The 55,950-nt window shown below is 64.0% G+C and carries 54 protein-coding genes (2 of these 54 only partly in view); 25 read left to right on the plus strand and 29 right to left on the minus strand.

What is annotated here, in order from left to right:
- The 10 genes from CDO35_RS18875 to CDO35_RS18920 form a co-directional block, all read right to left on the minus strand.
- Window positions 1–143, minus strand: partial view of a DUF2946 domain-containing protein gene (locus CDO35_RS18875; RefSeq protein ID WP_158233728.1) — the start only. 223 nt of this gene lie to the left of the window's left edge; 143 of the gene's 366 nt are visible here — the first part of the coding sequence; it begins with the start codon at window positions 141–143; its stop codon lies off the left edge, out of view.
- A gap of 48 nt (window positions 144–191) precedes the next feature.
- Window positions 192–2,243, minus strand: coding sequence for a TonB-dependent receptor family protein (locus tag CDO35_RS18880; protein ID WP_099526190.1), 2,052 nt, complete (start codon window positions 2,241–2,243; stop codon window positions 192–194).
- A 68-nt stretch (window positions 2,244–2,311) separates the two neighbouring features.
- The gene (locus CDO35_RS18885; RefSeq protein ID WP_099526191.1) at window positions 2,312–2,758 is read right to left on the minus strand and encodes a DUF2946 family protein; all 447 of its coding nucleotides are present in this window, start codon (window positions 2,756–2,758) and stop codon (window positions 2,312–2,314) included.
- Window positions 2,758–3,246, minus strand: a complete 489-nt coding sequence (locus CDO35_RS18890) for a copper chaperone PCu(A)C (protein ID WP_099526192.1) — start codon at window positions 3,244–3,246, stop codon at window positions 2,758–2,760. Before CDO35_RS18890 ends, CDO35_RS18885 begins: the two co-directional genes overlap by 1 nt.
- 32 nt (window positions 3,247–3,278) lie before the next feature.
- Window positions 3,279–5,240: a TonB-dependent receptor gene (locus CDO35_RS18895; RefSeq protein WP_243699110.1), complete on the minus strand. Its 1,962-nt coding sequence runs from the start codon at window positions 5,238–5,240 to the stop codon at window positions 3,279–3,281.
- Between the two features lie 167 nt (window positions 5,241–5,407).
- On the minus strand, window positions 5,408–6,778 hold the full coding sequence (locus CDO35_RS18900) for a PepSY-associated TM helix domain-containing protein (RefSeq protein ID WP_099526193.1): 1,371 nt from the start codon (window positions 6,776–6,778) through the stop codon (window positions 5,408–5,410).
- 43 nt (window positions 6,779–6,821) lie between these two features.
- On the minus strand, window positions 6,822–8,261 hold the full coding sequence (locus tag CDO35_RS18905) for a hypothetical protein (RefSeq protein ID WP_099526194.1): 1,440 nt from the start codon (window positions 8,259–8,261) through the stop codon (window positions 6,822–6,824).
- On the minus strand, window positions 8,258–10,303 hold the full coding sequence (locus tag CDO35_RS18910) for a TonB-dependent receptor family protein (protein ID WP_099526195.1): 2,046 nt from the start codon (window positions 10,301–10,303) through the stop codon (window positions 8,258–8,260). Before CDO35_RS18910 ends, CDO35_RS18905 begins: the two co-directional genes overlap by 4 nt.
- A 119-nt stretch (window positions 10,304–10,422) precedes the next feature.
- On the minus strand, window positions 10,423–10,809 hold the full coding sequence (locus tag CDO35_RS18915; RefSeq protein WP_099526196.1) for a DUF2946 domain-containing protein: 387 nt from the start codon (window positions 10,807–10,809) through the stop codon (window positions 10,423–10,425).
- 106 nt (window positions 10,810–10,915) lie between these two features.
- A complete protein-coding gene (locus CDO35_RS18920; protein WP_099526197.1) occupies window positions 10,916–11,830 on the minus strand; it encodes a LysR family transcriptional regulator in 915 nt (304 codons plus the stop codon).
- A gap of 117 nt (window positions 11,831–11,947) precedes the next feature.
- On the opposite strand from CDO35_RS18920, the gene CDO35_RS18925 reads away from it, so the two are divergent.
- Both CDO35_RS18925 and CDO35_RS18930 read left to right on the plus strand, forming a co-directional pair.
- Window positions 11,948–12,964 (plus strand): zinc-binding alcohol dehydrogenase family protein, encoded by a 1,017-nt coding sequence (locus CDO35_RS18925; protein ID WP_099526198.1) that lies wholly within the window; start codon window positions 11,948–11,950, stop codon window positions 12,962–12,964.
- Window positions 12,965–13,232: 268 nt separating this feature from the next.
- Window positions 13,233–13,415: a hypothetical protein gene (locus CDO35_RS18930; protein ID WP_099526199.1), complete on the plus strand. Its 183-nt coding sequence runs from the start codon at window positions 13,233–13,235 to the stop codon at window positions 13,413–13,415.
- An 82-nt stretch (window positions 13,416–13,497) separates the two neighbouring features.
- Here the strand turns inward: CDO35_RS18930 and CDO35_RS18935 are convergent, their stop codons facing one another.
- Window positions 13,498–14,145 carry a TetR family transcriptional regulator gene (locus CDO35_RS18935; protein WP_099526200.1) on the minus strand — a complete coding sequence of 216 codons (648 nt, stop codon included), beginning with the start codon at window positions 14,143–14,145 and terminating at the stop codon, window positions 13,498–13,500.
- Window positions 14,146–14,324: 179 nt separating this feature from the next.
- On the opposite strand from CDO35_RS18935, the gene CDO35_RS18940 reads away from it, so the two are divergent.
- Genes CDO35_RS18940 through adeC form a run of 3 tightly spaced genes read left to right on the plus strand, consistent with a single transcriptional unit; the run spans window position 14,325 to window position 20,061 of the window.
- Window positions 14,325–15,473: an efflux RND transporter periplasmic adaptor subunit gene (locus CDO35_RS18940; protein ID WP_099526201.1), complete on the plus strand. Its 1,149-nt coding sequence runs from the start codon at window positions 14,325–14,327 to the stop codon at window positions 15,471–15,473.
- Between the two features lie 14 nt (window positions 15,474–15,487).
- The gene (locus tag CDO35_RS18945; RefSeq protein ID WP_099526202.1) at window positions 15,488–18,631 is read left to right on the plus strand and encodes an efflux RND transporter permease subunit; all 3,144 of its coding nucleotides are present in this window, start codon (window positions 15,488–15,490) and stop codon (window positions 18,629–18,631) included.
- Window positions 18,628–20,061, plus strand: a complete 1,434-nt coding sequence (adeC, locus tag CDO35_RS18950; protein ID WP_099526203.1) for an AdeC/AdeK/OprM family multidrug efflux complex outer membrane factor — start codon at window positions 18,628–18,630, stop codon at window positions 20,059–20,061. Before CDO35_RS18945 ends, adeC begins: the two co-directional genes overlap by 4 nt.
- An 852-nt stretch (window positions 20,062–20,913) precedes the next feature.
- Here the strand turns inward: adeC and CDO35_RS18955 are convergent.
- Window positions 20,914–21,525 (minus strand): TetR/AcrR family transcriptional regulator, encoded by a 612-nt coding sequence (locus CDO35_RS18955; protein WP_099526204.1) that lies wholly within the window; start codon window positions 21,523–21,525, stop codon window positions 20,914–20,916.
- Between the two features lie 106 nt (window positions 21,526–21,631).
- Between CDO35_RS18955 and CDO35_RS18960 the strand changes: the two genes are divergently transcribed.
- Complete coding sequence (locus CDO35_RS18960; RefSeq protein WP_099526205.1) at window positions 21,632–22,588, plus strand: SDR family oxidoreductase; 957 nt, start codon at window positions 21,632–21,634, stop codon at window positions 22,586–22,588.
- A 47-nt stretch (window positions 22,589–22,635) separates the two neighbouring features.
- Window positions 22,636–23,730 (plus strand): alpha/beta hydrolase family protein, encoded by a 1,095-nt coding sequence (locus CDO35_RS18965; RefSeq protein WP_208019973.1) that lies wholly within the window; start codon window positions 22,636–22,638, stop codon window positions 23,728–23,730.
- Between the two features lie 76 nt (window positions 23,731–23,806).
- Here the strand turns inward: CDO35_RS18965 and CDO35_RS18970 are convergent, their stop codons facing one another.
- Genes CDO35_RS18970 through CDO35_RS18985 form a run of 4 tightly spaced genes read right to left on the minus strand, consistent with a single transcriptional unit; the run spans window position 23,807 to window position 27,427 of the window.
- Window positions 23,807–24,400 carry an HAD family hydrolase gene (locus CDO35_RS18970; protein WP_099526206.1) on the minus strand — a complete coding sequence of 198 codons (594 nt, stop codon included), beginning with the start codon at window positions 24,398–24,400 and terminating at the stop codon, window positions 23,807–23,809.
- Window positions 24,397–25,266: an acyl-CoA thioesterase II gene (tesB, locus tag CDO35_RS18975; protein WP_099526207.1), complete on the minus strand. Its 870-nt coding sequence runs from the start codon at window positions 25,264–25,266 to the stop codon at window positions 24,397–24,399. The genes CDO35_RS18970 and tesB overlap by 4 nt, the downstream gene beginning before the upstream one ends.
- Entirely contained in the window at window positions 25,263–26,870 is a 1,608-nt protein-coding gene (locus CDO35_RS18980) for a SagB/ThcOx family dehydrogenase (RefSeq protein WP_099526208.1), read from the minus strand. Before CDO35_RS18980 ends, tesB begins: the two co-directional genes overlap by 4 nt.
- Window positions 26,867–27,427: a GNAT family N-acetyltransferase gene (locus CDO35_RS18985; protein WP_099526209.1), complete on the minus strand. Its 561-nt coding sequence runs from the start codon at window positions 27,425–27,427 to the stop codon at window positions 26,867–26,869. The genes CDO35_RS18980 and CDO35_RS18985 overlap by 4 nt, the downstream gene beginning before the upstream one ends.
- Before the next feature lie 57 nt (window positions 27,428–27,484).
- Between CDO35_RS18985 and CDO35_RS18990 the strand changes: the two genes are divergently transcribed.
- Window positions 27,485–28,405, plus strand: coding sequence for a histone deacetylase family protein (locus CDO35_RS18990; RefSeq protein ID WP_099526210.1), 921 nt, complete (start codon window positions 27,485–27,487; stop codon window positions 28,403–28,405).
- Between the two features lie 26 nt (window positions 28,406–28,431).
- On the opposite strand, the gene CDO35_RS18995 is transcribed toward CDO35_RS18990, so the two are convergent.
- Window positions 28,432–29,565, minus strand: coding sequence for an aminotransferase class V-fold PLP-dependent enzyme (locus tag CDO35_RS18995; RefSeq protein WP_099526211.1), 1,134 nt, complete (start codon window positions 29,563–29,565; stop codon window positions 28,432–28,434).
- 113 nt (window positions 29,566–29,678) lie between these two features.
- Here CDO35_RS18995 and CDO35_RS19000 point away from each other — a divergent pair, with 113 nt between their 5' ends.
- The 3 genes from CDO35_RS19000 to CDO35_RS19010 all read left to right on the plus strand — a co-directional run bounded on the left by CDO35_RS19000 (window position 29,679) and on the right by CDO35_RS19010 (window position 32,584).
- A complete protein-coding gene (locus CDO35_RS19000; protein ID WP_099526212.1) occupies window positions 29,679–30,917 on the plus strand; it encodes a TIGR03862 family flavoprotein in 1,239 nt (412 codons plus the stop codon).
- A gap of 235 nt (window positions 30,918–31,152) precedes the next feature.
- Complete coding sequence (locus CDO35_RS19005; RefSeq protein ID WP_099526213.1) at window positions 31,153–32,154, plus strand: response regulator; 1,002 nt, start codon at window positions 31,153–31,155, stop codon at window positions 32,152–32,154.
- Between the two features lie 4 nt (window positions 32,155–32,158).
- The gene (locus CDO35_RS19010) at window positions 32,159–32,584 is read left to right on the plus strand and encodes a PAS domain-containing protein (protein ID WP_099526214.1); all 426 of its coding nucleotides are present in this window, start codon (window positions 32,159–32,161) and stop codon (window positions 32,582–32,584) included.
- A 69-nt stretch (window positions 32,585–32,653) separates the two neighbouring features.
- Here the strand turns inward: CDO35_RS19010 and rhlE1 are convergent, their stop codons facing one another.
- From rhlE1 to CDO35_RS19025, 3 genes are all read right to left on the minus strand, one after another.
- Window positions 32,654–33,997, minus strand: coding sequence for an RNA helicase RhlE1 (rhlE1, locus tag CDO35_RS19015; RefSeq protein WP_099526215.1), 1,344 nt, complete (start codon window positions 33,995–33,997; stop codon window positions 32,654–32,656).
- A gap of 240 nt (window positions 33,998–34,237) precedes the next feature.
- Window positions 34,238–34,840 (minus strand): 3'-5' exonuclease, encoded by a 603-nt coding sequence (locus tag CDO35_RS19020; RefSeq protein ID WP_099526216.1) that lies wholly within the window; start codon window positions 34,838–34,840, stop codon window positions 34,238–34,240.
- A gap of 8 nt (window positions 34,841–34,848) precedes the next feature.
- On the minus strand, window positions 34,849–35,328 hold the full coding sequence (locus CDO35_RS19025) for a LabA-like NYN domain-containing protein (RefSeq protein WP_099526217.1): 480 nt from the start codon (window positions 35,326–35,328) through the stop codon (window positions 34,849–34,851).
- 101 nt (window positions 35,329–35,429) lie between these two features.
- On the opposite strand from CDO35_RS19025, the gene CDO35_RS19030 reads away from it, so the two are divergent.
- The 3 genes from CDO35_RS19030 to CDO35_RS19040 all read left to right on the plus strand — a co-directional run bounded on the left by CDO35_RS19030 (window position 35,430) and on the right by CDO35_RS19040 (window position 37,115).
- Complete coding sequence (locus CDO35_RS19030; protein ID WP_099526256.1) at window positions 35,430–35,915, plus strand: YbaK/EbsC family protein; 486 nt, start codon at window positions 35,430–35,432, stop codon at window positions 35,913–35,915.
- Between the two features lie 63 nt (window positions 35,916–35,978).
- Window positions 35,979–36,647 (plus strand): hypothetical protein, encoded by a 669-nt coding sequence (locus tag CDO35_RS19035; protein ID WP_099526218.1) that lies wholly within the window; start codon window positions 35,979–35,981, stop codon window positions 36,645–36,647.
- Between the two features lie 33 nt (window positions 36,648–36,680).
- The gene (locus CDO35_RS19040) at window positions 36,681–37,115 is read left to right on the plus strand and encodes a VOC family protein (protein ID WP_099526219.1); all 435 of its coding nucleotides are present in this window, start codon (window positions 36,681–36,683) and stop codon (window positions 37,113–37,115) included.
- A 12-nt stretch (window positions 37,116–37,127) separates the two neighbouring features.
- Here the strand turns inward: CDO35_RS19040 and CDO35_RS19045 are convergent, their stop codons facing one another.
- The gene (locus CDO35_RS19045) at window positions 37,128–37,871 is read right to left on the minus strand and encodes a substrate-binding periplasmic protein (RefSeq protein WP_099526220.1); all 744 of its coding nucleotides are present in this window, start codon (window positions 37,869–37,871) and stop codon (window positions 37,128–37,130) included.
- On the minus strand, window positions 37,871–38,716 hold the full coding sequence (locus CDO35_RS19050; RefSeq protein WP_099526221.1) for an SDR family oxidoreductase: 846 nt from the start codon (window positions 38,714–38,716) through the stop codon (window positions 37,871–37,873). Before CDO35_RS19050 ends, CDO35_RS19045 begins: the two co-directional genes overlap by 1 nt.
- 222 nt (window positions 38,717–38,938) lie before the next feature.
- Here CDO35_RS19050 and CDO35_RS19055 point away from each other — a divergent pair, with 222 nt between their 5' ends.
- The gene (locus CDO35_RS19055; protein WP_099526222.1) at window positions 38,939–40,030 is read left to right on the plus strand and encodes an endonuclease/exonuclease/phosphatase family protein; all 1,092 of its coding nucleotides are present in this window, start codon (window positions 38,939–38,941) and stop codon (window positions 40,028–40,030) included.
- A 96-nt stretch (window positions 40,031–40,126) separates the two neighbouring features.
- Complete coding sequence (locus CDO35_RS19060) at window positions 40,127–40,861, plus strand: substrate-binding periplasmic protein (RefSeq protein WP_099526223.1); 735 nt, start codon at window positions 40,127–40,129, stop codon at window positions 40,859–40,861.
- A gap of 4 nt (window positions 40,862–40,865) precedes the next feature.
- On the opposite strand, the gene CDO35_RS19065 is transcribed toward CDO35_RS19060, so the two are convergent.
- Window positions 40,866–41,672, minus strand: a complete 807-nt coding sequence (locus CDO35_RS19065) for a TlpA disulfide reductase family protein (protein WP_099526224.1) — start codon at window positions 41,670–41,672, stop codon at window positions 40,866–40,868.
- A gap of 7 nt (window positions 41,673–41,679) precedes the next feature.
- Window positions 41,680–44,214 carry an ATP-dependent helicase HrpB gene (gene hrpB / locus CDO35_RS19070; protein ID WP_099526225.1) on the minus strand — a complete coding sequence of 845 codons (2,535 nt, stop codon included), beginning with the start codon at window positions 44,212–44,214 and terminating at the stop codon, window positions 41,680–41,682.
- Between the two features lie 148 nt (window positions 44,215–44,362).
- Between hrpB and CDO35_RS19075 the strand changes: the two genes are divergently transcribed.
- The 5 genes from CDO35_RS19075 to CDO35_RS19095 all read left to right on the plus strand — a co-directional run bounded on the left by CDO35_RS19075 (window position 44,363) and on the right by CDO35_RS19095 (window position 47,290).
- On the plus strand, window positions 44,363–44,782 hold the full coding sequence (locus CDO35_RS19075; protein ID WP_099526226.1) for a polyribonucleotide nucleotidyltransferase: 420 nt from the start codon (window positions 44,363–44,365) through the stop codon (window positions 44,780–44,782).
- Between the two features lie 4 nt (window positions 44,783–44,786).
- Complete coding sequence (locus tag CDO35_RS19080) at window positions 44,787–45,668, plus strand: cation diffusion facilitator family transporter (protein WP_099526227.1); 882 nt, start codon at window positions 44,787–44,789, stop codon at window positions 45,666–45,668.
- 365 nt (window positions 45,669–46,033) lie between these two features.
- Complete coding sequence (locus CDO35_RS19085) at window positions 46,034–46,513, plus strand: Lrp/AsnC family transcriptional regulator (protein WP_004424680.1); 480 nt, start codon at window positions 46,034–46,036, stop codon at window positions 46,511–46,513.
- A gap of 89 nt (window positions 46,514–46,602) precedes the next feature.
- Window positions 46,603–46,821: a DUF2788 domain-containing protein gene (locus tag CDO35_RS19090; protein ID WP_099526228.1), complete on the plus strand. Its 219-nt coding sequence runs from the start codon at window positions 46,603–46,605 to the stop codon at window positions 46,819–46,821.
- 76 nt (window positions 46,822–46,897) lie between these two features.
- Window positions 46,898–47,290 (plus strand): globin, encoded by a 393-nt coding sequence (locus CDO35_RS19095; protein ID WP_099526229.1) that lies wholly within the window; start codon window positions 46,898–46,900, stop codon window positions 47,288–47,290.
- Between the two features lie 208 nt (window positions 47,291–47,498).
- Here CDO35_RS19095 and CDO35_RS19100 read toward each other — a convergent pair whose 3' ends face one another.
- Window positions 47,499–48,068, minus strand: coding sequence for a pseudouridine synthase (locus CDO35_RS19100; RefSeq protein ID WP_099526257.1), 570 nt, complete (start codon window positions 48,066–48,068; stop codon window positions 47,499–47,501).
- Window positions 48,069–48,241: 173 nt separating this feature from the next.
- Between CDO35_RS19100 and ahr the strand changes: the two genes are divergently transcribed.
- Both ahr and CDO35_RS19110 read left to right on the plus strand, forming a co-directional pair.
- Window positions 48,242–49,273 (plus strand): NADPH-dependent aldehyde reductase Ahr, encoded by a 1,032-nt coding sequence (ahr, locus tag CDO35_RS19105; RefSeq protein ID WP_099526230.1) that lies wholly within the window; start codon window positions 48,242–48,244, stop codon window positions 49,271–49,273.
- Between the two features lie 59 nt (window positions 49,274–49,332).
- Complete coding sequence (locus CDO35_RS19110; protein ID WP_099526231.1) at window positions 49,333–49,773, plus strand: acetyltransferase; 441 nt, start codon at window positions 49,333–49,335, stop codon at window positions 49,771–49,773.
- On the opposite strand, the gene CDO35_RS19115 is transcribed toward CDO35_RS19110, so the two are convergent.
- The gene (locus tag CDO35_RS19115) at window positions 49,766–51,109 is read right to left on the minus strand and encodes an aminotransferase-like domain-containing protein (protein WP_099526232.1); all 1,344 of its coding nucleotides are present in this window, start codon (window positions 51,107–51,109) and stop codon (window positions 49,766–49,768) included. The genes CDO35_RS19110 and CDO35_RS19115 overlap by 8 nt on opposite strands.
- Window positions 51,110–51,189: 80 nt before the next feature.
- Here CDO35_RS19115 and CDO35_RS19120 point away from each other — a divergent pair, with 80 nt between their 5' ends.
- Entirely contained in the window at window positions 51,190–52,161 is a 972-nt protein-coding gene (locus CDO35_RS19120) for a threonine dehydratase (RefSeq protein ID WP_099526233.1), read from the plus strand.
- A 1-nt stretch (window position 52,162) separates the two neighbouring features.
- Here the strand turns inward: CDO35_RS19120 and CDO35_RS19125 are convergent, their stop codons facing one another.
- Window positions 52,163–52,972 carry a hypothetical protein gene (locus tag CDO35_RS19125; protein ID WP_099526234.1) on the minus strand — a complete coding sequence of 270 codons (810 nt, stop codon included), beginning with the start codon at window positions 52,970–52,972 and terminating at the stop codon, window positions 52,163–52,165.
- Between the two features lie 103 nt (window positions 52,973–53,075).
- Window positions 53,076–54,608, minus strand: a complete 1,533-nt coding sequence (gene amn / locus CDO35_RS19130) for an AMP nucleosidase (RefSeq protein ID WP_208019974.1) — start codon at window positions 54,606–54,608, stop codon at window positions 53,076–53,078.
- 67 nt (window positions 54,609–54,675) lie between these two features.
- Between amn and CDO35_RS19135 the strand changes: the two genes are divergently transcribed.
- Window positions 54,676–55,401, plus strand: a complete 726-nt coding sequence (locus tag CDO35_RS19135; protein WP_099526236.1) for a hypothetical protein — start codon at window positions 54,676–54,678, stop codon at window positions 55,399–55,401.
- Between the two features lie 9 nt (window positions 55,402–55,410).
- Here CDO35_RS19135 and CDO35_RS19140 read toward each other — a convergent pair whose 3' ends face one another.
- Window positions 55,411–55,950, minus strand: the 3' portion of a protein-coding gene (locus CDO35_RS19140; RefSeq protein WP_099526237.1) for an energy-coupling factor ABC transporter permease. 141 nt of this gene lie beyond the right edge of the window; only the last 540 of its 681 coding nucleotides appear in the window; its start codon lies off the right edge, out of view; the stop codon is at window positions 55,411–55,413.

The raw sequence follows: 55,950 nt of genomic DNA on the forward strand, positions 1-55,950 counted from the left end.
TTGCCATCGTGGCAGGCCAGCTCGGCCAGCCACGACCAATCGCTGCTGTCGGCGCGCAGTTGCGAGAACAGTGGCGCAAAGGCGATCAGGACGAATGCCAGCAGCCCGAGCTGGGCGCCAAGCAGTCGCCTGCCGGCGCTCATCCGCATCAGCGCCAGCACCGCAGCAGCAGGCTCATGCCAGAAACTCCGTTACCACTGAAACTGGACGCCGGCATACAGCGCGCGTCCGGTGCCCGGGTTGTACAGTTCCGAGGCCTCGGTTGCGCTGCCGGCGATGGCGACGTTGGCGATATAGCGGGTATCGGCCAGGTTGCGCCCCTCCAGGTAGCCCGACCAACCACCGCCGGCCTCGTAGCCGAGCTTGAAGTTGATCAGCGTGTAGCGGTCGGTGGTCATCTGGTTGGCGTTGTCGGCGTAGTAGCCGTCCGGCACCCACTCGATGTTCGGTCCGGCGTAGACGCCGCTCGGATGCTTGTAGAGCAGCTCGGCACGCACGTGATGCTTCGGCACACCGGGCAGCTCGTTGTTGCCGTAACGCTCGTCGTTATCGAAGAAGAAGTCGCTGTAGGTATAGGCCGTGTTGAACCACAGGCTGTCGCCCTGGCTCAGGGACGACCTGAGCAGGGCCAGGCCAAAGCCAAGCTCGAGGCCCTGATGCACGGTGCTGTCGGCGTTCACCACGCTGCACGGGCTCCAGGGCGCCGTAGTCAGGCATTGCAGTTCGTTGTCGATCTCGGCGCGGTAGAGAGCGATATCCCAGTTGAAATCCTCGCGCTGGCCACGGCTGCCGACCTCGTAGGTGGTAGCGGTCTGCGCCTGGACCGAGGTGCTGGCTGGCGAGGCGAAGCTGTTGGCGTCATAGGTCGGCACCTCTGCACTTCGCGAGACATTGGCGAACACCTGCCAACTGGCATCGACATCCCACAGCACACCAATCTTGGGGCTGAAGTGGTCGTAGCTGCGGCGGCCGGACTGGTCGCCATCGCTCAGGAAGCGGTCGCGACGATCACGCACCGAATGCTGAAACTGCGCGCCGGCGATCAACGCCAGATCCGAGCGGATGAAGAAGGAGTTCTCCACATAGGCCGAAGCGTTCTTCGACTTGTCGATGTTGGAGGATGCCAGGTCGCCCTTCACCGCATTGCCCAGATTGAGGTACTGCTTGTTGTCGATCTTGCCGTTGTGCAGGTTCACACCGGCGATCAGCCGGTTGCGGTAGTCACCGATCATGCCTTCGTCGGTCACGCGCATGAAGCCGCCGTAGTCATAGACGTTGTAGTCCAGCCATTGGTAGATCGGGTGCATCACGTGGCGCTGCACGCCGAACACGCCCACATCGAGGAGGGTATCGTCGAAACGAAAGGTGGTCTTGTTGGCGACTCGCACCGCGTCGATGTTGCGCTGCTGGTCGAGGCGCTCGAACTCGGCACTGGCGCGGCGCGGCGACTTCAAGGCCGCAGCCTTGTCCACCTCACCCGGTAGGCGCTGCTTGATCTCGCTGGCACTGAGGTAGAAGCGCGTTTCGACGTCATCCGAAAACCGGTAGCCGACATTGCCGCTCATACGGTTCTGGCGCCCGTCGCTATGGTCGCGATAACCATCGAAGCGCTGCACCGAGCCGGTCACGAAATAGTCGAACGGCCCGCTGACACCACCGGTGCTGGCCTGGGACTTGCGATAGCCGAAGCTGCCAGCATCGATACGTGCGGCGAATGGCGAGGCATCGTGGCCGGTTGGCGTGACAAAATTGATCGCTCCACCCAGAGCGTTGGCCCCATAGCGCAGAGCATTGGCGCCCTTGTACACCTCGACGTGGCGATAGGCTGTAGGGTCAATCTCGAACAGGTCGACCAAGCCATCGGAGGTGTTGATCGGAATCCCGTCCATGTACACGTTGATGCCGCGATTGCCATAGTTGCGCGACAGGCCGGAGCCGCGAATCGACACGCGGGCGTCATCGCCAAAACGTGGTTGAGCGAACACCCCCGGCACCCAGCCGAGCACATCCTTGATCGTCTGCGCCGGCCCGTTCTTGAACGCAGCATCCTCGACCACCGCAACCGAGCCGGGCGTACGCTGGATAGCGTGCCTGGCTTGCTCCGTATTGTCGGCCGTCAGCGCGCGCCCTTCGGTTGCGTAGGTGGTGGTGTCCGGCAGCACGACACCCTCGGACTCCCCATTGGCCCAGGCCAGATTGCAGGCACCGACGAGCAGTACCAGCGCAGTATTTGTTGTTTTCATCAGAAGCGACTTCCACGTAATGGACTACGTATGCATGCCACGCAGCGCCAAGGCGCGGGCCGGCATGATCAAGCGATTGGAACGCTGGCGAGGAAGTCGTGGGGAGAGGCGCGAGGATTGAGCGCCGAACGCACTTGACGCGGCGGCGCTTGCGCCCGGTTGCCGAATGCGCTGGATGGCATCGCAACGGCCGGCAGATACTCCTGCCCCCAGGCGAAGGTATTCAGTGGCGCGGCGAGTGAGCCCGACGAACACAGTGGGCAACCCAGCTGCATGAACATCGTCTGCGTCGGGCTCTTGTCGCTTGTGGTGCCAACTGATGTATCAGCGTCGGCACTGCAAAAAATGCTGTCGAGCCCACTCAGGCTCAGGCCACTCATCTGGCCATGGTGCAGGCCGCAGGCGAACAGCCCCAACAGGATGCTCAGCAGCAGCATCCTGTTGGCAAAGGCCGGTACGAACGCCGCTACCCCAAGACGGGCAGCCAGTGTTCGCTCACCTGCGGTGGCGATCATCAGTGCTTGTGTTCGCCGTGATCGGCACCATGGTCATGACCTGCCGGAGCGTCCTTCTGCACTGCGACTTCGACCTCGACCTTGCCGGCCTTTTCGAAAGTCAGGGTCAGCGGGAAGCGCTCACCGTCCTTGGCCTGCTGCTTCAGGTTGAACAGCATGACGTGATAGCCCATGGGCTCGAACTTCACCTCGCCACCGGCGGGGATGGCCACGTCCTGCACCTGCTGCATTTTCATCACGCCATCGGCATGCACGTGCTCGTGCAGTTCAGCCTTGCCGGCCACCGGGGTGCTGGCGCTGAGCAGACGATCCGCTTCGCTGCCCTTGTTGTGGACGACGAAGTAGGCCGCGGCAGTCGGTGCCACCGGCGGCATCTCGCGCGACCACGGGTGGTCGATATGCAGTTGGCCTGCCTCGTACTCGTGGGCCTGCACCAACAGCGTCGGCAGCAGCAGGGTCAGGCCGAGCAGGGTTTTCTTCAGGGTCATGGGTGTTGCCTCCTTGTGGGAAAACGAAAACATCAGAAATCCAGGGTCAATCCGGCATACAGGGCGCGGCCGTCACCGGGCGCATGCAGCGAATCCTGAGCACCGTCCGGGTCGTACCACACGTACTCGTAATAGCGGTTGGTGACGTTCTTCATCTGCACGTCCACGCTCACCGTTTCGCTGACACGATACTCCGCGCCAAGATTGAGCAAGGTGTAACCGCCATATTGGCCGGTGCTGTTGGTACGCTCCAGATAGTAGTCGCTCTGGCCATTGACCCAGGCGCTGAGCTTGAGCTTGTCGGTGGCCTGGTAGTCAGCCCCCAGGGCGTAGAGATGATGCGGTACGTGGTCCATCTCCTTGCCCTTGCTGGCCGGCAGGTTGGGGCTCGCCGTGAGTATCTCGGAGAACTGCCGCGAGTAGGACAGCCAGATACGCGCCTGATCGTCCGGATACAGGTTGAGTTGCACATCGTGGCCACGGCGCAGGGTTTCACCGACGTTCTCCGAATCGCCTACAGCATCATTGAGCTTGCGCTGCACTTCGTCGGTGGCGTGCTGCTCCCAGTACGCCACGCGGCCATCGAGCCAGACCACCGGGTTGAACTTGATACCGGTCTCCCAGCCTTCGTTTATCGAAGGCTTGAGGTCATCGGCCTGACCAGCCAGCTTGTAGGCGCCGGAGCCGACACCGACCTGGAAGGTGCGCCCCCAGTTGGCGTAGAAACTGGCTTCCTTCCAGGGGGAATAGACCACGCTGAATTTCGGCTGGCGAATGTTGCCGTAGTCGTTGGCACGGGCCCGCTCGCCAGTCAGTTCGTTGCGATAGCCCCCCTCGATCTGATCGACGCGGTAGGCAGGAATAAACTTGAGGCTCTCCCAAGGCTGAATAACGGCCTGCACATAGACTCCCTTGGTGGTGAGGTCGAAGGCCTGGTCGCGGATCTTCGCCGTACGCACCTGCTCAGTGGTGCGATAGCGCTCGCTGACCACCTCCTGACGCTGGATATCCGCCCCGCCTTCCAGGGCGAAGTCATATAGGCCTCGCACATCCGGCCGCCAGGTCAGGCTGCTGATGGCGCCATACTGGTCTTCGTTGTTGAAGCGCTCCTGCTGAGACGAGGTGATCCAGTATTTGGTCCAGCGGCGATCCTCAAAGCGGTTGTAGTAGACCTTGCTCGACCAGGCCAGATCCTCGGCGACATCAGTGTCCAGATGCAGGCTGAGCTGGTCCATGCTGCGCTCGCCTTCATCGAAGGCATTATTGGCGTAGGACTGGCGCGGATCGTCACGGGCATCGTCACGGGTCAGGTAGCCGGCCTCCTTGGCATCGGCCTCGTAATGCCGGGCAATCAGCCCGGCACGCCAGCCGGCATCGGCGGTGTAGAACCACTTGCCGGCGAAGCTCTGCCGTTCGGCGTCGGCGTGATCGCGATAGCCGCCGCTCTTTTGGTAAGCGACGAAGTAGTTCTGCGACCAGTTGCTCGTCTCGATGCCTTTGACCAGTTGCAGCTCCTGGGTATCGAAGCTGCCGCTGCGCATGCGCAGCTTGCCCTCGTTGCCGCCGATGCGGGTATTGATGCTGGCGTTGCCGGCGATGTTATGCAGGCCATAACGTGGATCGTTGGTGCCGCGCACCACTTCGATGTCTTCGATATCCAGCGGGAAGACCATGTCGATAAATGGCATGTTGCCGTCATTGGTGTTGCTCGGAATGCCGTCGATCAACAGCTTCACGGCATTCACCTCGCCTTCGCCGTTGAAGCCGCGGAACGACAGCTTGCCGGAGGTGGTGCCCTGGTTGAACTGAGTGAGCATCACGCCCGGCACACGGCTGAACAGCTCCCAGCTGTATTGCACGGGTTGTTTTTCCAGCACGTCGCTGCCGACGTAATCCACCGAACTGAGGATGTTGTGGCTGGAAAGCGGCCCTTTTTCTTCGCCGGTAACGGTCACGGTGCCCAATGCTAGTGTGCTGTCGGCCAGGGCTGGCATTGCCTGCAGAGCAAGCGCCCATAAAACGAACTGAGCAGTGCCGGCCAGCGGCTTGAAAGTGAATCGCATGTAACTGATTTCCAACGTGTCGCTCGGCATGACGAAGATGCAGCGCCGAGCCGAATGAGTTCTGGCCTGGCGGAGTAAAACCGCCAGGCATCCATAGGTCAGGCAGACGGGGTACTGGGCGCGAATTGCCGCCGCAACAGGCCAACCAGCGCGTCCAGCCCCCAGACCAGCAGTAGCGAAGCGCCGACCAGCGGGAAGATCACGCCGAGCACGATCATCACGCCGATGGCGGTCTTCCAGCGCGGCAGGTCGTGACGCAGCGGGGGTACTCCGAAGCGCCCGGCCGGGCGGCGTTTCCACCACAGCACCAGGCCACTGACGGAGCTGAAGATGATCAGCAGGCACACCGCCGCCATCAGCAACTGGTTGGCCAGGCCGAACAACTTGCCTTCGTGCAGCATCACTCCGGTTTCCACGGTTTTCGCCACCGGGCCGTAGTCCTTCCAGCGCACGTCGGCGAGCACCGCGCCGCTGTATTGGTCGAAGTGCAGCGTGGCGTCGTTACGCGGGTCGTCAGCGAACAACGCGACGGTGTAAACGCCCTGCTCGCCTTTCGGCAGGCTGATGCTGTAGCCGGGCTGGACACCGCGCTCGGCGGCGCTGTCGACCACATGCTGCAGCAGGCTGGCGGAGGCAGCTGCGGGCTCATGCCCGGCATGGCCTTGATGCGCGGCATGCGGGTCGGAAGCCGGCAACGGCGTGACTTCCACCGCCCAGGCCACGGTTTGCTGACTGCTGCTGTTGAGGCTACCGGTCAGTTGCCCGGATTTGGGCACGTCATCCCACATCGCGGCGGGAAAGTGATTCCAGGCACCGGCGAACTGCGCACCCCAGTAGCCCGTCCAGGTCATGCCGGTAAGCAGCATGAACAGCAGCAATGCGCTGCCCCAGAAACCGGTCACCGCATGCAGGTCGCGCCACCACAGGCGCCCACGCGCGCTCAGGCGTGGCCACAGCACACCCGCCCCGCCGCTGCCGCGCGGCCACCACAGGTACAGGCCGGACACCACCAGCACGATGCCCCAGCCCGCGGCCAGTTCGATCAGCCGGTCACCAACGGTGCCGATCAGCAGATCACCGTGCAGCTTGCGTACTACCGCCTGCAGATTCCACAAGGCGTCCTGGGTGCCGAGCAGGCTGCCGCTGTAAGGATCGACGAACAGGTTCAGCTCCTGGCCGTCCTGATTGATCACGAACTGCGCGCTGCGATCCTGCGCAGCGGGCGGCAGGTATTTACTGACCACTGCCTGCGGATAGACCTCGCGGACAATGGCCAGTTGTTGATCGGCACTCAGGCGCTGCTCGGCGACCGGCACCTGCATCAGGTCGGCGTACATCCAGGTGTCGAGCTGCGGTTTGAACAGGTAGATAATCCCGGTGACCGACAGCAGGATCATGAACGGGATGACGAACAGCCCGGCATAGAAGTGCCAGCGCCAAGCCAGGTTGTAGAACGAAACTTTATTCATATTCGGCTCCAGGCACAGCCACACAGGCCGTAGTAGAGAGATTTCATCGGTGCTGTCCTCGACGTAGCAGGCTCAGGCCCACCAGCGCCAACAGCACATGCGCTAATGCGACGATGCCCAGCAGCAGGTGCTTGTAGCCATTGCCCAGGCCTGCGAGAAATTCCCACTTGTGCAGGTAGGCAAAGGTCCAGCCTTCCGTGCGGTCAGCATCCTGCACGCGGCTGGCCAGGGCACCGTCCAGCGGGTCGATAAACAGCGCGGTGTTGTGCGCATCGGCATAGCTGGCCTTGAACACAGGCAAGCGCTTGAAGACGAAGCCGTATTCGTGGTCAAAGCTGTGCTGCAGCGTGAGCGTCTGCGCCTCACCCAACCCCAGAGACTTGGCGTAATGATCGAGACGCTGCTGGGCATAACGACGTGGCGTGTCATTGCCCAGTTCACGGCCCTGAACATCCAGGTAATGCAGACTTGGCATGCTGGCGAACTGCTGCCCCTGGGCGCGCCAGATCGGCTTGCCGTCGAGTTCAAGCAGGCTGAGCATGTACAGCTCTTCACCGGCCAGCAGCCAGTCGGCCGCCGGTGCCGTATCCAACTCGGCCACGTTAAAGCTCGGCACAAAGGGCGCTGGCCAGGGCTGCGCGCCTTGCTTGTGCAACAGGTGCCAGGCACCGCTGCTGGCAAAGCTCAACGTCGCTAAAGCGAGCCCCAGCCCCCACCAGCCATGCAGCCGCCGGTTGAAGGTACGGGCACGCCGACGGGCGATAAACAGCGCCACACCAAACAGCGTCGCCGAGACAATCGAGGCCAGCAGTACCAGCATCAGCACCGGGCGCAACGGGCCCGCCGCATCCAGCCAGCGAAAGCTGTGCATCGTCTGGAAGAACGCGCTGAACCAAGCCTTGCGCTGATCCACCAGGGTGCCGAGGCGGTCATGGAACAGGTCGACATACAGGCGTAACTGGTCATCACGCTGGGTGTCGACCCGCGCCACCGGCAGCAGGCGGTTGATAAAGGCGTATTCACTGGTAAAGCGCTCGATGCTGCCGGCATAGGCCAGCGGCTCGTCGCGGCCCAGGTAGTGCCGCGCCAGGCTTTCGGCATGAGCGCCGGCCAGCTCGACTTCCAGACCACTGCGTGCATGCCAGTAACGCGGCTGTAGCTCGCCAGCCAGACGCACCTGGTAATACGGCTCACCGGCCAGCACCAACAGACGCAAGCCCTGCACCTGGGCAACTCCCGCCGCGCCGAGCACCTGCGCGGGACTGCTCAGGTTATCCAGCGGCAACACCTGCTGCGGTGTGGCCATGGTTTGCGGACGCGGCTGCAGGTAGCCCATCAGCGGGTGCAGCATGCCGCTGCCCGCCCAGCTGAAGATGCCCAGGCAGGCCAGCAGCGCCAGGCGCTTGTGCCACGGCATCAACCGCAGCAGGCGCTGGCGCCAGGTCAGGCGCGGCAGCTGTTGTGCTTGCAGGGCCGCCGTCAAAGCCTCCACTCCAGGCCGACATACAGGCTCCGGCCATCGCCCGGCATGAACAGCGCAGCATCCTGGCCATTGGCATTGGCGACGACGCCGGTGGTGGCGATGTAGGTCTTGTCGGAAAGGTTGCGCCCCTCGACAAAGAAGCCCAGCCCCTCACGCGGGCGGTAACCGCCCTTCATGCCCCAAATGGCATAGGACTCGGCATACAACGACTCGGCATGGTCGGCTGCGTAGTGCACCGGCACCCATTCCAGGGTCGGGCCGACATACCAGCCGCCCTGCTGCCAGAGCACCTCCCCCTTGAGGAACTGACTCGGTACGCCGGCAATACGGTTGTTCCCGTAGGCGGGATCGTTGTCGAAGCGGAAATCGTTGAGTAGGTACTGCCCACGCAGGACCAGATTGCCCACCTGCCAGGCGCCGCCAAGTTCGATGCCCTGATGCACGGTGCGATCGGCGTTGGTGGTGACCACCTGAGTCGGGTTGAGCGGATTGACATACCCCAGCAGCTCATCGCGGATCTCGCTGCGGTAGACCGCCAGGTCCAGATCCAGATTACCGCGCGTGATGCGCATACCGGCTTCAAGCGTGGTGGCTTTCTGAGCCACGTTCTCGGTGACGATAGCGCCGCCTGTCAGCTCGCTGAAGGTTGGCGGCTCGTAGCTCTGGCTGAGATTGGTGAAGAACTGCACACCTTCGCCTAGGTCATGGCGCAGGCCTATCCGGCCGATCCGCGCGCTGTAGCTTTTGGTGAAGGAGTCATCGCGAAAGCCGGTGGGGATGCCGACGAAGTTGAAGCTGCTTTTTAGCTTGTCATCGACATCGCGCTCGCTGTGCAGCCAGGTCAGGCCACCAATCAATGCCCAGTCCTCGGCCAGCGGGACTTCCAGCTCGGTGAAAGCGTTGAGACTGCGCGCGGTCTGAACCTGGCGGTCTACCAGATTGCCGCGCTTGCCCGAGACGTTGATGTAGTTCTTCGCCTGGTTGCGTCCCTGCAGTGCCTCGACACCACCGTTCCAGCGCCAGCCATCCGCGTTCTGCCATTTGTGGGTCAGGCGCACGCCGACATCTTCACTATCGACTTCCAGCACCTGAAAGATCGGGTGCCACAGTGATTTCTCGCTGTAGAAGCTCGACAGTTCCAGGCTATGGCCACCGTCCAGTTGCAGGGTGGTGATATTGCCGATGCGGTTGAAGGTGAAGTCGCGCTTGTTATCGCCGGTCACTGTGCTCAGCGCAGCCTGCTCAGGGTTACGCCGTAGCTGCGCTTTGGTCAGGCTGCCGGGGATTTCCGAATCGGTTTCCACGTGGCTGATATAGAAGCGGGTCGCCAAGCGTTCGTTTATGCGTCCGCCGATATTGGCGAAATAGCGCTGGTTTTCCTGGCGCGAGTGGTCGCGGAAACCGTCCTGGGAATAATCGGAAAAACTCAGGTAGGCATCCCAATCACCAAAGTCTTCAGCCACCGCGCCGAAGATGCGCTGGTAGTCGAAGCTACCGGCCTCGGTGCGCAGCTGCACCTTGGGCGCGGTCTTGCCGGTGGGCGTGACGAAGTTGATCGCCCCGCCCAGGTTGGCAGCGCCATAGCGCCAGGCGTTGGCGCCGCGCATGACCTCAATATGGTCCAGAGCAATCGGTTCGATGGATTGAAAGTCACCACTGCCATCCGCCAGGTTCAGTGGCGCGCCGTCCTGCATCAGCAGGATGCCGCGCTGGTGGAAGGTGCGCTGCAGGCCCGAACCGCGGATCGACAGACGTGATTCCTCGGCGCCGGAGCGCGACTGGATATACACCCCGGTGGCCTGACTCAGGGCATCCTGTGGAGAGCTGGCGCGCCCGGTCTTGTAGGTTTCGGCATCGACGATGCTGGCCCCGCCCGGAATGCGCGCGAACTCTGCACGCTTCTCGGCGATGCTCGGCGCAGTGGCGTCGCCCTGCTGGCGGCCAACAATGGTGCTGTCTTCCAGTTCGATTTGTGCAGCAAAGGCGGAGCTTGCCCCACTGACAGCGACGGCCAGCAGGCTGAATACAAATAGTGAACGCATGGACTTCCCCAAATCCGGCTGTCGGGTGCGTGCTATAGATCAGCCATGGACGCACCGACGAGCGCAGTTTTTATCTGACGAACAATTACGTGCGCGGCCTCAGTGCCGCGTGAGTGAGGTCAGACAGATACAGGGGAAGCGCGGGGGTTGGCCGAGGGCCATAAATAACGGACAGTTCGCGGGACGAACTGCAAGACAGGGGTGGGGGCACGACTGGGAGCCAGCAAACCCAGCAGCCCGAAGAACGCCGCCAGGATGATGGCGCTGAACAGGCTGGCCAAGGCGCAGTTGGCGCCAGTGGCCGGGTTCGGTGCGACGATGCCGGAGCCGTTGAGGTCGGCGCCCGCGCCGAAGTTACCGTCGAACGAGCAGTACTGGCCGTCCAGACCGCTGAGTTGCATGCCGGCCATCTGGCCGTGACTGATCGCGCAGACGAACGCACTGAACAGGATGCTGAAGTACAGCACCCAGGCGGTCAGTGAGCGGTCTTTGCGGGCCAGTTTCATGGGGCGCGACTCTAAACAGAGGATGGCAGCGCGACACTGCGGTGCGTTGCCGCAGTAGTTTGATGCAGGAGTCTAGCAGAGGCTCCTGTCTTTATCGCGGTAAGTGCTAACGCCACGGCGCAGCGTCCAACAAACGCTGGCAGCGCAGTTGCACGAATTCGCGCAGCAGGTGCACCGCCTTGCTCAGCTGGGCACGGTGCGCACAAACCAGATACAAAGGCGTCGGCTCGCCCAACCAGTTCGGCAGCAACACCTGCAGGCGCCCTTCGTGCACATCTTCGGCGACATCCAGCCAGGACTTGTACACCACGCCCTGCCCGGCCACGGCCCAGCGCCGAGTGACATCGGCATCGTCGCAAATCCGGTCACCCGCAACGTTCACCATTACCTCACGCTTGCCATCCTGAAAGCGCCAACGATCATGCGCACGGCCATGCAGCATATAAAGCAGACAATTGTGTTGCTGTAGGTCCTCCACGCTCTGCGGTGAGCCGTGCCGGGCGAGATAGGACGGCGAGACACAGAGCACCCGGCGATTGTCCGGTGCCACCGGCAGCGCCACCAGGCTGGAGTCCTCCGGGGCGCCGTAGCGCAGGGCGATGTCTACAGGTTCACGAAACAGATCGGTCACCCGGTCTGCCAGCAGCAGACGCAGCTGCAACTGCGGGTGCTCGCTCTGGAACTCGTCGAGCCAGGGCAACAATGTATTGCGCCCCAGATCCGACGGCGCCGACAACTGCAGTACACCGCAAATCCCCTCCTGGCTGCCGACCAGTTGCTGGCGCCCTTCCTCCAGGCTCTGCAGCGCCAGCCGGGCATGCACCAGATACAACTCGCCCTCGGGCGTCAGACGCAGGCTGCGCGTCGAGCGCGCGAGCAGGCGCACTTGCAGTTGCTGCTCCAGACGCTTGAGGGCGGCGCTGGCCACGGCTGGCGACACATCCAGCATTCGCGCGGCGGCAGAAAGACTGCCAGTCTCGGCAGTACGCACGAAAAGTTGCAGGTCGTCGAAACGCAGCATGGTTGTTCACTTTCAAAATAATGATGAAAGAGACTCTATCCCTAGCCGCTTTTTTCAACCAGAAGAACCGATGAACATGAGCACCATCATCTGCACCAAACGAATCGGAGCTACACCATGAAAGCCGTCGCCTATTACCAATCCCTCCCCGTCGACCATCCCGAAGCCCTGCAGGACGTAAAGCTGGATGCACCGACTCCCGGACCGCACGATCTGCTGGTCGAGGTTCGAGCCATCTCGGTCAACCCGGTCGACACCAAGATCCGCCTTGGCGTTGCGCCGGACAATGGTGCCGCCAAGGTGCTCGGTTGGGATGCAACCGGCGTCGTCAAAGCCGTGGGCAGCGAAGTCAGCCTGTTCCAGCCCGGCGACCGCGTGTTCTATGCCGGCGCCATTGACCGCGCTGGCGCCAACAGCGAACTGCACCTGGTCGACGAACGCATCGTTGGCCATATGCCAAACAGCCTGTCTTTCGCTGAAGCTGCAGCCCTGCCGCTGACCGCCATCACTGCCTGGGAACTGCTATTCGAGCGCCTGCAAGTCGCCGAGGGCTCGGTAGACCAGGGCCAGAGCCTGCTGATCGTCGGCGCTGCTGGGGGCGTCGGTTCTATCCTCACCCAGTTGGCGCGCCGCCTGACTGGCCTGACCGTGATCGGCACGGCCTCGCGCCCGGAAACCCAAGCCTGGGTCCGTGATCTGGGCGCACATCATGTAATCGATCACAGCAAGCCGCTGAGCGAGGAGCTGGCTCGCATTGGCATCGGCCAGGTCACCCATGTCGCCAGCCTGACCCAGACCGACCAGCACTACGCGCAACTGGTCGAATCCCTTGAGCCGCAGGGACGCCTGGCGCTGATCGACGACCCGCTGCAACCGCTGGATGTGATGCAGCTCAAGCGCAAGAGCCTGTCGCTGCACTGGGAGCTGATGTTCACCCGTTCGCTGTACCAGACCGAAGACATGATCGAACAGCATCGCTTGCTGGAGCGGGTATCCGATCTGGTCGACAGCGGTGTACTGAAGACCACCCTCGGTGAGCATTTCGGCACCATCAATGCCGCCAACCTACGTCGCGCTCATGCGCTGCTGGAAAGTGGCAAGGCCAAGGGCAAGATCGTACTCGAAGGGTTCTGAGACGCGATGGTGTGGGCTGAAGCGGATCGCCGCCCGGCCCACCCGACAAACCACGGCACAACCGTAAGGTAGGCGCAGGGTGGGCGTAGGGTGGGCTTCAGCCCACCAGCTCTTGCATCCCGCGTCCGCCATCACGCTGCTTATCACAAAGCGTTCTTAGCGCTGGTCGGCCCTTTGACCCACGTCAGAACAAGGTCATGTGAGCGGACTATCCTGACTATCCCCAAGTAGCGCCGACGACTCGTCACAGCTCAAGGAGGTGGTCAGCATGAAGATTGTCGTCCAACCGCAGAATCAGGGTGGCGAATGCCTGTGGCAGGTGCGCCTGGATCAGCATTGCGTGAGTTTTCGCAGCGAAGAAGAGGCGCACCAGTTCGTTGCCAGGCTGGAAGCGCGGCTGCGCGCGCCGCATAACCTGCCCGACTGGCCCGTGCAGCGTCAGGCGAGCTGAGCCTCAGCCCTGATTGCAATGACGTAGGGTGTGCTGTGCGCACCGAAAAAAACGGGCTAGCCCTCGGTGCGCACGGCACACCCTACCTCGCCAGGCCGCCCGTCATCAGGCGTAACGCCGGGCTGTGCAGCATGTCCAGCACGGTATCGACCAGCGCAGGCGCTTGCTGCGCCAGGTCGAAGTTGGACACCAGCAACCAGTTGGACTCGATACCTTCCATATAGGCATGCAGGCAGACGGCAGCGCGTGCGCAGTCCAGGTCGCTCGGCAGTTGGTTCTTGTTGACCGCATTGCTCAGCGCCTTGGCGATGCGCTGATCGCACTCCAGGCTCAGCGCCTGCATGCGTTCACGCAGTCCAAGCAGCTCACCGGTGTATTCGCACTTGTAGCGCAGGATGTCGTGGGTGCGGTGAGTCTGTGGCTCACAGGCCAGCCGTGTCAGCGCCGTGATGAGCAATTCACGCATGCAGCCCAGCGGGTCGGGCTCGTCTTCACTCTCGCTGGCACGCGCCAGCTCCTCGAGCGGCAGGCGCAGGCGTTCGAGCATCGCCTGAAACAGGTCGATCTTGTTCTCGAAATGCCAATAGATGGCGCCGCGACTGACGCCGGCCTCTTTCGCTACTTCGGCCAGCGACGCACGGGAAACGCCCTGGGCATGGAACACCCGCTCAGCGGCATCGAGTATCTGCACCCGTGTCGCCTGCGCTTCCTCTTTGGTTCTTCTGGCCATTTGTCACCTACTTTTGCCTTGCAGTAATCCTTCGGTAAGGAAGGACGGGCGAGAGTATGCAGGCAGCTTTAGGCATTTACAAACATTCACGTACGTAAGTATATTCCTCCATCGATTTTTTCCCCTGCCTTCGTACCCTTCGCCCCTTGGGCCATGATTCGATAAAACGAGGTTCTCAGATGCACTCGAAGCCAGCCTTCGCTGTCTTGGTTTCCGCCATCGCCGTGGCAATGCTCAGTCTCACCGGCTGCCAGGAATCCAGCGCCCCCCAGACCCAGCAAACGCCGCAAGTCGGAGTGATTACGCTCGAGGCCAAACCCTTCACCCTGACCAGTGAAGTGCCAGGTCGTACCAGCGCCTATCGCATCGCCGAGGTACGCCCTCAGGTCAACGGCATCATTCAGAAGCGCCTGTTCACCGAAGGCAGTGAGGTCAAGGCAGGCCAGCAGCTTTACCAGATCGACCCGGCCACCTACGAAGCAACGTTCAAGAGCGCGCAAGCCACGCAGCTTTCCGCCAAGTCCCTGGCTGATCGCTACAAGCTGCTGGTTGCCGACAAGGCCGTCAGCCAGCAGGCCTATGACGAAGCCCGCGCTGCCGGTCTGCAGGCCGATGCCGCACTGGAGCAGGCGCGCATCGACCTGCGCTACACCAAGGTGATGGCGCCGATCAGCGGTCGCATCGGCCGCTCCGCGGTGACCGAAGGTGCACTGGTCAGCAACGGTCAAGCCAACGCCATGGCCACCATCCAGCAGCTCGACCCGATCTACGTCGACGTCACCCAATCGAGCAAGGAACTGCTGCGCCTGCGCCGTGACCTGGCCGAGGGCCGTCTGCAGAAGGCCAGCGACAGCGCCGCCAAGGTCGCGCTGAAACTGGAAGACGGCAGCCGCTACGCCCATGAAGGCACGCTGGAGTTCTCCGAGGTGGCAGTGGACGAAAGCACCGGCTCGGTGACCCTGCGCGCGGTGTTCCCCAACCCCGATCACCTGCTGCTGCCGGGCATGTTCGTGCATGCCGAGCTGCTCTCCGGGGTCAAGCAGAACGCCATTCTCGCCCCTCAGCAAGGTGTGACCCGCAACCAGCGCGGCGAACCCACGGCGATGGTGGTGGGTGCAGACAACAAGGTTGAACTGCGCGTGCTCAAGGCTGATCGCACCGCCGGCAGTGCCTGGCTGGTAGAGGAAGGCCTGAACGAAGGCGACCGCCTGATCACCGAGGGTCTGCAGTTCGTACAGCCTGGCGCCGAGGTCAAGGCCGTGCCGGCCAGCAACGTCAAGACCGAACAGCCTGCCCAAGACGCCGAACAAGCCAGCGGCCAGGACTAACGGAGAAGTACTGAATGTCCAGATTCTTTATCGACCGGCCGATCTTCGCCTGGGTGATCGCCCTGGTGATCATGCTGGCGGGTGGCCTGTCCATCCTCAAGCTGCCGATCAACCAGTACCCGAGCATCGCGCCGCCTGCCGTTGCCATTCAGGTTTCCTACCCGGGCGCCTCGGCGCAGACGGTGCAGGACACCGTGGTGCAGGTGATCGAGCAGCAGCTCAACGGTATCGACGGCCTGCGCTACGTCAGTTCGTCGAGCAACTCCGACGGCAGCATGGAGATCATCGTTACCTTCGAACAGGGGGTGAACCCGGATATTGCCCAGGTTCAGGTGCAGAACAAGCTGCAACTGGCCACCCCGCTGCTGCCACAGGAAGTCCAGCAACAGGGCATCCGTGTGACCAAGTCGGTGCGTAACTTCCTGATGGTCATCGGCGTGGTGTCGAAAGACGGCAGCATGACCCGTGAGGACCTGTCCGACTACATCGTCTCCAACCTGCAGGACCCGATCTCGCGGACCAAGGGCGTCGGCGACTTCCAGGTGTTCGGCGCGCAGTACGCCATGCGCATCTGGCTCGACCCGGCCAAGCTCAACAGCTTCCAGCTGACCCCGGTTGACGTGCGCAGCGCCATCCAGGCGCAGAACGTGCAGATCTCCTCCGGCCAGTTCGGCGGCCTGCCGGCGGCGCCGGGCAATCAGCTCAACGCCACCATCATTGGCAAGACGCGCCTGCAGACCCCGGAAGAGTTCCGCAAGATTCTGCTCAAGGTTCAGCCCGATGGCTCCCAGGTGCGTCTGGGTGATATCGCCAAGGTCGAGCTGGGCGGCGAGAACTACGCCATCAACGCGCAGTTCAACGGCCTGCCGGCCTCCGGTCTGGCGATTCGTCTGGCCACTGGGGCCAACGCCCTGGACACCGCCAAGGCGGTGCGTGAAACCATCGCCAATCTCGAGCCGTTCTTCCCGGCCGGCATGGAAGTGGTCTTCCCCTACGACACCACACCGGTAATCTCGGCCTCCATCGAAGGGGTGGTGCACACCCTGTTCGAGGCCATCGTGCTGGTGTTCCTGGTGATGTTCCTGTTCCTGCAGAACCTGCGCGCCACCATCATCCCGACCATGGCGGTGCCGGTGGTACTGCTCGGCACCTTCGGCATACTTGCCGCGTTCGGTTTCTCCATCAACACCCTGACCATGTTCGCCATGGTCCTGGCCATCGGCCTGCTGGTGGACGACGCCATCGTCGTGGTGGAGAACGTCGAGCGGGTGATGCGCGAGGATGGCCTGTCGCCCAAGGAGGCGACCAAGAAATCCATGGGCCAGATCCAGGGCGCGCTGGTGGGCATCGGCCTGGTGCTCTCGGCGGTGTTCCTGCCAATGGCCTTCTTCGGCGGTTCCACCGGGGTGATCTACCGGCAGTTCTCCATCACCATCGTCTCGGCCATGGCCTTGTCGGTGCTAGTGGCACTGGTCTTCACTCCGGCGCTGTGCGCTACCCTGCTCAAGCCTATCGACAGTGACCACCACGAGGCCAAACGCGGCTTCTTCGGCTGGTTCAACCGCACCTTCGAGCGCGGCAGCAATGCCTATCAGCGCGGCGTTGCGGGCATGATCAAGCGCAAGGCGCCGTACCTGATTCTGTATCTGGTCATCGTCATCATCATGGCCTGGATGTTCACCCGCATCCCCACCGCGTTCCTGCCTGAGGAAGATCAGGGCGTATTGTTCGCCCAGGTGCAGACGCCGTCCGGCTCCAGTGCCGAGCGTACCCAGGTGGTGGTCGACGAAATGCGCCAGTACCTGCTGGAAGACCAAGCGAGCACAGTCCAATCGGTGTTCACCGTCACCGGCTTCAACTTCGCCGGCCGCGGCCAGAGCTCCGGTATGGCCTTCATCATGCTCAAGCCGTGGGGCGAACGTCCGGGCGAGGAGAATGGCGTAGCCGCGTTGGCGCAACGTGCGCAGATGCACTTCTTCAGCTTCCGCGATGCGATGGTGTTCGCCTTCGCCCCGCCGGCGGTAATGGAGATGGGCAACGCCACCGGCTTCAACTTCTTCCTGCAGGACCAGGCGGGCGTCGGCCACCAGGTGATGAATGAGGCGCGTGACAAGTTCCTCAAACTGGCCAACGAGCACCCAGTGCTCGACAGCGTACGGGCCAACGGCCTGCGCGACGAAGCGCAGTATCAGTTGCTGATCGATGACGAGCGCGCCCGTGCCCTCGGTCTGTCGCTGGCGGACATCAACAGCACCCTGTCGATTGCCTGGGGCGCCAGTTACGTCAACGACTTCATCGACCGTGGTCGAGTGAAGAAGGTCTACCTGCAAGGCGTGTCCGACGCACGCATGAGCCCGGAAGACCTGAACAAGTGGTACGTGCGCAACGACCAGGGCCGCATGGTGCCGTTCAGTGCCTTCGCCAGCGGCGAGTGGACCTACGGTGCGCCGAAGCTGGCGCGCTACAACGGCGTGTCGGCGGTGGAAATCCTCGGTGCACCGGCGCCCGGCTACAGCACCGGTGATGCCATGGCCGCGGTCGAGGAAATCGCCTCGCAGTTGCCACAGGGCGTCGGCTACTCCTGGACCGGTCTGTCCTACGAGGAGCGCCTGGCAGGCTCGCAGACCACTGCACTGTTCGTGATCTCCGCCATCGTAGTGTTCCTGTGCCTGGCAGCACTCTACGAGAGCTGGTCGATCCCGTTCTCGGTGATGCTGGTGGTGCCGCTGGGGATCATCGGTGCCTTGCTGTTCACCGAACTGCGCGGGCTGTCCAACGACGTTTTCTTCAAGGTCGGCTTGCTCACCACCATCGGTCTGTCGGCGCGTAACGCGATCCTTATCGTCGAGTTCGCCAAAGCGCAGTACGAGCAGGGCATGACCTTCGCTGAAGCCGCCATCGAAGCTTGCCGCATGCGTCTGCGCCCGATCATCATGACCTCGCTGGCGTTCATCCTCGGCTGTCTGCCGCTGGCCATCGCCAGTGGTGCCGGCGCGGGCAGCAAGCACGCCATCGGCACCGGGGTGATCGGCGGCATGCTCAGCGCGATGATCCTGGCGATCTTCTGGATTCCGCTGTTCTACGTAGTGGTCTGCTCGATTTTCGAGAAGAAGCGCCCCGAGCCGGCCAGTGAAAAAGAGAAGGAGGTACTGCAATGAGGCAGTCCCTGTTGTCCCTGGCCGTAGCCGCCGCTCTGCTCAGCGGCTGCAGCCTGATTCCCGACTATGAACGCCCTGACGCTCCGGTGGCCGCAGACTGGCCGCAAGGCGAAGCCTATGGCAGCGCCGCCAGCGAAGGCAGCCGTGCAGCGGCTGACCTGCAATGGCGCGAGTTCTTCCGCGACCCGGCGCTGCAGCAACTGGTGCAGGTGGCACTGGAGAACAACCGCGACCTGCGTGTCGCTGCGCTGAACGTCGAAGCCTATCGCGCGCTGTACCGCATCCAGCGCGCCGACCTGCTGCCTTCGGTCTCCGCCGATGGTGCCGGCACTCGCCAGCGCCTGCCGGCCGACCTGAGCCAGACCGGTGAAGCCCGCACCAGCGGCCAGTACAGCGCTACCCTGGGCGTCAACGCCTGGGAGCTGGATTTCTTCGGCCGTATCCGCAGCCTCAGCGAGCAGGCCCTGCAGCAATACCTGGCCACAGAACAGGCCGCGCGCAGCACGCAGATCAGCCTGGTCGCCAGCGTCGCCAACGCCTACCTGCAATGGCAGGCGGATCAGGCGCTGCTGCAACTGACTCAGGACACCCTGAAGACCTTCGAGGAAAGCTACCAGCTGACTCAGCGCAGTTTCGACGTCGGTGTCGCCGATGCCCTGGCCCTGAGCCAGGCACGCAGCTCGGTGGACAGTGCCCGCGTCAGCCTGGCGCAGTACCAGCGCCTGGTCGCCCAGGATCGCAACGCCCTGACTCAACTGCTCGGCACCGGCCTGCCGGCCGACCTGCCGCAAGGTCTGGCATTGAACGCCGAACTGCTGGAGCAGGTACCAGCCGGTCTGCCCGCCGACCTGCTGCAGCGTCGCCCTGACCTGCTGCAGGCCGAGTACCAGCTCAAGGCCGCCAACGCCAATATCGGCGCAGCGCGAGCAGCGTTCTTCCCCAGCATCAGCCTGACCGCCAATGCCGGCACCGCCAGCAGCCAGCTGTCCGGTCTGTTCGACAGCGGCTCGGGGACCTGGCTGTTCCAGCCGCAGATCAGCCTGCCGATCTTCAACGCCGGCCGTCTGCGCGCCAACCTCGACTACGCCGAGCTGCAGAGCGACATCCAGGTCGCGCAGTACGAGAAAGCCATCCAGGTGGCCTTCCAGGAAGTCGCTGACCGCCTGGCTGCGCGCACCACCTACCGCCAGCAACTGGACGCCCAGCGCGCCCTGCTGGAAACCACCGAGACTTACTACGACCTGGCCGAACGGCGCTACCGCACCGGCGTGGACAGCTACCTGACCCTGCTCGACGCCCAGCGTCAGCTGTTCAGCGTGCGCCAGCAACTGATCGCCGACCGTCTGGCCCAGCTCAGCAGTGAAGTGGAGCTGTACAAGGCCTTGGGTGGTGGCTGGAGCAATACGGGGAACAACGCCCCACAAGGTTGACCGCGCGTAACCCGCTTCAAGGACGACCTTATCCAACGCGCCGCCCCCGCAGTCTTTGCGGGGGCGTTTTTTTAGTTTCTACGCACAGATTGGGGAAAGTGCGGGTTGACACCGGACTGGCAACTACGTGTTAGCTGTCGATGACTTGGCACTATCCGTTAGCGTGTCGTCTGATCTGATGGGTTTCGCCCCTTACGGGCGACTCACTTTCTTTGCTTGTGCAAAGAAAGTAAGCAAAGAAACACACCCCTACATACGGCCCCGGCTGCGCCGGGGTTCCCTCGTTCCATCACCGCTCCAGGGGCACGCTGCGAAGGGCCATCCCTGGCCCATCGCAGCTCTCGCGACATCCATGTCGCTCAACCCCTTACTCGGCGATTCCACTCGGCCTCCTGAAGGGGACTTGGGCGTCGTCTGTGAGATCGCACTTCAAGAGCAAATGCCAAACGCTACCGACTTTGATCTTCCGGAGATTTCGCAAGCTCGCGGTCCGGTCCCCTTCAGGAGGCCGAACAGAGGTGTTGCGTAGGGGAGCGAGCCGCATGGATGCGGCGAGAGGCTTAAAGGGCCAGGGATGGCCCTTTAAGCCGGCCCCCGGAGCAGCGCCGGAGCGAGGGAAGTTTCGCGTAGCGAAACCCGAATGTTGGGGTGCCCTTCTTTGGCACACCTTTCTTGGGCAAGCAAGAAAGGTGTGGCGCCCGTAAGGGGCGCAATCAAAACGCTCAGTGGACTCGGTAACGGATATTGCCAAGTCAGTAAGCGATACGCACACAAACTTGCCAGTCCGGTATCAAGCGTATCTCCCCACAAGAACCTCTTTTATTCGGCCCGGCGTGCGCATTGCCAATGCGATCAGAGCTCGGACTTGAGCGTCTCGAACGCTTCCTTGAGGTAACTGGCCACGGGTTTGGGCTGGCCCGACTGCTCCTGCCAGGTCTGGATCGCCAGGCGCATGGCTCCCAGTGACGCCATGGCCACCACACGCAGCATCATGCGCCGCTCGGGTTGACGCCAGACCTCGCAGAGCGTGGCAAACAGCTGTTTTTCCTGCTCGGCGTAATACGCCTGCTTGCGCGCCAGCAGCGACTCGCTGGAGCGCATCAAGCGGTCGATGGCTGCCATCTGCTCGGTGGTGTAGCGGGAAATATGACTCACCAATACATCGCGCACGGCGTCCAACGGCGCGATATCCGGCGACACCTGCAGCAGCTCGCTGTGGATGCCAGCCCAGCCGGCCTCCTGCCAGGACAGGATGACGTCATCCTTCGACTTGAAATAGGAAAAGAAGGTACGCCGCGAGATACCCGCCTCGGCAGCAATCGCATCGAGCGTGGTGCTTTCGTAACCATTTGTGAGAAACAACTGCAGCCCGACTTCGGCGATACGCTGCCGAGTGGCCCGGCGCTTGCGCTCTCGCAGGCCTTCGGCAGGTGTATTGCCCTCGGGAGGGAGAGATTCGGACATTCCAATAGCCTATTGCGATAACTGCACTCAGTGCACTAATGTTTGCACTCAGTGCAATTATTCATGCGTTCAGATTAGCGCTCCATTCTGAGGCAAGGCAACGATCATGGCCAACTGGACAGTTTCCGACATTCCTTCACTACAGGGTCGCACCGCCGTTATCACCGGCACCGGCGGGCTCGGCTTCGAAGACGCAAAAGCCCTGGCAGAGGCGGGAGCGCGAGTGATACTCGCCGGCCGCAATCCATCGCGCGGAGCGGCAGCCGCCGAACAGATACGCCAAGCCACTCCAGGCGCTGACGTCTGCTTCGAACAGCTGGACCTGGCCAGCCTCGACTCCATCGAGGCTTTCGCCAAACGCCTTGGCGAGTCCGACGGCCACATCGACCTGCTGATCAACAACGCTGGGGTGATGACGCCGCCACAGCGCCAGGAGACGGCCGATGGTTTCGAACTGCAGTTCGGCACCAACCACCTCGGCCATTTCGCCCTGACCTCACGACTACTGCCGCTGCTGCGCAAGGGCGATGAGCCGCGCGTCATCAGCCTCTCGAGCATTGCCGCCAGGCAAGGCGCGATTGACCTGAACGACCTGCAGTCCACCCGTAACTACAAGCCGATGGTCGCTTACAGCCAATCCAAGCTGGCCTGCCTGATGTTCGCCCTGGAGCTGCAGCGCCGTAGCAATGCAGCGGGTTGGGGCATCCGCAGCATCGCCGCGCACCCAGGGATTTCCCGCACCGAACTTCTACCCAATGGTGCTGGCAAGTGGAGCGCGGCCGGCAGTGCGCGCCGCCTGCTCTGGTTCATGTTCCAACCAGCGGCTCAGGGTGCGCTGCCGACGCTGTTCGCCGCGACCGCAGCGCACGCTCAGGGCGGCGCCTATTACGGCCCGAACAGAATGAGCGAAACCCGCGGTTATCCCACACTCGCCAGAACGCCTCTGCAAGCGACGGATCTGGGCATGGCCAGACGTTTATGGAACGAATCCGAGCGCCTGGTCGGCCTGAGCTATCCCGCCGCTCCCTTGCGGGCCAACAAGCCCTATCAGCTCTTTCCATAGCCGCCATTTCGATCATTCGCCCGCCGCAGCCAGGAATCCGTATCACGATGAACTCGACTCTGAACTACCCCGTCAGCAACGACGGCCCTGTCGCCTCCACAGCCACTGAACTCGCCGCCCAGTCTCAGCGTAAAGGCTGGAAAGTGGTAGCCACTGCCTTGCTGGCCATGCTGGCCGTTTCGAATACGGCCACGGCCAGCGCAACCGAAGAAGATGAGCCGGCCTACGAGATCACCGATTTCGACTGGGTCGATCAGTCCCGCTCGCGCGCCGTTCCAGTGCGCCTTTACTGGCCGGCAAACGTACAGCCAGGTGCCAGCGTACCGCTGGTGGTGTTCTCCCATGGCATCGGCGGCTCGCGCAAAGGCTATAGCTACCTTGGCAAGCACTGGTCGAGCCATGGCGTCGCCAGCCTGCACGTACAGCACGTCGGCAGTGATTCCACGCTGTGGCGAGGCAACCCGTTCGGCGTGGTGGAGCGCCTGCATGGTGCCGCTCAGGAAAGCGAGGCGATGGCCCGTGCCAGCGACGTGCACTTCGCTCTGGACCAGATGCTTTCAACTGCAACAGGGCAAATGGGTGCCGCGGTCGATCAACAGCGCATCGTCGTGGCTGGGCACTCCTACGGTGCCAATACCGCCTTGCTCTCAGTAGGCGCGCAGGTGGTCAGGGAAGGCCAGATCATCAATTACCGCGACCCTCGCTTCGCCGCCGCAGTGATCATTTCGGCCCCGCCGTTCTATGGCGAAAACAACCTGACAGCGGTGCTCGGCCAGGTCTCGGTACCGACCCTGCATGTGACCGCAACCGATGACGTGATCCAGATTCCAGGCTATCGCTCAGGAGCGGATGATCGCCTGGCGATCTACGACGCGGTAGCCAACCCGACCAAGCTGCTGGCGGTATTTCGCGATGGTTCTCACAGCATCTTCACTGATCGCTCGTTCACTGGCGGCCCCTCGCTCAATGCCAAGACCAAGGCAGCCACGGCCGACCTGAGCCTGGCTTTTCTCGACCTGGTATTCCGCGGCGATGGTGCTGCGCTGACGCAGTGGCAAACCGACTGGCAGCCTATCCTTGCCCAGGCGCGTGGCATCGGCAGCACTGCGCTGGCATCCCCGCAGCACGCCGTCACTAACTGATATTGAGCGAGCCATCGCGCGGGACGACCTTATCCAACGCGTCGCCCAGGTGTTTCAGGTGCCGAAACGGGGGCGATCAGCGCAACGCGGCCAGCAACTGCGCGCAATCCTGCGCATGCAGCTCGGTCAGCTCCGGCCAGGGGTTGTCCGGCAGGTTGACCAGAACGCCGCGCGCGCCTGCGGCCTGGGCGCACTCCAGGTCGAAGCGGTAGTCGCCGACCATCACCAGCTCTTGCGGCTTGACCGTCCAACGTTCGGCCAGATGCAGCAGCCCGCCCGGATGCGGTTTGGGCGGTGCCTCGTCGCGACCGAGGATATCGGCCGTGGCGAAGCAGTCATCCAGGCCGATGGCCTGCAATGTCAGTAACGCCAGCGAGTGAGCGTTACGGGTGAGTATGCCGAGCTGGCAGCCACGCTCGCTCAGCGCGCGCACCAGGTCGATGGCACCCGGTGCCGGGCGCGAAGCCACTGCCAGTTCGCGCTCGTGCTCCAGCAGCCAGGCATGCTTGGCCGCCGCCTCGTCTGCCGGCAGCGCCGCCAGGTGATGGAGAATGTCATCCTCCTGGGGAATGCCCAGCGCTCGCTTGATCGCCGGGAAATCATGCACTGCCAGGGTCAGGGTGCCGTCCATGTCGAACACCCAGTGACGTGCTTCGCGCAGTACCTTCACTTCCAATCCTCACGCACACGAGTCAGGCCTTCCTGGGCTGCCGAGGCCACCAGCTCGCCCTGGCGGTTGTAGATGCTGGCGCGGGAGAAACCACGGGCATTGCCAGCCCAGGGGCTGTCCATGGCGTACAGCAGCCAATCGTCCATGCGCAGGTTGCGGTGGAACCACAGCGAGTGGTCAAGGCTCGCCACCTGCATGAATTTCTGGAACACCGACACGCCGTGGGGCTGCATCGAGGTGGTCAGCAGATTGAAGTCACTGGCGTAAGCCAGCAGGTACTTGTGCAGTTGCGGGTCGTCCGGCAGCTCGCCGGCCGCGCGGAACCACACGTACTTGACCGGTTCGCAGGGCTGCGGGGCAAAGGGGTTGATCAGGGTGACCGGGCGGATCTCGATCGGCTTGTCGCTGGTCAACCGCTCACGCATGCGCTCGGGAATCATCGGCGCAACCATGCGCGCCAGCTCGGTTTCCGACTTCAGGTCCTCGGGGCCGGGGACGTCCGGCATCTGGTTCTGATGGTGAAAACCTTCCTCGTCGTACTGGAAGGACGCACTGCAGAAGAAGATTGGCTGGCCCTTCTGCACCGCCACCACGCGGCGGGTGCTGAAACTGCCGCCATCGCGGGTGCGCTCGACCTGATAGACCACCGGCAGGCTGGCATCGCCCGGGCGCAGGAAGTAGCCGTGCATGGAGTGCACATGGCGCGCCTCCTCGACCGTCTGGCTGGCGGCGGAAATGCATTGGCCGAGCACCTGGCCGCCGAACAGCTGGCGAAAACCGAGATCCTGGCTGCGGCCACGGAACAGGTTTTCCTCGATCTGCTCCAGGCTCAGCAGCGCGACCAGATCGTCGAGTACCTGGGTCATGGAGTCTCTCCTTGTGCAGGGGTTGGTAATCGCGGTTGGGAATAGGCCGGCAGGGACGTCAGGCGTTCATCCCAGACGGCGCGGCCAAGAGTGAAATGGTAAAGACTTTGCCAGCCGCTGTCGGCATCGCCGAGCAATTCCCGCAAAGCGTCGTCGAAATAACAACCGATGCCAGTGCCGGAAAGCCCCGCCGCCTCGGCCTCCAGGTACAGCAACTGACCGATCTGGCCACATTCCCAGTAGAGCCTGGGATAACGCCAATTGCCATTGGCAACGGCGCGCTCCACTCGCGCCAGCATGGCCAAGGCCACGCAGCCGTCGGCAGCGATGTCCTGGCCGCAACTGAGAAAGCCCGCCAGACCACGGGCATCGCCTTCGAGCAGACGATATAGCGGCAGGTCATCATCCACCCGCTGCCACAGATAACCCTCGCGCAGTGGCTGAACACCGCTGCCGCTGCGATCCAGCCAGTACAAACCGGGCTCCAAGCCCTGCACACGATGGACGAACAGCAGCAGGTCGATCTCGCTCGGCTCACCGGTCACGGCGAACGGCACTGGCGATTGCGCCGGCATCAGGCGGCGCAGCCAGGCCAGCAACAGTGCAGCCTGAATACCGCTGCGGCCATCCATACTCTGCGCGCTGCGTCGGCGATGCAGGATCGGCCTGAGCGGCAAACCAGGGTTGTCATTGTGAACGCCAGCAGCATCTACGCTCCACTCGGCGCGGCGCCGCGCTGGCGCACGGCATAGCCCATGCACACGCTGCAGTTCGGGCCAGTGGCGATAGTCACGTGACAAGCGATTGGGCGCACCGCTCCGATCAAGCTGCGTCAGTGCCGTCAGTAGAGTCTCGGGCAGCGCGAACTCCATCGCCTGCGCCGGACCGATCCACAGCAGACAGTCGCCGTGTTCGGCCTCATGAAAGCGCTCATCATCCAGCCCAAACAGACCGTCCAGACGTGCTTCAGCCACACCTTGCAGCATGCGCACCTGCCAGCCCTGTACACCGGCGGCGATGGCCAGCGCCGCCAGGGCGTGCCCCAGGTCGTGCTGGCAATAGCGGTAGGCGCGTTCGCCGTACTTCCAGGCTTCGCGCCAGGCGATGCTGCTCAGGCCGAGGAGAAAACCACCGGGTGGCAGGCAGTCGGCAAGCTGCCGGCCGAGCGGTGGCGGCAGCTCGCTACGCACCTCCAGAGCATGGACATCCGGCGCGTAATGGGCCAACACCCCGTCATCCTCGACAGCGCCAGGCGGCAGCAACAGGTAGGCCTCGGTCGGGTGCAGATTGCCGGACGACGGATTGACCCGCAGCGCCCAGCGACTGCCGCCAGCCTCCTTCCAGGCGGAAATGGCCAGGCTGTCGTACAGCAGTTGCGAGATGCTGGCGTGACTCAGTGGCGCGGGCGATGTCTGCGGCCCGGCGAAAGCCGTGTTGTACGCCGGCCCCTCTTCCAGCGGGCGGTGGCACAGCTCGATCAACCGGGCACCCTCGTAACGGCGAAACGGTGCCGGCTGAGTCGCCCAATCCAGCTGCCCCGGCCCCGGCGCGAAACGCTCGGGGGCGTGTTTGCTGAGCTGGTGATAGGCGAGCACGTCGGTCATCGCTGCGCCTCCCACTGCTCACGACGGATGCGGTAAAGCACATGCCGCTGCAAGGGATGCCCCTCCGGCAGGCGCGGGTGGAGGAAGTCGGCGCTTTCGTCACGCTGCATACCGATGCTGCGCATCACCGCCTGCGACGGCAGGTTGGCCGGTACGGTGAAGCTCAATACCTCATCCAACCCAAGCTGCTCGAAGGCCACGGCCAGTGAAGCGCGCGCTGCCTCGCTGGCATAGCCCTGACGCCAGTGCGCCCGTGCCAGACGCCAGCCGATTTCCACAGCTGGCACGAACGGCGCATCGAAGCCGACGTGAGCCAGGCCCGTGACACCGATCACCTCGCCCGTATCGCGCCGCTCCAGCGCCCAGAAGCCAAAGCCGTGCTGATCGAAATGCGCACGTATGCGCGCCAGCAGTTGTGCGCTCTGCTCGGCGTCCATAGGCGCGGGAAAATGACGCATCACCTCGGCGTCGGCATTGAGTGCGATCAGCGCCGGCAGGTCACTGTCGCGCCAGGCACGCAGCAAGAGGCGCTCGGTGCAGGTTTCGATCATGGGCATGGCGATTGTCTCGATTGGCTGCGACCATAATGCGTCGATTCGATGAGCGCCCATTGTATGCCGCTACCGTTGGTCTACCACGAGGATTACAGCCCGCCCTTCCCGGCCGGGCATCGTTTCCCCATGGAGAAATTCCGCCTGCTGCGCGATCACCTGGTCGATAGCGGCCTGACCACGGATGCTGAGCTGCAGCGTCCCGAGCTGTGCCCGGCAGAGATTCTCGCCCTGGTCCATTGCCCGGACTATATCGCCCGCTACATGGCTGGCGAGCTGTCCTACGAGGACCAGCGCCGCCTCGGCCTGCCCTGGAGCGATGCTCTGGCCCGACGCACCGTACGCGCCGTCGGTGGCTCGCTGCTGACCGCCGAACTGGCCCTGCGTCATGGCCTGGCCTGCCATCTGGCTGGCGGCACGCACCATGCGCACTACGATTTTCCGTCTGGTTTCTGCATCTTCAACGACTTGGCAGTGATCGCCCGTTACCTGCTCGAAGCCGGCCGCGTGCACCGGGTACTGATCTTCGATTGCGACGTGCACCAGGGCGACGGAACCGCACGGCTGCTGGAGAACGAGCCGGACGCGGTTACCGTGTCGCTGCATTGCGAACAGAACTTCCCGGCGCGCAAGGCGCAGAGCGACTGGGACATCCCCCTGCCTCGCGGCATGGGCGATGAGGATTACCTGAAGGTGGTGGACGACATCCTCAACTACCTGCTGCCAATCTACCAACCGGACCTGGTGCTCTACGACGCCGGCGTCGACGTGCACAAGGACGATGCCCTGGGCTACCTGCAACTCACCGACGCCGGCCTTGCCGCGCGTGACGAAGCCGTGCTGCAGCATTGTCTGGGCCGCGACATCCCGGTACTGGGTGTGATCGGCGGCGGCTACTCCAAGGACCACACCGCCCTCGCCCGCCGCCACGGCATCCTGCATCACAGCGCGGCGAAGGTGTGGGCGGCACGTGGGTTGGGCTAGACGCCCTCCCTACATGCCCCTGACGATCAGCCGGCCTGCACCTTGTCCAACGCCTGCTCCAGCGTGGCTACGGTGCGGTCGATGTTGCCCAGCTTGTCCAGGCCGAACAGGCCCAGGCGGAAGGTCTGGAAGTCCGCCGGTTCGTCGCATTGCAGCGGTACGCCAGCGGCGATCTGCAGGCCGATGGCGGCGAACTTGGCGCCGGTCTTGATCTGCGCATCGTCGGTGTAGCAGACCACCACCCCCGGCGCCTCGAAGCCCTTGGCCGCGACGCTCTTGAAGCCGCGCGCCGCCAGCAGAGCTCGCACCCGGTCACCGAGCTCCTGCTGTTGCTGGCGCACCTTGTCGAAACCAAGGGTCTTGGCCTCCAACATGGCGTCGCGGAAGCGCGCCAGGGCATCACTGGGCATGGTGGCGTGGTAGGCATGGCCGCCCTGCTCGTAGGCCTGCATGATCTGCAGCCACTTCTTCAGGTCGCAGGCGAAGCTGCTGCTCTGAGTGGCTTCGACGCGCGCCTGGGCCGCTTCGCTCAGCATCACCAGAGCACAGCACGGCGAGGCGCTCCAGCCTTTCTGCGGCGCACTGATCAGCACGTCGATGCCGCAGGCCTGCATGTCCACCCAGAGGGTGCCGGAGGCGATGCAGTCGAGCACGAGCAGGCCGCCGACGGCGTGCACCGCATCGCTCACCGCACGCAGGTAATCGTCCGGCAGGATCATGCCTGAGGAGGTTTCCACGTGTGGGGCGAACACCACCTGCGGTTTCTCGGCAGCGATGGTGGCCAGCACTTCGTCCAGCGGCGCCGGGGCGAAGGCGGCCTGCGGGCCTTCAGCGACCGGGCGTGCCTTGAGTACCTGCGCCGTGGCGGGAATGCGGCCCATATCGAAGATCTGCGTCCAGCGGTAGCTGAACCAGCCGTTGCGGATCACCAGGCACTTCTGGTCGGTCGCCAACTGCCGCGCCACCGCTTCCATGCCATAGGTGCCGCTACCTGGTACCACCACCACGGCATGGGCGTTGTAGACCTGTTTGAGAGTGGCGGAGATATCGCGCATCACACCCTGGAACGACTGCGACATATGGTTCAGCGAGCGGTCGGTGTAGACCACCGAATATTCGATCAGGCCATCGGGATCGATGTCGGGGCAGATTTGGGACATAACGGGCTCCAGCCAAAAAGGTTCGACCAGAACCTGCCCGAACCCCGGGCAAATGACAAGGCCGCACGGCACTCGGGTAGAATACGCAGCCTTTCTCGGACCGTCCTGCCACCATGACCACAGCCTCCAAGCCCAACGCCCATCACGTTGCCATTATCGGCGGCGGCCCTGCCGGGCTGATGGCTGCCGAAGTGCTGGCGCAAGGCGGCGTGCGCGTGGAGTTGTTCGATGCCATGCCCTCGGTGGGGCGCAAGTTCCTGCTGGCGGGCGTCGGCGGCATGAACATCACCCACTCCGAGCCCAAGGAGGCCTTTATCGGCCGCTACGGCGAGCGCCAGGCCGAGGTCGCGACGCTGCTGCACGAGTTCGATGCCGATGCCCTGCGTGCCTGGATTCATGACCTGGGCATCGACACCTTCGTCGGCACCTCCGGCCGCGTGTTCCCCAGTGACATGAAGGCCGCGCCACTGCTGCGCGCCTGGCTGCGCCGCCTGCGCGAGCTGGGCGTGGCGATCCACACCCGCAGCCGCTGGCTGGGCTGGAACGAGGACGGCAGCCTGCGTATCGCCGGCCCGGACGGCGAGCACGCCCTGGCCGCCGATGCCTGTCTACTGGCGCTGGGGGGTGGCAGTTGGGCGCGACTGGGCTCCGACGGCGCCTGGGTGCCGCTGTTGCAAGCGCGCGGTATCGAAGTGGCGGCGTTGAAACCGAGCAACTGCGGTTTCGAGGTCGCCGGCTGGAGCGACTACCTGCGCGAGAAATTCGCCGGCGCGCCACTGAAGAACGTCGCCCTCAGCCTGGCGGATCAGCCCGCGCGTATCGGCGAGTTCGTGCTAACGGCGGGCGGCATCGAAGGCAGCCTGGTGTACGCCTTTTCCGCCGACATCCGTCGCGCCATCGAGGCCGACGGCCAGGCCGTGATCAGCCTCGACCTGCTGCCACAGATGCCACTGGCCAAGCTGCAACAGGCGCTGGCCAAGCCGCGCGGCAAACACTCAATGGCCAAGCACCTGCATCGCCAGGCCGGGCTCGACGGCGTGAAGGCCGGGCTGCTGCGTGAACTGGCACCTGCTGCTGCCTTTGCCGAACCGACCGATCTGGCGCCCTGGATCAAGGCGCTGCCGATCACCCTGTTGCGCACCCGGCCGCTGGACGAGGCGATCAGCAGCGCCGGCGGCGTGCCCTTCGCTGCGCTTGATGACGGTCTGATGCTCAAGGCGCTACCCGGCGTATTCTGCGCCGGGGAAATGCTCGACTGGGAAGCGCCCACCGGCGGCTACCTGCTCACCGCCTGCTTCGCCAGTGGCCGGGTCGCGGCGCAGGGCGTACTCGACTGGTTGCATGCCGTGTAGTTGTTTGTAGGGTGGGCCGGGCGGCGCTCCGCTTCAGCCCACCAAGGTTGGTCGCTGTTGGTGGGCTGAAGCCCACCCTACGGACTGGCTAAAGCCGTAGTGCGGGTGCAACCCGTCATCTCCGGTTGGCGGGTTGCACCCGCCCTACGCCTGAAAAATCTGAAACCGCTGTGACGCCGCTTTGCATGCGGCTATGCTCAGTCTCAGCGCCTCTCGACACAGGTAATCTCCCGCCGTGATCCCTCTGCTGGTCTGCGACGACTCCAATATGGCGCGCAAGCAATTGATCCGCGCGCTGCCGGCTGAATGGCCGGTCACCCTCAGCCAGGCCACCAACGGCGAGGAAGCACTGGCATTGATCCGCCAGGGACAGGGTCAGGTCATGCTGCTCGACCTGACCATGCCGGTGCTCGACGGCTACCAGACCCTGGCCGCTTTGCGCGCCGAAGGGCTCAGCAGCCAGGTCATCGTGGTCTCCGGCGACGTGCAGGAAGAAGCCGTGCGCCGTGTGCGTGAACTTGGCGCCCTGGCCTTCATCAAGAAACCCGCCGACCCCGAGATTCTGCGCCAGACGCTGATCGAGTTGGGCCTGTTCAACCCGCAGGGCACGCCAGCGGCGCAGGCCCAGGCGGTGGCATTGTCGGACCTGAAAGTCAGCTTCCGCGATGCCCTGCGCGAAGTCAGCAACGTTGCCATGGGCCGCGCCGCCGCACTGCTGGCCAAGGTGCTGGGTGTATTCGTGCAGTTGCCGGTGCCGCAGGTGAACATCTTCGAAGTCAGCGAACTGCACATGACCCTGCTCGACGCTCAACGCGGCGAGCGCTTCAGCGCAATCTGCCAGGGTTTCATCGGCGAGGCCATCGCCGGCGAGGCCCTGCTGCTGTTCCACGATTCGGAAGTGGAGGACATGGCGCGCTTGCTCGGCTGGCAGCCGAAGAACGAAGCGCAAACCTCGGAGATGCTCCTGGATCTGGCCAGCATCCTGATCGGCGCCTGCCTCGCCGGTATCGCCGAGCAGCTCGACCTGCGTTTCTCCCAGGGCCACCCGCAACTGCTCGGCCAGCACGCCAGCCTCGACCAGATAATCCAGGTCAACCGTCAACGTTGGCGCAAGACCCTGGCCGTTGAGATCAGCTACAGCCTGGAGGGCCACGCCATCCATTTCGACCTGCTGCTGTTGTTCACCGAAGACTCGATCAAGCGCCTGACCGCCAAGATCGGCTACCTGATGGAGTGAGACGATGCCCGCGCAGATCGATATCAAGGAAGTCCACTGGCTGCTCGACATCGTGCAATGCATCGACGTTGGCGTGGTGGTGCTCGACCGCCAGTACCGCGTCGAGGTGTGGAACGCCTTTATGGAAAACCACTCCGGGCTTGGCCCGGATCAGGTACAGGGCCGCTCGCTGTTCGAGCTGTTCCCCGACATCGACCGCCCCTGGCTGGAGCGCAAGGTGGAAAGCGTGGTGCAACTGGGCACCCGCGCTTTCAGCCTATGGCAACAGCGCCCCTATCTGATGCGTTTCAAGAGCTACCAGCCGATCACCGGCCAGGCCGATTTCATGTACCAGAACGTCACACTGCTGCCGCTGGCGGGCCAGCCGGTGGAGCATGTATGCCTGGTGATCTATGACATGACCGCCGCCGCCGTGGCCGCACAGCCTTGATCCGCTAAGCCGTAGGGTGCGCCGTGCGCACCAGCAAACCTCTTCTGAGTTCGGTGCGCATGGCGCACCCTACTTTTTTCCGCCCTTGGGCTTGCTGCCGAAGCTCGGCACCTTGCGCACCGCCTTGGCTTTGGGCTTGGCGTCGTCTTCCTCAAACCAGCGGCCGAGGTGGATATTGCCCTTGCCCGCCGGTTTGGCGGCGCCGGGGATGAGCTTCTGCTTTGGCTTCTTCGGTTTTTTCAGGACCTGACCACCCACCGCCGTCTGCGGTACGCGGTGATCGGGGATGAAGTCCGGCTCGTCGACACGCTTGAGCAACTGCTGGGTCAGGTTCTCGATCGCCGCCAGTTGATCCACCTCGTCGGCGCAGACCAGGGAGATCGCCTCGCCCGTGCTACCGGCGCGGCCGGTTCGGCCGATGCGGTGCACGTAGTCCTCGGCATTGATCGGCAGATCGAGGTTGACCACCAACGGCAGGTCGTCGATATCCAGGCCACGCGCGGCCACATCGGTGGCCACCAGAATCTGCACCTCGCCCGCCTTGAAGCGCTCCAGTGCGCGCAGGCGGCTCGGCTGCGGCTTGTCGCCGTGAATCGAGTCGGCAGCCACGCCCATGGCCAGCAGCTCCTGCTCCAACTGGTCGACACCCTTGCGGGTCTTGGCGAACACCAGCACCTGGCCCCAGCGCTTGGCCTGCAACAGATGCAGGAACAGCTCGCTCTTGCGCTTCTTGTCCACCGGGATCAGCCACTGCTTGACGGTCTTGGCGGCGGCGTTGCGCGGGCTCACTTCCACCGATAGCGGGTCACGCAGCAACTCGCCAGCCATCTGCCGAATGGCATCGGAGAAAGTGGCGGAGAACAGCAAGGTCTGACGCTTTTTCGGCAGCGCGCTGAACAGCTCATCCAGCTCGCGGGCAAAACCCAGGTCGAGCATGCGGTCGGCTTCATCCAGCACCAGAGTCTGCAGCTGGGAGAACTTCACGGCGTTCTGTCGATACAGGTCGAGCAGCCGACCTGGCGTGGCCACTAGCACGTCGACACCCTTGCGCAGCTTCATCATCTGCGGGTTGATGCTGACCCCGCCGTACACCGCATAGCTGCTCAACGGCAGGTGCTGGCCGTAGGTCAGGAAGCTCTGCAGCACCTGCTCGGCCAGCTCGCGAGTCGGCGTCAGCACCAGCGCACGCACGCTATTGCTGGCGACCTGCGGGCCTTCCAGGGTCAGGCGCTGCAGCACCGGCAGGGCAAAACCGGCGGTCTTGCCAGTGCCGGTCTGTGCTGCCGCCATCAGGTCGCGACCCTTGAGCACAGCGGGAATGGCCTGGCTCTGCACCGGGGTCGGCGTCTGGTAGTCGAGGTCAGCAAGGGTGCGCAGCAGCGGCTCGATCAAACCGAGGGAAGCGAAGGTCATGGAGGGTAACCGCAGGAAGTAGAAGAACTGGCGCGTAGTTTACCCGTTCACACCCACCGTAGGAGCGGCTGGGCGGCATTCCGTTTCAGCCGCGAAATTGCCTGGCAAGCTGCCAAACCGTGGGAGGGGCTTTAGCCGCGATAGCGATGCTCATTGCTGAAGATTTGCCCACACAATTCCACAGCACTTCGCGGCTGAAGCGAAATGCCGCCAAGCCGCTCCTACAGACACGAGGCAAACTCAGCTGGCAGTGGCCAGCAACGCCCGCACCTTGGCGGCGGAGAGGTTCTGCAACTGGCAGAGAAAGGCATGATCGGCCTGGTGCCGGCCATGGCGCTCACGCAGCAGGCCGAACAGGTGCAACGTCAGGTTCGCGGCCATCTCGGCATCGGCCAGCGCGCGGTGGGCACGACCGGTGTCAGGCAAGCCGGCCCAGGCGTTGAGGTTGCCAAGTTTGTGGCTGGGCGCCTCCGGCAGCAGGCGCCGCGACAGTAGCAGCGAGCAGGCGAAAGGCTGCAAGCGACGACGACGCACTCGAGCCAATTCGGCATCCCAGAACTTCTGGTCGAAGGAGGCGTTGTGCGCCAGCAGCGGCCGCTCGCCGATGAAGTCGGCCACCTCGTTCATCACCTGATCGGACGGCGGTGCCTTACGCAGCATGGCGTTGCTGATGCCGGTGAGCTGCTCGATGAACGGCGGCACCCAGGCGCCACTGTTCATCAGGCTCTGGTAGCGGTCGACGATGCGCCCGTCCTCGATGATCGCCACGCCGATTTCGGTGGCGCGCGCCTGGCTCGGCGATACGCCAGTGGTTTCGAAGTCGATGACGGCGATGGATTCCACGTAGAACCTCAGTTATTGCGTAGTAACAGTTCGCCCTCGATGGGCACATAAAGGCTGGCAGCGCGGATCAGCGACTGCGCCGTCAGCCCCGGCGCGCCGAAGGCGATGGCCTCGACGCCACGGCTGCGCACGCGTTCGAGCAGCAAGTCGAAGTCGCCGTCGCCAGAGGCCAGCACGATCTCGTCGACGCGCTCGATGGCGTCGAGCACGTCGATGGTGATGCCCACGTCCCAGTCACCCTTGGCCGAGCCATCGGCACGCTGGATATAAGGCTTGAGCTTCACGGTGAAGCCCAGCTTGCGCAGGATCTGCTGAAACTGCTGCTGTTTGGCGTCACCCCGGTCGATGGCGTAAGCGTAGGCCTCGACGATCACCCCACGGCGGCTGACCTCGGCCCACAGAACGCTGTAGTCGAAATGGCAGCCATGCACCTGGCGCACCGTGTAGTAGAGGTTCTGCACATCGGCGAATACGGCGATCTTCTTCACCTGGAGTCCTCGGGGGCGACGAAGGCGCCAGTATGCCAGAGCTGGGCGGCAGGCGCGCCCAGGGCTGGCCCGGGCGCCGCGCAGCCCCTATCCTTGGCGCCATGACACCTCTCCAACAGCTGTGCCAGCGTAACCTCGACCTGCTCCAGAGCCTGGGAATCAGCCACCGCCTGGTCGAGCATGAGCCAGTGCTGGATTACCCCACCGCCCATGCCGTGCGCCAGCGTTTCGCCCTGCGCGGTGTGGAGAGCAAGAGCCTGTTCCTGCGCAGCGGTGCACAGCGCTACGCCATGCTGATTACCCTTGGAGGCGCCCGCGCCGACTGGGCCAGACTCAAGACGCTGCTCGGCAGTCGCCCGCGCATCGCCAGCGACGAGGAACTGATCGAGCAAACCGGCTGCGTTCCGATGTGCGCCTGCCCGTTCGGTCATGACGCCAGCATCACCCTGCTGATCGACCGCGCGGTGCTGACCTGCGACTTTCTGCTGTATTCGCCCGGCCCGCCCGAACTGACCCTGGAAGTGCCCGGCGGCGAACTGCCGCGTCTGCTCAAGGCGCAGCCCAACGCGCAGCTGGAGTACCCTTGAACCCATTCGACTGCCCCGGCGAACGGCCACAGCGCCCACGCCCCCACACTTGGTGACCTGCCGATGAAGCCTCTGTCCGTCCTGCGCGACGCCTGGTTTTTCTCCAGCCACAATCTTGCGGCCATTGCCCGCCTGACCCTGCCACTGTTGCTGCTCGAAGCCATCGCCCAGACGCTGCTCGCCGCCCAGCTCGGCGAAGGCGCCAACCCGGCCTATGGCATCTTGCTCGGCATTCTCTTCTACCCGCTGTATGCCGCGCCGCTGATTCTCTTCCTGCATGCACGCAGCATCGGTCAGACGCCCGGCAATGCGCAGCTGTTCGCGGCTGGCCTGCAGTTGTGGCCGACCTTCGCCCTGATGGCGGGGCTGAGCACCCTGGCAATCATGCTCGGGCTGTCGCTGTTCATCGTGCCGGGCATCTGGATCATGATGCGCCTGGCCTTCTCCGAACTGATCCTGGCGCTGCGCCAGGAGCCACCGCTACGCGCACTGCAGGCCAGCTTCACGATGACCGAGGGGCGCTTCTGGCCGGTATTCGCCTGCCTGGCCAACGTGCTGGTACCGCTGTGGCTGCTCGACTGGTGGACGCAGCCAAGCCAGAGCGACACCCTGCTGTGGGTGCTGCATCAGGCCGGCAACGGCTTCCTGCAACTGTTCGCCATCGTCGTGCTGTTCCGCCTGTTCATGCTGCTCGAACCGCAGCCAGCGGCGCACAGCGAGAACAGTGACTAGGCTTGCAGCCTTGGCCAGCGTAAGGAGATCGCCATGAGCGAAACGAACCCGAGCATCCTGTCCCACGTATCCATCGGCACCAATGACTTCGAGGCTGCCAGCGCCTTCTACGCCAAGGTGCTGGCCACCCTGGGTTGCCGGGAGATCATGCGCCACCCCGGTGCGGTGGCCTTCGGCCGCGAGTACCCGGAGTTCTGGGTGCAGACACCAATCAACGGCCAACCCGCAACACTAGGCAATGGCAGCCACTTCGGCTTCGTCGCTCCAGACAAGGCCTCGGTGCATGCGTTTCACGAGGCGGCGTTGGCAGCCGGAGGCAAGGACGAAGGCCAGCCAGGGCCGCGCCCGGATTATGGCGAGCCCTACTACGGGTGTTTCGTCAGGGATCTCGACGGCCACAAGATCGAGGCTGCCTACTGGGACGTGGCGCTGATGCTCGCCGGCGAGGCGCAGCACGACCACGGCTGAGGCACCAAGCGCCTACTGGTTCGCCACCACTGGCTGGTAGCGCAGCGCGGCGTTGGCGAGCCATCCTTCATGCAGCAGAGTATCGAGCGCAGCAGCCAGCTCTGGCATGCGCGCCAGGCGTTTGCGCGAGAAACCGATATAGAGTTCGCTGCGCGCGTCGGGTTGGTAGGCAGCCTTGGCGATGCGTCCGGCCAGCTTGGGATCGAGCAGGGAATAGTCGACCTGGCAGTCGGTGCCGACCAGGGCATCGATGCGACCACGCGTGAGCATTTCCAGCAGCTGCTGCTCATTGCTGACGCCGACCTTGTCCAGCGCCTCGTCGCTGTCGAACGGTTGGAAATACACCGACTCCAGCACATAGCCGATCCGCAGCCCGCGTAGCGATGCATAGTCGTTCAATTGCGCAGCCAGCGCCGGGCTCGCGTAGAAGCGCGGCGAGCAGGCGTAGTAAGGCGCATCCAGATAGCGAATGTAACGCTCGCGCTCAGGCGTCTTGGCCAGGCCGGTCATCATGTCCGCGGTGCCCTGCTCCAACGCCGCCAGCCCACGCGCCCAAGGGGCGCGCTGCACGTCGAAACGCATGCCGGTGCGGCGTGACAGCTCGTTGAGCAGATCGATGTCCAGCCCCTGCAGCTGGCCATCTTCCCTGAGCATGCGAAACGGCGGCCACAGATCGGTCATGACGCGCAGCGGCGGCGCCTCATCGGCCCGGCACAGCGGCGCCAGCAGCAGCAGGATCAATAGCCAGGCACGCATCAGATGCGCCCCTGGTTGCGCGGCTTCAGGCCGGACAGGCGTGGCAGCAGCACACGCTCGAACAGCCTGGGGAAGAAACGCGCCAGCACCCGCGCGCGCCAATCGACGTTCGACAGCACCAACAGGCGACGACGCTTGAGTGCGCCCTGGTAGATGGCGTCCGCCACATCCTGCGGCGAGGCGACCTTGCCCATCGCCAGCGGTGCCTGGGCCGCCACCGAGCCGTCGCCGACCAGGGCATTCTTGCGCAGGTCGGTGGCGGTGAAGCCCGGGCACACCAGCATCACGTTCACCCCCGAGCCCTTGAGTTCGTAGCGCAGGGTTTCGAACAAGCCGTGCAGTGCGTGCTTGCTGGCGTTGTAGGCGCTGCGATAGAGCAACGGCGCGATACCGGACAAGGAACTGAGCACGATGATCTGCCCACGCCGGGCGATCAGGCTGGGCAATGCCGCCTGCGTGCAATGCAGGGCACCGAAATAGTTGACCGCCATGACCCGCTGGAAGACCTCCAGGCTGGTCTCGGCGAACGTGCTGCGGTGGGTGATGCCGGCGTTGTTGACCAACACGTCGATCCCACCGAAACGCTCGATTGCCAGCGCCACGGCGCGCTGCACGGCCCCAGCATCGGCGACGTCACAGAGCAGACCGAGCGCTTCGGCGTTGTGATGATCGGCCAGGTGCTGCACCAGGCTGTCCAGCGCCGCCTGATTGAGGTCGAGAATCACCAGGCGCGCGCCCGCCTGTGCCAGGCGCATGGCCAACGCCCGGCCAATGCCAGCGCAGCCACCGGTGATCAGCACCACCTTGCGGTCGAATACCTTGTTGGCAAATACCTTGCGATACATGCACGGTTCCCCAAAGCCCAGTGTTGGCGACGCTGCCAGTAAGCATCCAGCATGACGGCCGACGGCGCGGCCTGTCGAACCTTTCGGCATGGTACTGCAGCCCCTGGCCGCTGTCCCTGACGGGCGAAACGGAGCGGGAACCGCTTAGCACTGCGCCTGCCTGGGCCGATCCGACGCACTCGGGTATCCTCGCCTCCTTCCAGCATAGTCGCCCGTTTCATCATGTCTCTGCATCGTCCGCTTCGCCTGCTCCTGCTCATCGCGCTGCCCTCGCTCGCAGTGCTGCTCGCGTTGGTCTACGCCCTGACCTGGCGCCCGCACCCCCATGAAGAGGCAGCCGTGTCGTGTAGCGGCCAGGTCGCACAACTGCAACCTGGCCAAGCACTCAAGGTGATGACCTGGAACGTGCAATACCTGGCCGGCAAACGCTACGTGTTCTGGTACGACCTGCCCGGCGGCGATGGCCCGGACGAACGCCCGAGCAGCGAAGACCTGGCCCTGACGCTGGATGAAGTGGTGCGCATCCTGCGCGACGAAAAGCCGGACGTGGTGCTGCTGCAGGAGCTACATGACAACGCCAGGGCCAGCGACTACCAGGATCAGTTGGCTCTGCTGCAGGCGCGCCTGGGCGATCTCTACCCCTGCAGTACTCAGGCGTTCTACTGGAAGGCCGGCTTCGTCCCGCACCCGCACATCCTCGGCAGCGTCGGCATGAAACTCGGCACCCTCAGCCGCTTCCAGATCGCCCGCGCCGAACGCCTGCAACTGCCCATGCTGGAAAGCGACCTGCTGAGCCGCCAATTTCAACTCAAGCGCGCGCTGCTGGTCAGCTACCTACCGATTCGCGGTGGCGACGAACTGGTGGCGATCAACACCCATTTCGATGCCTTTGCACAGGGCGCGGACACCATGCAGCGCCAGGTAGAGATGACCGATGGCCTGCTTCAGCAGTTGCAGAGAGCCGGCAAGACCTGGGTGCTGGGTGGCGATCTCAACCTGCTGCCGCCCGGCCAGTTCCAGCATCTGCCAGAGAACCAGCGCAGTTGGTACGCCGCCGACAGCGAACTGCAGGACCTGGCCCGCCGCTACCCGATGATTCCCAGCCTGCAACAGGCCAGTGGCGGGGATCAGGCCAGGTGGTACACCCACTACCCCAACGACCCCGCGGCCAGCGGCCCGGATCGTACCCTCGACTACCTGTTCTATAGCCCCCGCCTGACGCCGCTCGCCAGCCGGGTTCGTCAGCGCGATACCCTGACCGTTTCCGATCATTTGCCGGTGATCGGTCGTTTTTTCCTGCCGAGTCAGGAATAAACCGCGCAGAACTGGACAAGCCCACCGGGACTTGTCCATGCTCGTTGAGCACCACTCGATAACAACGAAAAGACGGCGAAGAGCCGCGATACTCGGATGCCAAGACCCTTCTGCCTGTTCTTCATCGCCCTGCTATGGCTGCATGCCGCCCATGCGGCTGAGGCCAGACAACGTGTGCACGTCGGTTACTACGAGTTTCCGCCCTATTCCTATACCGACGCGCAAGGCCAGCCCAGCGGTTCGGGCCTGGAGCTGGCCGCACGCCTGCTCGACGAGGCGGGATACCAGGCGGACTTTCGCTCCTACCCCGGCGCCCGCCTCTACGGCGGTCTGCTCGACGGCAGTATCCATATCTGGGCCGGCGCCTCAGGCAAACCGGAGCTGGCCGGGCACACCCTCGAAGGCCGGCACCTGCTGGGCGAGATCACTCTCAACCTGTACTTTCGCCACGGCACACCCGCCCCACGCATCCCGGAAGACCTGCAGGATCGCGGGGTGATTCTGATCACCGGCTACAGCTACTGGCAGGACGTCAATCAGTGGCTGGAAGATCCGGCGCGCAACATCACCCGTCACCGCACGTCCAACCACACTTCAGCTCTGGAAATGCTCCAGCGCCGACGCGGCGACTACCTGCTGGATTACCAGGCCCCCGTCGAACAGGCCAAACGCACACTGGGCATGGGCGACCTGCCCTTCGTCGAGGTGCAACGCCTGCCGCTACGGCTGATCTACTCCCGCCATGCGCCTGATGCCGAGCGCCTGCGCGAGGACCTGGATCGGGTGTATCAGCAATTGCAGGATGCCGGCGAAGATCTGTGGCTGTATTGACGCGTCAATCGCCACGCAATTGGGCCAGCGCCCGCTCCAGACTGGCGTGCGACAGCTCGCCCAGATGACTGCCGACCTGCCGCCCTTCGGCATCGTAGAAAAGTGTGGTGGGTAACGCTCGCGAGCCCACCAACTGGCCCAGTTGCACTTGCTCGTCGAGTAGCAGGTTGTCCAGACTCAGTTGCTGCGCCAGGAGGAAATCTTTCACCAACGCAGCGCTCTCCCCCTGATTGACGAACAGGATGGTAATCCCGGCTTCGCGCTGCTGCGCCTGCATCAGCACCGGCATCTCACGCCGGCATGGTGGGCACCAGGTGGCCCAGAGATTGACCACCAACGGTTGGCCCGCGTAGTCGCGCAGATTCACAGGATTACCCTGCATATCTCGCACCTGCAGATCGGGCAACCGCGTGCCCTGCTCCAGCGCCTGCAGCACCAGGCTGCCGCACAGCCATAGTGCCAGGCCGACGCTCATCGCCACCCCCAACGGCCGCCGCAGTTGTGCGTGACGCCAGAGATACCAGGCGCCCAGCATCAGCCCGGCGAGCACACCCGGCCAGGCGATGAAGCCGCCATCACGAATATCCACCACCCGCCACAGCTCATCGCGGTAGAACTCGGCGTACATCAGCACGAAGGCCAGCCGCGCCACCAGCAGCCCTAGCATCAGCATGCGAAACAGCTGACTTTCCGGGTTGCAGCCGTGGCGACGACCGATCAACCAGCCAACTAGTGTGGCCAGCAGCAGACTGCCCAACAGCAGCACATGGGATACACCAAGGGCCAAAGGCCCGATGTTCAGGGTCAGCATCGGCTTCTCATTTTCTCGGTTTGGCCCGCGCAGTGGGTTCGGCAATCAAGGGATCGTCCGGCCAGTAGTGCTTCGGATACCGACCTTTCAAATCCTTCTTCACCTCGAGATAGGTATTGGCCCAGAAGCTGGCGAGGTCCTGGGTCACCTGCACTGGACGGCGTGCTGGCGAAAGCAAATGCAGCTTGAGGCCCAAGCGACCACCGGCGATGCGCGGCGTGGCAGCCAAGCCGAACAGCTCCTGCAGGCGCACGGCGAGCACCGGCGGATTTTCCGTGTAGTCGATGGCGATGCGCGAGCCTGACGGCACGCTCAGCGCACGCGGTGCCAACTCGTCGAGGCGTTGCGGCAACGGCCAGGGCAACAGCGTCTGCAGGATCGAAGGCAGATCGAGGTTGGTAAAATGGCTGAGGCGATTGACCTTGCCCAGATATGGCGTCAACCACTGATCGAGGCTGGCCAGCAGCGCGGCATCCGACAAGTCCGGCCATTCGCTCTGCCCCTGTTGCTGCATGTCCAGTTCACGCAACAGCGCCACGCGCGCCTGCCATTGGCGCAACTCGGGCGTCCAGGGCAACAGCTCCAGTCCCTTGCGCCGCACCAGCCCGACCAGGGCGCGGCAACGTGCCTGCTCGTCCAGCCTGGCCAATGCCTGACGCTCAAGCACCAGTTCGCCAACCTTACGCTGGCGCTCGGCGCGCAGTACGCCCTCGCGCTCATCCCAGTCGAGCACTTCCAGCGTCGCGACCTGCTCGGCCAGTTCGCTGGCAAACAGCGCCGGGTCGAGATCGGCAGCCAGGTAGATGCGTTCTTCGCGCTGGCCCTGGCGACTGCCCAAGTCAGCGACCACCAGCCACTCGTGCTTCATCAGGGCATCGGCTTCAGCGAACTGCGCGGCGCGACCGTTGGCCAGGCGGTAGTCGGCGCCACCGGCACGGCGCTGCTGGGCGATGCGATCCGGGTAGGCGAAAGCCAGCAGGCAGCCGAGCCAGCGTGGATGCTCGGGGTCGCTCACCGCCTGAGTCACCGGACGATTCTTGATCAGCCCGTGAAACTGTTTCGCCAGTTGCCGCGCACGCTGCACACCACCTTGGGCACTGCGCGCGGTGCGGCTTTCACCAGATAACAGGGTTAAGCGGCTGTGCAGATCAGCGCCACCGCCGCGCAGGATATCGCGCTCGGACAACAACGCCGCCAGGTCGCAAGCCAGTGCACCGAGGCCCAGAGCCCGACCGCGCAGCAGCAGATGGGCAATGCGCGGATGGCTGGGCAGCTCGGCCATGGCCTGGCCATGGGCGTTCAGCGCGCCGCGCTCATCCAGCGCACCGAGGCGGCCGAGCAGATCCAGCGCCTGGGCGTAGGCGGCGGGCGGTGGCACGTCGAGCCAGCTCAGTTCCTGCGGCGTCACGCCCCAACGCAGCAATTGCAGGGCCAGACCGGACAGATCGGCCTGAAGGATTTCCGCACTGGAATAGGCGCTGAGCTGCTCGTGCTGCGCCTGTGACCACAATCGATAGCAAGCGCCCGGCTGCAGGCGGCCAGCACGACCGGCACGCTGGGTGGCCGAAGCGCGGGAAATGCGCTGGGTATCAAGGCGCGTCATGCCGCTGGCCGGATCGAAGCGCGGCACCCGCGCCAGGCCGGCGTCGACCACCACGCGCACGCCATCGATGGTCAGGCTGGTCTCGGCGATGTTTGTCGCCAACACCACCTTGCGCTTGCCTGCCGGGGCTGGCTCGATAGCGGCGCGCTGGGCGGACAGCTCCAGCTCGCCATGCAGCGGGCAGAGCAGGATATCGTCGCGACCATCCAGCGCCTCGCCCAGTTGCTCGGCCACGCGGCGAATCTCGGCCTGGCCCGGCAGGAACACCAGCAGGCTGCCCGGCTCGTCGGCCAATGCCTGCTGCACCGTCTGCAGCACACGCGGCTCGATCCACTCGCCCGGCTGAAACGGCGCGCCCCAGCGGATATCCACCGGGAACATGCGGCCCTCACTGCGCAGCACCGGCGCATCGCCCAGCAACGCCGACAGGCGCTCGCCTTCGAGGGTGGCGGACATCAGCAGCACCTTGAGCGGCGCCCCGCCACTGTCCGCCGCGCGGAACATGGCGCGGCCGTTGAGCGTCAGCGCCAAGGCCAGGTCGGCATCGAGGCTTCTTTCATGAAACTCATCGAAGATCACCAGACCGACACCATCCAGTGCCGGATCATCCTGCAGGCGGCGAGCAAGAATGCCTTCGGTGACCACCTCGATGCGGGTGTTCGGCCCCACTTTGCTGTCCAGGCGGATGCGGTAGCCGACCGTCTCGCCAACCCGCTCGCCCAACTCGCTGGCCAGGCGCTCAGCCGCAGCGCGCGCCGCCAACCGGCGTGGCTCGAGCATGAGGATGGTTTGCCCGGCCAGCCAGGGCGCGTCGAGCAGCGCCAGCGGCACGCGGGTGGTCTTGCCGGCGCCGGGCGGCGCCTCCAGCACCACTTCGTGGCGGGCACTCAGCGCATCGCGCAAATCAGGCAGCAGCGAATCGATCGGCAGGGTGTTCATCATTTCTCCACAGCAGGCCGGCGATTATAAAGCAGCCGCGATGCGGCGAACCGTCAGCGCCGCCGCCGGTCTTATCGACAACCGCTTCAACCCGCGGCTTTGCAATGGCGAACTGCTATAGTTGCGCCACTTTTTCCAGGAGGTGCTCATGCGCACGAAATCCCGCGTCATCGCTGGCGTTGTCGCCGCTACCCTGCTCACTCAACTGACCGCCTGTGGATCGATCTTCTACCCGGATCGTCGTGGCCAGATCGAAGGCAAGATCGACCCAGCGATTGCCGTAGCAAACGCCGTCGGTCTGCTGTTCTATGTAATTCCCGGCCTGATCGCCTTCGCCGTGGACTTCGCCACCGGCGCCATCTACCTGCCCGAAGGCCAGACCGTTCAAGTCGACCCGCAACAGCTGCAGAAGCTGATCGGCGAAGACGGCAAGGTCGACCAGTACGCGCTAAAGACCCTGATCGAAACCAGCACCGGCCACCAGCTGCCACTCGATGATCCGCGCCTGATCCAGCACAGCGGCAGCGCCGAGCAACTGGCTGCCTACGGCCTGCGCCCGGCTGCCTGAGCCCATGCACAACCCGCAGCATGCCAGGCTGATGCGCCTGGCCACCCGCGCAGCGCTGACCGTAGCGCTGACGCTGGTGCTGGCCAAGGCGATTGCCTGGTGGCTGAGCGGTTCGGTCAGCCTGCTGGCCGGCCTCACCGATTCGCTGCTCGATAGCGCCGCCTCGCTGATCAACCTGATCGCCGTGCACTTCGCCCTGCGCCCGGCCGACGAGGATCACCGCTACGGCCACGGCAAGGCCGAAGCCCTGGCCGGGCTGGGTCAGGCACTGTTCATCGGCGTCAGCGCTGTGCTCATCGGCCTGCAGGGCATCGAACGCCTGCAATCTCCACAACCGCTGGAGGCCGAAGGCGTTGGCATCGCCGTCATGCTGCTGTCGCTGGGATTGACCGTCGCCCTGCTGACCTTTCAACGCAAGGTGGTGCGCGAGACCGGTTCTACCGCGATTCACGCCGACTCGCTGCACTACCGCTCCGACATCCTGCTCAACAGCAGCATTCTCCTCGCCCTGTTGTTGACCCGCTTCGGCTGGCTGCAGATGGATGCGATCTTCGCCATCGGTATCGCCTTCTACATCTTCTGGAGCGCCATCAGCATCGTACGCGGCGCGGTGGCCGTGCTGATGGACGAGGAGTTGCCCAGCGAAACCTCTCAGCACATGTACGCGCTGGCCAATGCCGTACCTGGCGTACTGGGCTCGCATGACCTGCGCACACGCATTTCCGGCACGCGCTGGTTCGTCCAGTTGCACCTGGAGTTGCCGGGCGAGATGAGCCTGTCCGACGCGCATGCGCACTGCGAGGCCGTGGAAAAGGCGATCCACGCGCATTACCCACGCGCCGAAGTGCTGGTGCACGCCGATCCGCAGGAAGTGGTCCAGCACTGACCGCATGCTCCTGCCCCGCCTTTCGGCACGCCTTAGACAACGGAAATTTCAGGCAATAAAAAAGGGGCCTTGCGGCCCCCTCGGGAAATCTGTCCGGTGCTGGCGATGTTGTCGCCGCTTTCCTCGCCCGCCTGGTTGGGCAGTGCGGACCCGGGTGCCGGTGCGGTCCGGTAGGACCGTCGGCGCCGGCTCACCTGGTTGGGCGAGGCCGGTAGGACTTGTCGTCCGGGCCGTGAAACTGAGAGAAAGCTTACGCCCGCCGCGCCGAAATAAGATTGCTAATATTGCTTACAAATTTACCAATTGCGCAATTTACAACTAAAGGAGCACTATCTGGCGCAATCAAATAATGAGCCAGATGAAAAATGGACAAACTCGACCGTTACGACCTGAATATTCTCGCCGAATTGCAGCGCAACGCTGCCCTGTCCAACCAGGAACTCGCCGAACGTATCGGCCTCTCACCATCGCCCTGCTCGCGCCGGGTCAAGCAGCTGGAAGACGACGGCTACATCACCGGCCAGGTCGCCCTGCTCGACCGCAAGAAGCTCGGCCTGAGCCTGACCGCCTACGTGCTGATCGGCATGGACCGGCACACACCGGAGCGCTTCGAACACTTTCAGGATGAAATCCGCAAATGCCCGGAAGTACTGGAATGCTGTCTGGTCACGGGTATGGACGCTGACTACCAGCTCAAGGTGGTGGTGCCGGACATGGATCATTATCAGAAGCTGCTGCTCGGCACCCTGACCCGTATCGACGGAGTATCCAGCGTGCGTTCGAGCTTCGTGCTGCAGCAGATCCTGTCCAGCACGCAGTTGCCGTTGCAGCACCTGCGCGACTGAAAGTCGCAGGGTGAAGCGGATCATGCCGCGCCCTGGCTCAGGCGCGTATAATTTTCGCCCTGCGTTTTCCGTCCGAATCACGAGGCACCATGGAAACCGAACAATTTGAAGCCCTGATGATGTACGTCCTGGTGGGCGGCCTGATGCTGTTCATGTTCTTCATCATCTGGGACCTAGCGAAGAAATCCAAGGCCGGCCGCCTCGGCACCGCCATCCTGTTCCTCGGCCTGGGCCTATGCCTGTTCGCCTTCCTCGCCAAGCCGATCATTACCTACATCATCGAGGCCGCGCGCGGCATTCACGGCTGACCCAGCCTGCCAGCGCGACACCTCAGATCGATACCAGGCCGCCTACGCGGCCTGCCGCCCAATCAAGGAGTGACACATGAGCGCCGCCAATCTGGTGATGCAGAGCTATGGACGCTGCTGCGCCAGCCCGGATTTCTTCGATAGTTTCTACCGCCACTTCCTCGCCAGCTCACCGCTGATTCGCGAGAAGTTCGTCGACACCGACATGAGCGCGCAGAAACAGCTGCTGCGCCAGGGCATTCTCAACCTGGTGATGCACGCCCGCGGCATGCCCGACACCAAGCTGCGCGCCCTCGGCGAATCGCATTCGCGCCAGCATCTGGACATTCGCCCGGAACTCTACGACCTGTGGCTCGACGCACTGCTGGCGACCATCAGCGAACACGACAAGGAGTGCGACGCAGACGTGCGCCAGGCCTGGCGTGAAGTGCTGAACAAAGGTATCGCCGTGATCAAGGCGGGTTATTGATTCAGGTCAGGGTCGCCAGGGTCGCAGCTGCGACAAATCGACCGCAGCCCTGAGCACGGGTGCGCGCAGCCCAGGCGGCCCCACGACACACTAGGTTCTGAAACAGTCGTCATTCCCGCGAAGGCGGGAACCTAGAAACTGGGCCCCCGTCTGCGCGGGAGTGACGGTAAATGGATTTTCAGTGCTTCATCAGGCAATCCGCGCGCCTCTACGGCAACTGCGCGGGCACCTCACGCCACTGCCCAGGCTGCAACCCGTCCAACCGCCACGGCCCGATGGCCACACGCACCAGGCGCAGAGTCGGCAAGCCGACTGCGGCGGTCATGCGTCTTACCTGGCGATTGCGCCCCTCGCGAATCACCAACTCCAGCCAGGCCGTCGGCACGCTTTTTCGAAAGCGCACCGGCGGGTTGCGTTCCCATAGCTCGGGCTCGTCCAGGCGCCGCGCCTCGGCCGGCAGGGTCGGGCCGTCATTGAGCGTCACGCCATCGCGGAGCTGCTGCAACTGTTCATCGCTCGGCTCGCCCTCCACCTGCACCCAGTAGGTCTTCGGAAGCTTGTGCTTGGGGTCGGCGATACGCGCCTGCAGGCGACCGTCGTTGGTCAGCAACAGCAGGCCCTCGCTGTCGCGATCCAAGCGACCGGCCGGATACACGCCGGGCACATCGACGAAATCCTTGAGCGTGGCGCGGCCTTGGTCGTCATTGAACTGAGTGAGCACATCGAACGGCTTGTTCAGGATCAACAGGCGCGGCTGTGCAGGTGGCGCCTTGGCCACACGGCGTGGGGCGGCAGAACGGCGATTGGCGGGAGGACGAGGGCGCGACATGCAACGGGCTTCGATGAAACTGGGCTGCGCAGTGTAACTCACGATAAGCGGCGCTGATGGTGCTTCCACGGTCTGTCAGAGCAGCTAAGCTGCTGATTCACCCCTGCGATCAGGAGCCACCGATGAGCAACAACGCCGAACTTGCCACCTTCACCGGCTGGGCCGCCACCACGCCCAAGGCGCCATTGGAACGCCTGAGCTACGACCCCGGTCCACTCGGCGCCGAAGAGGTGGAAGTGGCGGTGGAATATTGCGGCATCTGCCACTCCGACCAGTCGATGATCGATAACGAATGGGGCAATGCGCGCTACCCCTTCATTCCCGGCCATGAAGTGGTCGGCACCATCGTCCGCCTCGGCGAGCAGGCACGCGGTCTCAAGCTGGGTCAAAGAGTCGGTATCGGCTGGTACAAGGGCAGTTGCATGCATTGCGGCTCGTGCATGGAAGGCTCACACCAGCTGTGCCGCTCGGTGAAGCCAACCATCGTCGGCAGCCACGGCGGTTTCGCCGACCGCCTGCGCTCGCACTGGGCCTGGGCCGTGCCGCTGCCCGACGGTCTCGACCCGGCACTGGTCGGCCCGCTGTTCTGCGCCGGTTCCACCGTGTTCAGCCCGCTGCTGGAGTTCGATATCAAACCGACAGATCGCGTCGGCGTGGTCGGCATCGGCGGCCTCGGCCACCTGGCGCTGCGCTTTCTCAACGCCTGGGGCTGTGAGGTGACGGCCTTTACCTCGTCATTGAACAAGCAGGATGAAGCCAAACGCCTGGGTGCACACAAGGTAGTGGCTTCTACCGATAGCGCGGCGATGAAGGCGATTGCCGGCACCCTGGATTTCCTTCTGGTCACCGCCAGCGCAGACCTCGACTGGGCCGCCCTGCTTGGCACCCTGCGCGGTAAGGGCCGCCTGCACTTTGTCGGCATCGTGCCCAGCGCCATCCCGGTGCACGTGTTCAACCTGATCCCGCAGCAAAAGAGCCTGTCCGGCTCACCAGTGGGCTCGCCGAAAACCATGGCGACCATGCTCGAATTCTGCGCGCGGCATCAAATTCTGCCGCAGGTCGAGCAATTCCCCATGAGTCAGGTGAACGCGGCCATCGACCATCTGCGCAGCGGCAAGGCGCGCTACCGCGTGGTACTAGACGCAAGCAAATGACAGCACGGGCGCAGAGCTGGCATGCTCTGCGCCCTGTTTGATCCAAGATGCCTGCCGTTATGCCGCTGATTCTCGCCCCACCCACCGATGCCGAACTGCCTACCCTGGTGGAAATCTGGGAGGCGGCCGTGCGCGCCACTCACCACTTCCTGCCGGAAGCTGATCTGCAGGTGATCAAACCCTTGCTGCGCGAGCAGTATTTCCCGGCCGTGCAATTGACCTGCGCGCGCGATGAGTCGGGGCGAATACTGGGTTTTCTCGGCACCAGCGAAGGCATGGTGGAAATGCTCTTCGTCGACCCCGCCAGCCACGGCCAGGGCGTCGGCAAGCAACTGATGCACCACGCCATCGACGCGCTGGGCGCCACCCGGGTCGACGTCAACGAGCAAAACCCCCAGGCCGTCGGTTTCTACCAGCACCTGGGGTTCGTCGTGACCGATCGCTCGCGCCTGGACGGTGGGGGTCGACCTTTCCCGATCCTGCATATGAAGCTCAACTGACAGGCCAGGCCGCCACGATTCCTTCCAGCGCCTGCTTGAGCTCGACCCGGCTGGCTGCCGCGGCGAGGCTGATGCGCACGGCATTTCCCGGATTGGCCTCGACCGCGAACACCTCGGCCGGCACCACTTCGACGCCATGCTGCCGGCACGCCTCGGCCAGACCAGCCGGCGTTGCAGCATCCAGCCACAGATGTGGTGCGACCGCCCTGCCCTGCGGCATACGCGGCCCGAGCACGCGCGCGGCCAGGCGCCAACGCTGCTGCAATTCATCGATCTGCCAGGCCAGACGCTGTTCGGCGATGCCGCTTTCGATCCATTCACAGCCCAGCGCCAGGCTCAGCGGTGTCACCGCCCAGCGCGTGGCCTGGGCTTCGGGGTCGATACGTTCGAGCAGCTCGGGGGCACCGGCGATAAAGCCCAGGCGCAAGCCGGGCGCGACGCTCTTGGACAGGCTGCTGATCAGCAGGCAGCGCTCAGGCAGCCGCACCGCCAGCGGTGCCTCGCTGCCGAGCACGCCATAGACATCGTCCTCGATGATCCACAAGCCACGGCGTCGCGCCACCTCGGCGATGGCCACGCGGCGCTCGGCGTCCAGGCTGGCGCCAGTGGGGTTCTGCAAACAGGGCGTGAACACCGCCACGCGCGCCCCGGTGGCACGAGCCAGGCGATCGAGGTCATCAGGCAGGATGCCGTGCTCGTCCATCGCCACGCCGTGCAGCGGCAGGCGCAATTGACGCGCGGCGGCCTTGATCCCCGGCGCGGTGTAGCGTTCCACCAGGATCGGCTCACCCGCTTCGCACAGCGCCAGCAGCGCAGCCGACACGCCCTGCTGGGCGCCGGCACAGAGCAGCAAACCACCCGGTGCCAACTCCAGGCCGCGTCGACGCAGCCAGGTCACGCCGGCTAGGTGCGCACGCTCGACCAAGGCTGCAGATGGGTAAGCCTGCAACGCGTCCAGCTCGCCACGTGCAGCCAGTGCGGCGAGGCTGGTGGAAAGATCGTGGTTGTCCGGGTCATGCACCGGCACGTTGGTCGACAGGTCGATCAAATCGCCCTGCGCGGTCGGTTGTTTGAGGCGGAACAGGCTCGCTTCGCGGCTGCCGGCCAACACGTAGGTGCCACGCCCGACCTCGCCAGAGACCAGGTGCCGACGCGCTGCCTCACGGTAGGCGAGCATCACCGTGCTCGGGTTGATGCCCAGCGTCCAGGCCAGGCGCCGCTGCGGCGGCAAACGCTCGCCGGGCTTGAGTTCGCCACGACCAATGGCCGCAGCGATGGCCTCGACCAATGCCAGGTACGTCGGTAGGGAGCTGTCTTGAAGATCAGGAAGCCACATTGCTTGCCATGCAATATAAAGATTTACCCACACAATGCGCCGCACTAGCATCCGGGTCAACACCACTCGGAGTGCCTGTCATGTTCGACCTCGCCCAACTTCGCCAGAGCGCTGAACTGGTTCACCGCCATATGGCGGCCACGCCGCAACTGGCCTGGCCGCTGCTGGCGCAGCGCACGGGCTGCGAGGTCTGGGTCAAGCACGAGAACCATGCCCCGACCGCGGCCTTCAAGGTGCGCGGCGGGCTGGTCTATATCGACGCCCTACTGCGTCGCGAACCGCAGGTGCGCGGGTTGGTCACCGCCACCCGTGGCAACCACGGCCAGAGCCTGGCACTGGCGGCGCGCGCCGCAGGCCTGGCGATTCGCATCCTGGTGCCGCATGGCAACGCCCGCGAGAAAAACGCGGCGATGCGCGCCCTCGGCGCCGAGGTGATCGAGCATGGCCGCGACTTCGACGAAGCCCGTGCCGAAGCCGCGCGCATCGCCGAACGCGATGGCCTGCACTGGGTGCCGTCACTGCATGAGGATCTGGTGCGCGGTGTGGCCACCTACGCCCTGGAGCTGCTGGAGGCGGTGCCGAATCTGCGCCGGGTGTACGTGCCCATCGGCATGGGCTCGGGCATCTGCGGGATGATCCGCACCCGCGACCTGCTTGGTCTCGAGACCGAGATCGTCGGCGTGGTCGCCAGCGGCGCCGACGCCTATGCGCAGAGTTTCGAGCAGGGCCGCCTGGTGCAGACCGAACGCGCCGACACCCTGGCCGACGGCATGGCCTGCCGCCAGCCGCAGCAATTGGCGCTGGACATGATTCGCGCCGGCGCCGCACGCATCGTGCGGGTTGACGACGAGGAGATTCGCGCCGCCATCCGCACCTATCACGAGGACACCCACAACCTCGCCGAGGGCGCCGGCGCCGCGGCGTTGGCTGCGCTGATGCAGGAGCGTGAGCTCAATGCCGGCCAGCGCGTGGCCGTGGTGCTCAGCGGCGCCAACATCGACCGCGCAGCACTGGCCGAGCTGTTGCGTGACGAGGCCCCGGTCGCTGCCTGACTCAGGCCAGCGGCAGAGGCTCGGCAGGCAAACGTCCGGGCGTCTGCCGTAACCAGCGAGAAACGCCCCACTCCCCAGCGATCAGTGCCAGCAAAAGAGCAAGCTGAATCAGCAAGGCGATATAGAGCGGCTTGAACACATGGCTGATCTGCCGCTTGAGCAGACCGAGCAGGAACTCGGCCTGGAACAGTTGTTCGATACGCGCATCCAGTACCTGATTGAGTACCTTCTCGTTAAGGCCGCTGTAGCGGGCGGTTTTCTCGACCGCCATCTCGCCAATCGCCTTGCCCAGCAGGCTGGCTCGCAGCCGGTCGAGCAGGTCGAAGGCGATGCGCTCGGTGGTCGATGCCTCGGCGCGCTCGGCAGCTTCTTGCAGCCGCTCGCTGCGAACGTAGTCCAACGCCAACTGATTGAGCAGCGTCTGCACGCTGACATCGCGCACCGCCAATAACCCTTGCGCCTCCTGTGCCTCGAAATAGGCCTGGAAGTCACTCCAGATGTCGTCGGCCAGTTCCTGCACCAAGGGCGCGTAGCTATCGAGATGGCGATTGATCTGCTGCTGGCTGCCGTACAACAGCCCACCCTGGAAACCAAGGAAACCTCCGGCCAACGGCAACAGCAAAAAGTAGAGTTTGAGCAGCCAGTGGTGCCAGCGGTTGTTACGTGCCAGCCAGCCCAATCGCAGCAGCTTGAGCGCCAGCAACAGACCGGCAACCGCACCAAGCATCAGGGCCAGGCCGGTGTAGAGGAAAAGACTGAAAAAGCTGAAGGGTTCCCACAGCGCCGTGAGCAGCAGACGTGCCTGTTCCATACGTATCGACTCGTTCATCCATGACGGAGGCGAGTCTAAACCAGAACGCCGCAGAGTGACGCCAGGGCGTGGCCGGACTGTGCGTCAGGCCACGCCCTGCTTATCAGCGGAACGGCGGCTCGTCGAAACTGCGCAACTTGCGCGAGTGCAGCGAATTGAGCTGGCTACGCATCAGCTCCAGCGCCGCGATACCGATGTGCAGATGCTGAGTCACCGCGCGCTCGTAGAAGGCGCCGGCCGCGCCGGGCAGCTTGATCTCGCTGTGCAACGGCTTGTCCGACACGCACAGCAGCGTGCCGTAGGGCACCCGCAGACGATAGCCCTGAGCGGCGATGGTGCCGCTTTCCATATCCACCGCCACGGCGCGCGACAGGTTGATCAGCGGCCGCTCCTGGGCCCAGCGCAGCTCCCAGTTGCGGTCGTCGTAGGTCAGCACGGTGCCGGTGCGCAGGCGCTTTTTCAGCTCGTCGCCCTCTTCACCAGTCACCAGCTTGGCCGCCTCCTGCAGCGCCTGTTGCACTTCAGCCAGCGCCGGCAGCGGGATATGCGGCGGCAGCACGCGGTCGAGAATGCCGTCGCGGCGCATATAGGCGTGGGCCAGCACGTAGTCGCCGATGGTCTGCGATTGGCGCAGGCCGCCGCAGTGACCGATCATCAACCAGCAATGCGGGCGCAGCACGGCGAGGTGGTCGGTGATGTTCTTGGCGTTGGATGGGCCGACACCGATGTTGACCAGGGTGATGCCGTGGCCATCCTCGGCCTGCAGGTGGTAGGCCGGCATCTGGTAGCGGTGCCAGACCACGTTTTCGATGATCGCCTGCATCTCGCCTTCGGCCATGCCACGCTCGATCACCACGTTGCCCGGCAGCACCATACGGGTGAAGCGCGAGTCGCCCACCAGCATGTCCAGGCCGTGGCGGATGAACTGATCGACGTAACGGTGATAGTTGGTCAGCAGGATCCACGGTTGCACATGGCGCCAGTCACTGCCGGTGTAGTGCTGGATGCGCTTGAGCGAGAAGTCGGTGCGCGCCGCATCGAACAGCGCCAGGGGCAGCGGGTCGATGTTCTCCCAGTCGTACAGGCCGTCGGCAGTGCCGTCGGTGGCGGCGGACAGATCGGTACTGGGAAATACCCGCGCCAGCTCGGCGGCGGTCACGCCACTGCCGGCCAGTTCATCACCGCCCTCGACCACGTACGGATAGGGAATGTTCTGCTGGCTGCGGCCGACTTCCACACGCAGGGTGAAGTCGTTCATCAACGGGCGCAGCTGTTCCAGCAGGTATTTGCGAAAGGCCGCCGGCTGGGTCACGGTGATGGCGTAGGTGCCTGGCACCTGCACCTTGGCGTAGGCACGCACGGTGGTCGGCACCTCGCCCTGGCACAGGTAGGTCAGGCGCAATTCGGGGTAGCGGAACAGGCAGTGCTCGCTGGCATCGGGGCGGATGCGCTCCTTGAGGTAACGCTTGAGCGCCTGGCTCAACGCACCAGTGGCTTCCTGGTGCAGGGCGGCGAGGCGGTCGACTGCTTCTTCGGGGGTATGGGCAATGATGAAATCATCTGAGCAGGCTTTCACTGTGCATCTTCCTGACTGAACGTACGCGCCTATCTTGCCTGCATACGGTGACGAAAACATAGCGCGACAGACCTCACATCGCGCTGCCAACGACTAGGCTTGGAACAATTGCCCAGAGGTCATCTTCATGCGTCGTGCAATCGTTGTGCTGTTGGTCGTGGCCTCATGCTCAAGTACTCAAGCCGGTGAACTCGATGGCCACTACCGGGCCACGCTCGACGGCCAGTCGAGCGAGCTGATCCTGCGTCAGAACGACACCGTGGTGGAAGGCGAGTACGTGGAAAACCAGCATCTGCGTCTGATCGTCAAAGGCCGTTACGACGGCAAGCTGCTACGTGCCGAGATCAGCGACCCACAGACCGGCCTGCTGCTGGCCAACATGAACGCCACCTATGCCAACGCCATGCTCAACACCAGCATTGCGGCGCGCAATCCCCGCAGCGGCGAGGTGCTGGAACGCCAGGCATTGTTCCAGCGCGAAGCTGCAGCAGCGGCGACGCCTTCCGCCGCAGGCACTCAGGATTCGGCACTGGTCGGCACCTGGGTGCATGAGAAGATCATCAACAGCGGCGGTGCCAACTTCGCTTCGTTCAACACCCTGATGACCCTTCAACTGAATGCCGACGGTAGCGTCACCCAGTGGAGTCGCTCGGTCGGCGGCGGCAGCGACTGGAGCTACGACAGCCCCGGCGAGATGCAGTACAGCGGCCAATGGCGCAGCCAAGGCGGCATGCTGATGGTGCGCCTGGCAGGCGCCGCCGATTATCAACCCGCCGCCTACTACCGCTTCAGCGACCAGTACCTGGTCACCGAGAGCAATACCGGCAAGATGATCTGGCAGCGCCGCCGCTAAGCGACTGGGTCAGGCCGTCTGGTGCAAACGCACGTTGAACAGCGGACCCTGGCTGAAGCGCGACAGCGCCTTGGCACCAGCCAGCACACCCAGGTCGATCAGCGGTTCGACCAAGATCACGCTCATATAGGCCAGACCGAAACTGCCCACGGCCGCCAGGTTCTCGCTGGAGAAGCCGTGACCGTAGAAGGCCCAGAACGCAACCCAGGCGACGATGCCGCCCTGATAGGCAGTCGACAGCGCCAGCGCCTGCTTGTAGGAAAGATCGACGTAGGCGGTGCCGGGCGCAACGATGCGCTTGGCCAGCAAGCTGATGCCCCACAGCGGGATCAGCAGCGTGGTGACATTCATGCCGTACTGCGGCAGGTCGAACTGAGCGAACAGCAGGCCCTGTAACAGCAGGCCCGCGGCCAGACCGATGGCCGTGGCACCGGCACCGAACAGCAACAACAGGGTCGAACCGAGGATCAGATGCACCTCGGAAACACCCACCGGGTGATGCGGGAATACTTCGAAGAAGCAGAACACCAGGGCGGTGGTCAGCAGGCT

It is taken from the genome of Pseudomonas sediminis, assembly GCF_002741105.1.
GTDB lineage: Bacteria > Pseudomonadota > Gammaproteobacteria > Pseudomonadales > Pseudomonadaceae > Aquipseudomonas > Aquipseudomonas sediminis.

Bases quoted from the DNA above. Each gene is read 5' to 3' on its own strand.
- CDO35_RS18930 (WP_099526199.1), top strand. From the start codon at position 13,233: ATGAAGATTGTCGTCCAACCGCAGAATCAGGGTGGCGAATGCCTGTGG.
- hrpB (WP_099526225.1), bottom strand. From the start codon at position 44,214: ATGAACACCCTGCCGATCGATTCGCTGCTGCCTGATTTGCGCGATGCG.
- CDO35_RS19060 (WP_099526223.1), top strand. From the start codon at position 40,127: ATGCCAAGACCCTTCTGCCTGTTCTTCATCGCCCTGCTATGGCTGCAT.
- CDO35_RS19090 (WP_099526228.1), top strand. From the start codon at position 46,603: ATGGAAACCGAACAATTTGAAGCCCTGATGATGTACGTCCTGGTGGGC.
- CDO35_RS19075 (WP_099526226.1), top strand. From the start codon at position 44,363: ATGCGCACGAAATCCCGCGTCATCGCTGGCGTTGTCGCCGCTACCCTG.
- CDO35_RS18900 (WP_099526193.1), bottom strand. From the start codon at position 6,778: ATGAATAAAGTTTCGTTCTACAACCTGGCTTGGCGCTGGCACTTCTAT.
- CDO35_RS19035 (WP_099526218.1), top strand. From the start codon at position 35,979: ATGAAGCCTCTGTCCGTCCTGCGCGACGCCTGGTTTTTCTCCAGCCAC.
- ahr (WP_099526230.1), top strand. From the start codon at position 48,242: ATGAGCAACAACGCCGAACTTGCCACCTTCACCGGCTGGGCCGCCACC.
- CDO35_RS18890 (WP_099526192.1), bottom strand. From the start codon at position 3,246: ATGACCCTGAAGAAAACCCTGCTCGGCCTGACCCTGCTGCTGCCGACG.
- adeC (WP_099526203.1), top strand. From the start codon at position 18,628: ATGAGGCAGTCCCTGTTGTCCCTGGCCGTAGCCGCCGCTCTGCTCAGC.
- CDO35_RS18965 (WP_208019973.1), top strand. From the start codon at position 22,636: ATGAACTCGACTCTGAACTACCCCGTCAGCAACGACGGCCCTGTCGCC.
- CDO35_RS18935 (WP_099526200.1), bottom strand. From the start codon at position 14,145: ATGGCCAGAAGAACCAAAGAGGAAGCGCAGGCGACACGGGTGCAGATA.
- CDO35_RS18985 (WP_099526209.1), bottom strand. From the start codon at position 27,427: ATGCCCATGATCGAAACCTGCACCGAGCGCCTCTTGCTGCGTGCCTGG.
- CDO35_RS19040 (WP_099526219.1), top strand. From the start codon at position 36,681: ATGAGCGAAACGAACCCGAGCATCCTGTCCCACGTATCCATCGGCACC.
- CDO35_RS19010 (WP_099526214.1), top strand. From the start codon at position 32,159: ATGCCCGCGCAGATCGATATCAAGGAAGTCCACTGGCTGCTCGACATC.
- CDO35_RS18915 (WP_099526196.1), bottom strand. From the start codon at position 10,809: ATGAAACTGGCCCGCAAAGACCGCTCACTGACCGCCTGGGTGCTGTAC.
- CDO35_RS19030 (WP_099526256.1), top strand. From the start codon at position 35,430: ATGACACCTCTCCAACAGCTGTGCCAGCGTAACCTCGACCTGCTCCAG.
- CDO35_RS18960 (WP_099526205.1), top strand. From the start codon at position 21,632: ATGGCCAACTGGACAGTTTCCGACATTCCTTCACTACAGGGTCGCACC.
- CDO35_RS18955 (WP_099526204.1), bottom strand. From the start codon at position 21,525: ATGTCCGAATCTCTCCCTCCCGAGGGCAATACACCTGCCGAAGGCCTG.
- CDO35_RS19055 (WP_099526222.1), top strand. From the start codon at position 38,939: ATGTCTCTGCATCGTCCGCTTCGCCTGCTCCTGCTCATCGCGCTGCCC.
- CDO35_RS19115 (WP_099526232.1), bottom strand. From the start codon at position 51,109: ATGTGGCTTCCTGATCTTCAAGACAGCTCCCTACCGACGTACCTGGCA.
- CDO35_RS19110 (WP_099526231.1), top strand. From the start codon at position 49,333: ATGCCGCTGATTCTCGCCCCACCCACCGATGCCGAACTGCCTACCCTG.
- amn (WP_208019974.1), bottom strand. From the start codon at position 54,608: ATGTTTTCGTCACCGTATGCAGGCAAGATAGGCGCGTACGTTCAGTCA.
- CDO35_RS18910 (WP_099526195.1), bottom strand. From the start codon at position 10,303: ATGCGTTCACTATTTGTATTCAGCCTGCTGGCCGTCGCTGTCAGTGGG.
- CDO35_RS19125 (WP_099526234.1), bottom strand. From the start codon at position 52,972: ATGGAACAGGCACGTCTGCTGCTCACGGCGCTGTGGGAACCCTTCAGC.
- tesB (WP_099526207.1), bottom strand. From the start codon at position 25,266: ATGACCCAGGTACTCGACGATCTGGTCGCGCTGCTGAGCCTGGAGCAG.
- CDO35_RS19000 (WP_099526212.1), top strand. From the start codon at position 29,679: ATGACCACAGCCTCCAAGCCCAACGCCCATCACGTTGCCATTATCGGC.
- CDO35_RS18885 (WP_099526191.1), bottom strand. From the start codon at position 2,758: ATGATCGCCACCGCAGGTGAGCGAACACTGGCTGCCCGTCTTGGGGTA.
- CDO35_RS18990 (WP_099526210.1), top strand. From the start codon at position 27,485: ATGCCGCTACCGTTGGTCTACCACGAGGATTACAGCCCGCCCTTCCCG.
- CDO35_RS19095 (WP_099526229.1), top strand. From the start codon at position 46,898: ATGAGCGCCGCCAATCTGGTGATGCAGAGCTATGGACGCTGCTGCGCC.
- CDO35_RS19120 (WP_099526233.1), top strand. From the start codon at position 51,190: ATGTTCGACCTCGCCCAACTTCGCCAGAGCGCTGAACTGGTTCACCGC.
- CDO35_RS18945 (WP_099526202.1), top strand. From the start codon at position 15,488: ATGTCCAGATTCTTTATCGACCGGCCGATCTTCGCCTGGGTGATCGCC.
- CDO35_RS18995 (WP_099526211.1), bottom strand. From the start codon at position 29,565: ATGTCCCAAATCTGCCCCGACATCGATCCCGATGGCCTGATCGAATAT.
- CDO35_RS19065 (WP_099526224.1), bottom strand. From the start codon at position 41,672: ATGCTGACCCTGAACATCGGGCCTTTGGCCCTTGGTGTATCCCATGTG.
- CDO35_RS19080 (WP_099526227.1), top strand. From the start codon at position 44,787: ATGCACAACCCGCAGCATGCCAGGCTGATGCGCCTGGCCACCCGCGCA.
- CDO35_RS19050 (WP_099526221.1), bottom strand. From the start codon at position 38,716: ATGTATCGCAAGGTATTTGCCAACAAGGTATTCGACCGCAAGGTGGTG.
- rhlE1 (WP_099526215.1), bottom strand. From the start codon at position 33,997: ATGACCTTCGCTTCCCTCGGTTTGATCGAGCCGCTGCTGCGCACCCTT.
- CDO35_RS19085 (WP_004424680.1), top strand. From the start codon at position 46,034: ATGGACAAACTCGACCGTTACGACCTGAATATTCTCGCCGAATTGCAG.
- CDO35_RS18920 (WP_099526197.1), bottom strand. From the start codon at position 11,830: ATGCTGCGTTTCGACGACCTGCAACTTTTCGTGCGTACTGCCGAGACT.
- CDO35_RS19135 (WP_099526236.1), top strand. From the start codon at position 54,676: ATGCGTCGTGCAATCGTTGTGCTGTTGGTCGTGGCCTCATGCTCAAGT.
- CDO35_RS18880 (WP_099526190.1), bottom strand. From the start codon at position 2,243: ATGAAAACAACAAATACTGCGCTGGTACTGCTCGTCGGTGCCTGCAAT.
- CDO35_RS18925 (WP_099526198.1), top strand. From the start codon at position 11,948: ATGAAAGCCGTCGCCTATTACCAATCCCTCCCCGTCGACCATCCCGAA.
- CDO35_RS18980 (WP_099526208.1), bottom strand. From the start codon at position 26,870: ATGACCGACGTGCTCGCCTATCACCAGCTCAGCAAACACGCCCCCGAG.
- CDO35_RS19045 (WP_099526220.1), bottom strand. From the start codon at position 37,871: ATGCGTGCCTGGCTATTGATCCTGCTGCTGCTGGCGCCGCTGTGCCGG.
- CDO35_RS18895 (WP_243699110.1), bottom strand. From the start codon at position 5,240: ATGCCAGCCCTGGCCGACAGCACACTAGCATTGGGCACCGTGACCGTT.
- CDO35_RS18940 (WP_099526201.1), top strand. From the start codon at position 14,325: ATGCACTCGAAGCCAGCCTTCGCTGTCTTGGTTTCCGCCATCGCCGTG.